The 57,671-nt window shown below is 47.8% G+C and carries 53 protein-coding genes (1 of these 53 cut by a window edge); 38 read left to right on the top strand and 15 right to left on the bottom strand.

Annotated elements, in window-relative coordinates:
* The 4 genes from PCH02S_RS03280 to PCH02S_RS03265 form a co-directional block, all read left to right on the top strand.
* Positions 1–747 carry the 3' portion of a helix-turn-helix domain-containing protein gene (locus tag PCH02S_RS03280; protein ID WP_127450044.1) on the top strand. It extends 99 nt beyond the left edge of the window, so only the last 747 of its 846 coding nucleotides appear in the window; its start codon lies beyond the left edge, outside the window; the stop codon is at positions 745–747.
* 201 nt (positions 748–948) lie between these two features.
* Positions 949–2,751: a CBM96 family carbohydrate-binding protein gene (locus PCH02S_RS03275; RefSeq protein WP_127450042.1), complete on the top strand. Its 1,803-nt coding sequence runs from the start codon at positions 949–951 to the stop codon at positions 2,749–2,751.
* 188 nt (positions 2,752–2,939) lie between these two features.
* Positions 2,940–3,782, top strand: a complete 843-nt coding sequence (locus tag PCH02S_RS03270; protein WP_127450040.1) for an SDR family oxidoreductase — start codon at positions 2,940–2,942, stop codon at positions 3,780–3,782.
* Between the two features lie 87 nt (positions 3,783–3,869).
* On the top strand, positions 3,870–4,379 hold the full coding sequence (locus PCH02S_RS03265) for a hypothetical protein (protein WP_127450038.1): 510 nt from the start codon (positions 3,870–3,872) through the stop codon (positions 4,377–4,379).
* A 287-nt stretch (positions 4,380–4,666) separates the two neighbouring features.
* Here PCH02S_RS03265 and PCH02S_RS03260 read toward each other — a convergent pair whose 3' ends face one another.
* Both PCH02S_RS03260 and PCH02S_RS03255 read right to left on the bottom strand, forming a co-directional pair.
* Positions 4,667–4,978: a hypothetical protein gene (locus tag PCH02S_RS03260; protein WP_127450036.1), complete on the bottom strand. Its 312-nt coding sequence runs from the start codon at positions 4,976–4,978 to the stop codon at positions 4,667–4,669.
* A 68-nt stretch (positions 4,979–5,046) separates the two neighbouring features.
* A complete protein-coding gene (locus tag PCH02S_RS03255) occupies positions 5,047–6,054 on the bottom strand; it encodes a LacI family DNA-binding transcriptional regulator (RefSeq protein WP_127450034.1) in 1,008 nt (335 codons plus the stop codon).
* 121 nt (positions 6,055–6,175) lie between these two features.
* Here PCH02S_RS03255 and fucU point away from each other — a divergent pair, with 121 nt between their 5' ends.
* The 8 genes from fucU (at position 6,176) to PCH02S_RS03215 (ending at position 17,733) form a co-directional block, all read left to right on the top strand.
* Complete coding sequence (gene fucU, locus PCH02S_RS03250) at positions 6,176–6,601, top strand: L-fucose mutarotase (RefSeq protein WP_127450032.1); 426 nt, start codon at positions 6,176–6,178, stop codon at positions 6,599–6,601.
* An 83-nt stretch (positions 6,602–6,684) separates the two neighbouring features.
* Positions 6,685–8,475 carry an L-fucose isomerase gene (locus tag PCH02S_RS03245; RefSeq protein ID WP_127450030.1) on the top strand — a complete coding sequence of 597 codons (1,791 nt, stop codon included), beginning with the start codon at positions 6,685–6,687 and terminating at the stop codon, positions 8,473–8,475.
* Positions 8,476–9,441: 966 nt separating this feature from the next.
* Positions 9,442–9,837 (top strand): hypothetical protein, encoded by a 396-nt coding sequence (locus PCH02S_RS03240; protein ID WP_127450028.1) that lies wholly within the window; start codon positions 9,442–9,444, stop codon positions 9,835–9,837.
* Positions 9,838–11,087: 1,250 nt separating this feature from the next.
* Complete coding sequence (locus PCH02S_RS03235; RefSeq protein WP_127450026.1) at positions 11,088–12,410, top strand: response regulator; 1,323 nt, start codon at positions 11,088–11,090, stop codon at positions 12,408–12,410.
* Between the two features lie 112 nt (positions 12,411–12,522).
* Positions 12,523–13,947, top strand: coding sequence for an ABC transporter substrate-binding protein (locus tag PCH02S_RS03230; RefSeq protein ID WP_127450025.1), 1,425 nt, complete (start codon positions 12,523–12,525; stop codon positions 13,945–13,947).
* 66 nt (positions 13,948–14,013) lie between these two features.
* Positions 14,014–14,925: a carbohydrate ABC transporter permease gene (locus tag PCH02S_RS03225; protein WP_127450023.1), complete on the top strand. Its 912-nt coding sequence runs from the start codon at positions 14,014–14,016 to the stop codon at positions 14,923–14,925.
* Positions 14,922–15,803, top strand: a complete 882-nt coding sequence (locus PCH02S_RS03220; protein ID WP_127450021.1) for a carbohydrate ABC transporter permease — start codon at positions 14,922–14,924, stop codon at positions 15,801–15,803. The genes PCH02S_RS03225 and PCH02S_RS03220 overlap by 4 nt, the downstream gene beginning before the upstream one ends.
* Positions 15,804–15,948: 145 nt before the next feature.
* Entirely contained in the window at positions 15,949–17,733 is a 1,785-nt protein-coding gene (locus PCH02S_RS03215) for a sensor histidine kinase (RefSeq protein ID WP_127450018.1), read from the top strand.
* 364 nt (positions 17,734–18,097) lie between these two features.
* Here PCH02S_RS03215 and PCH02S_RS03210 read toward each other — a convergent pair whose 3' ends face one another.
* Together PCH02S_RS03210 and PCH02S_RS03205 are read right to left on the bottom strand one after the other, a co-directional pair.
* Positions 18,098–18,292 (bottom strand): hypothetical protein, encoded by a 195-nt coding sequence (locus tag PCH02S_RS03210; protein ID WP_127450016.1) that lies wholly within the window; start codon positions 18,290–18,292, stop codon positions 18,098–18,100.
* 112 nt (positions 18,293–18,404) lie between these two features.
* A complete protein-coding gene (locus tag PCH02S_RS03205) occupies positions 18,405–19,277 on the bottom strand; it encodes a helix-turn-helix transcriptional regulator (RefSeq protein WP_127450014.1) in 873 nt (290 codons plus the stop codon).
* A gap of 248 nt (positions 19,278–19,525) precedes the next feature.
* Here PCH02S_RS03205 and PCH02S_RS03200 point away from each other — a divergent pair, with 248 nt between their 5' ends.
* The 6 genes from PCH02S_RS03200 to PCH02S_RS03175 all read left to right on the top strand — a co-directional run bounded on the left by PCH02S_RS03200 (position 19,526) and on the right by PCH02S_RS03175 (position 25,416).
* Complete coding sequence (locus tag PCH02S_RS03200) at positions 19,526–20,719, top strand: LLM class flavin-dependent oxidoreductase (protein ID WP_127450013.1); 1,194 nt, start codon at positions 19,526–19,528, stop codon at positions 20,717–20,719.
* A 44-nt stretch (positions 20,720–20,763) separates the two neighbouring features.
* The gene (locus PCH02S_RS03195) at positions 20,764–22,065 is read left to right on the top strand and encodes an ABC transporter substrate-binding protein (RefSeq protein WP_127450011.1); all 1,302 of its coding nucleotides are present in this window, start codon (positions 20,764–20,766) and stop codon (positions 22,063–22,065) included.
* A 1-nt stretch (position 22,066) separates the two neighbouring features.
* Positions 22,067–22,942, top strand: a complete 876-nt coding sequence (locus tag PCH02S_RS03190; protein ID WP_174806721.1) for a carbohydrate ABC transporter permease — start codon at positions 22,067–22,069, stop codon at positions 22,940–22,942.
* Positions 22,943–22,962: 20 nt separating this feature from the next.
* Entirely contained in the window at positions 22,963–23,778 is an 816-nt protein-coding gene (locus PCH02S_RS03185; protein ID WP_127450009.1) for a carbohydrate ABC transporter permease, read from the top strand.
* Between the two features lie 319 nt (positions 23,779–24,097).
* Positions 24,098–25,105 carry an LLM class flavin-dependent oxidoreductase gene (locus PCH02S_RS03180; protein WP_127450007.1) on the top strand — a complete coding sequence of 336 codons (1,008 nt, stop codon included), beginning with the start codon at positions 24,098–24,100 and terminating at the stop codon, positions 25,103–25,105.
* 92 nt (positions 25,106–25,197) lie between these two features.
* Positions 25,198–25,416: a hypothetical protein gene (locus PCH02S_RS03175; protein WP_127450005.1), complete on the top strand. Its 219-nt coding sequence runs from the start codon at positions 25,198–25,200 to the stop codon at positions 25,414–25,416.
* A 53-nt stretch (positions 25,417–25,469) separates the two neighbouring features.
* Here the strand turns inward: PCH02S_RS03175 and PCH02S_RS03170 are convergent, their stop codons facing one another.
* From PCH02S_RS03170 to kduI, 4 genes are read right to left on the bottom strand one after another with little or no spacing between them, the layout of a single operon-like run.
* Positions 25,470–26,300, bottom strand: coding sequence for a sugar phosphate isomerase/epimerase family protein (locus tag PCH02S_RS03170; RefSeq protein WP_127450003.1), 831 nt, complete (start codon positions 26,298–26,300; stop codon positions 25,470–25,472).
* Positions 26,301–27,053 carry a 2-dehydro-3-deoxy-D-gluconate 5-dehydrogenase KduD gene (gene kduD / locus PCH02S_RS03165; protein ID WP_127450001.1) on the bottom strand — a complete coding sequence of 251 codons (753 nt, stop codon included), beginning with the start codon at positions 27,051–27,053 and terminating at the stop codon, positions 26,301–26,303.
* 18 nt (positions 27,054–27,071) lie between these two features.
* Positions 27,072–27,827, bottom strand: coding sequence for a DeoR/GlpR family DNA-binding transcription regulator (locus tag PCH02S_RS03160; RefSeq protein WP_127449999.1), 756 nt, complete (start codon positions 27,825–27,827; stop codon positions 27,072–27,074).
* Positions 27,828–27,862: 35 nt separating this feature from the next.
* On the bottom strand, positions 27,863–28,696 hold the full coding sequence (gene kduI, locus PCH02S_RS03155) for a 5-dehydro-4-deoxy-D-glucuronate isomerase (protein WP_127449997.1): 834 nt from the start codon (positions 28,694–28,696) through the stop codon (positions 27,863–27,865).
* Positions 28,697–28,870: 174 nt separating this feature from the next.
* On the opposite strand from kduI, the gene PCH02S_RS35540 reads away from it, so the two are divergent.
* Complete coding sequence (locus tag PCH02S_RS35540; protein WP_157321851.1) at positions 28,871–29,026, top strand: hypothetical protein; 156 nt, start codon at positions 28,871–28,873, stop codon at positions 29,024–29,026.
* 330 nt (positions 29,027–29,356) lie between these two features.
* Here the strand turns inward: PCH02S_RS35540 and PCH02S_RS03150 are convergent, their stop codons facing one another.
* Positions 29,357–30,217 carry an AraC family transcriptional regulator gene (locus tag PCH02S_RS03150; RefSeq protein WP_164819417.1) on the bottom strand — a complete coding sequence of 287 codons (861 nt, stop codon included), beginning with the start codon at positions 30,215–30,217 and terminating at the stop codon, positions 29,357–29,359.
* Between the two features lie 132 nt (positions 30,218–30,349).
* Here PCH02S_RS03150 and PCH02S_RS03145 point away from each other — a divergent pair, with 132 nt between their 5' ends.
* Positions 30,350–31,186, top strand: a complete 837-nt coding sequence (locus tag PCH02S_RS03145) for a phytanoyl-CoA dioxygenase family protein (RefSeq protein WP_127449993.1) — start codon at positions 30,350–30,352, stop codon at positions 31,184–31,186.
* Between the two features lies 1 nt (position 31,187).
* On the opposite strand, the gene PCH02S_RS03140 is transcribed toward PCH02S_RS03145, so the two are convergent.
* Positions 31,188–32,411 (bottom strand): aspartate aminotransferase family protein, encoded by a 1,224-nt coding sequence (locus PCH02S_RS03140; RefSeq protein WP_127449991.1) that lies wholly within the window; start codon positions 32,409–32,411, stop codon positions 31,188–31,190.
* A gap of 217 nt (positions 32,412–32,628) precedes the next feature.
* Between PCH02S_RS03140 and PCH02S_RS03135 the strand changes: the two genes are divergently transcribed.
* The 5 genes from PCH02S_RS03135 to PCH02S_RS03115 all read left to right on the top strand — a co-directional run bounded on the left by PCH02S_RS03135 (position 32,629) and on the right by PCH02S_RS03115 (position 38,300).
* On the top strand, positions 32,629–33,588 hold the full coding sequence (locus tag PCH02S_RS03135; RefSeq protein WP_407670019.1) for an AraC family transcriptional regulator: 960 nt from the start codon (positions 32,629–32,631) through the stop codon (positions 33,586–33,588).
* A gap of 67 nt (positions 33,589–33,655) precedes the next feature.
* Entirely contained in the window at positions 33,656–35,161 is a 1,506-nt protein-coding gene (gene melA / locus PCH02S_RS03130; protein WP_127449989.1) for an alpha-glucosidase/alpha-galactosidase, read from the top strand.
* 139 nt (positions 35,162–35,300) lie between these two features.
* Positions 35,301–35,618: a cupin domain-containing protein gene (locus PCH02S_RS03125; protein WP_127449987.1), complete on the top strand. Its 318-nt coding sequence runs from the start codon at positions 35,301–35,303 to the stop codon at positions 35,616–35,618.
* 74 nt (positions 35,619–35,692) lie between these two features.
* Positions 35,693–37,537: a sensor histidine kinase gene (locus PCH02S_RS03120; RefSeq protein ID WP_127449985.1), complete on the top strand. Its 1,845-nt coding sequence runs from the start codon at positions 35,693–35,695 to the stop codon at positions 37,535–37,537.
* 4 nt (positions 37,538–37,541) lie between these two features.
* The gene (locus PCH02S_RS03115) at positions 37,542–38,300 is read left to right on the top strand and encodes a response regulator transcription factor (RefSeq protein ID WP_127449983.1); all 759 of its coding nucleotides are present in this window, start codon (positions 37,542–37,544) and stop codon (positions 38,298–38,300) included.
* A gap of 29 nt (positions 38,301–38,329) precedes the next feature.
* Here PCH02S_RS03115 and dctP read toward each other — a convergent pair whose 3' ends face one another.
* The 4 genes from dctP to PCH02S_RS03095 form a co-directional block, all read right to left on the bottom strand.
* Positions 38,330–39,391 carry a TRAP transporter substrate-binding protein gene (gene dctP / locus PCH02S_RS03110; RefSeq protein WP_127449981.1) on the bottom strand — a complete coding sequence of 354 codons (1,062 nt, stop codon included), beginning with the start codon at positions 39,389–39,391 and terminating at the stop codon, positions 38,330–38,332.
* 33 nt (positions 39,392–39,424) lie between these two features.
* Positions 39,425–40,717 carry a TRAP transporter large permease gene (locus PCH02S_RS03105; RefSeq protein ID WP_127449979.1) on the bottom strand — a complete coding sequence of 431 codons (1,293 nt, stop codon included), beginning with the start codon at positions 40,715–40,717 and terminating at the stop codon, positions 39,425–39,427.
* Entirely contained in the window at positions 40,717–41,220 is a 504-nt protein-coding gene (locus PCH02S_RS03100; protein WP_127449977.1) for a TRAP transporter small permease, read from the bottom strand. The genes PCH02S_RS03105 and PCH02S_RS03100 overlap by 1 nt, the downstream gene beginning before the upstream one ends.
* A gap of 1,292 nt (positions 41,221–42,512) precedes the next feature.
* Complete coding sequence (locus PCH02S_RS03095) at positions 42,513–43,130, bottom strand: LysE/ArgO family amino acid transporter (RefSeq protein ID WP_127449975.1); 618 nt, start codon at positions 43,128–43,130, stop codon at positions 42,513–42,515.
* A 129-nt stretch (positions 43,131–43,259) separates the two neighbouring features.
* Between PCH02S_RS03095 and PCH02S_RS03090 the strand changes: the two genes are divergently transcribed.
* From PCH02S_RS03090 to PCH02S_RS03055, 8 genes are all read left to right on the top strand, one after another.
* On the top strand, positions 43,260–44,720 hold the full coding sequence (locus tag PCH02S_RS03090; protein WP_127449973.1) for an aminotransferase-like domain-containing protein: 1,461 nt from the start codon (positions 43,260–43,262) through the stop codon (positions 44,718–44,720).
* 7 nt (positions 44,721–44,727) lie between these two features.
* Complete coding sequence (locus PCH02S_RS03085; RefSeq protein ID WP_127449971.1) at positions 44,728–44,958, top strand: DNA-directed RNA polymerase subunit alpha C-terminal domain-containing protein; 231 nt, start codon at positions 44,728–44,730, stop codon at positions 44,956–44,958.
* Positions 44,948–45,634, top strand: a complete 687-nt coding sequence (rpiA, locus tag PCH02S_RS03080; protein ID WP_127450518.1) for a ribose-5-phosphate isomerase RpiA — start codon at positions 44,948–44,950, stop codon at positions 45,632–45,634. Before PCH02S_RS03085 ends, rpiA begins: the two co-directional genes overlap by 11 nt.
* 26 nt (positions 45,635–45,660) lie before the next feature.
* Positions 45,661–46,386 carry an SDR family NAD(P)-dependent oxidoreductase gene (locus PCH02S_RS03075; RefSeq protein ID WP_127449969.1) on the top strand — a complete coding sequence of 242 codons (726 nt, stop codon included), beginning with the start codon at positions 45,661–45,663 and terminating at the stop codon, positions 46,384–46,386.
* A gap of 20 nt (positions 46,387–46,406) precedes the next feature.
* On the top strand, positions 46,407–47,042 hold the full coding sequence (locus PCH02S_RS03070; RefSeq protein ID WP_127449967.1) for a ThuA domain-containing protein: 636 nt from the start codon (positions 46,407–46,409) through the stop codon (positions 47,040–47,042).
* A gap of 78 nt (positions 47,043–47,120) precedes the next feature.
* A complete protein-coding gene (locus tag PCH02S_RS03065; RefSeq protein WP_127449965.1) occupies positions 47,121–47,594 on the top strand; it encodes a DinB family protein in 474 nt (157 codons plus the stop codon).
* Positions 47,595–47,692: 98 nt separating this feature from the next.
* On the top strand, positions 47,693–48,040 hold the full coding sequence (locus tag PCH02S_RS03060; protein ID WP_127449963.1) for a hypothetical protein: 348 nt from the start codon (positions 47,693–47,695) through the stop codon (positions 48,038–48,040).
* Between the two features lie 231 nt (positions 48,041–48,271).
* Complete coding sequence (locus PCH02S_RS03055) at positions 48,272–48,598, top strand: L-rhamnose mutarotase (RefSeq protein WP_127449961.1); 327 nt, start codon at positions 48,272–48,274, stop codon at positions 48,596–48,598.
* Between the two features lie 326 nt (positions 48,599–48,924).
* On the opposite strand, the gene PCH02S_RS03050 is transcribed toward PCH02S_RS03055, so the two are convergent.
* On the bottom strand, positions 48,925–49,827 hold the full coding sequence (locus tag PCH02S_RS03050) for a LysR family transcriptional regulator (protein WP_127449959.1): 903 nt from the start codon (positions 49,825–49,827) through the stop codon (positions 48,925–48,927).
* A 225-nt stretch (positions 49,828–50,052) separates the two neighbouring features.
* Here PCH02S_RS03050 and PCH02S_RS03045 point away from each other — a divergent pair, with 225 nt between their 5' ends.
* The 5 genes from PCH02S_RS03045 to PCH02S_RS03025 all read left to right on the top strand — a co-directional run bounded on the left by PCH02S_RS03045 (position 50,053) and on the right by PCH02S_RS03025 (position 57,653).
* On the top strand, positions 50,053–50,529 hold the full coding sequence (locus tag PCH02S_RS03045; RefSeq protein ID WP_127449957.1) for a DinB family protein: 477 nt from the start codon (positions 50,053–50,055) through the stop codon (positions 50,527–50,529).
* Positions 50,530–50,724: 195 nt separating this feature from the next.
* Positions 50,725–52,764: a beta-galactosidase gene (locus PCH02S_RS03040; RefSeq protein ID WP_127450516.1), complete on the top strand. Its 2,040-nt coding sequence runs from the start codon at positions 50,725–50,727 to the stop codon at positions 52,762–52,764.
* A 129-nt stretch (positions 52,765–52,893) separates the two neighbouring features.
* A complete protein-coding gene (locus PCH02S_RS03035) occupies positions 52,894–54,663 on the top strand; it encodes a cache domain-containing sensor histidine kinase (RefSeq protein WP_164819416.1) in 1,770 nt (589 codons plus the stop codon).
* Positions 54,664–54,668: 5 nt separating this feature from the next.
* Positions 54,669–56,222, top strand: a complete 1,554-nt coding sequence (locus tag PCH02S_RS03030) for a response regulator transcription factor (protein ID WP_127449954.1) — start codon at positions 54,669–54,671, stop codon at positions 56,220–56,222.
* 111 nt (positions 56,223–56,333) lie between these two features.
* A complete protein-coding gene (locus PCH02S_RS03025; protein ID WP_164819415.1) occupies positions 56,334–57,653 on the top strand; it encodes an ABC transporter substrate-binding protein in 1,320 nt (439 codons plus the stop codon).
* The last annotated feature ends 18 nt before the right edge of the window (positions 57,654–57,671 follow it).

The raw sequence follows: 57,671 nt of genomic DNA, 5'->3' as shown, positions 1-57,671 counted from the left end.
CCTTGTATGGAATTTCTGTATGTCTACGAGGGGTATGGCCATGTCGAGGTGAATAAGCAGGTTTGCCCTGTTGAGCCTGGCACGCTGCTCGTATTTCAGCCGTTCCAATTGCATCGGCTGCAAATCAAGGGGCCGTTCGTCCGCTCCATCCTCATGTTTGATCCCTATAAGCTGGATGCAGCGCTGCTCGCTTTCAGTGGAATACGCCAGTGGTTCAATATCCTCTGGAAGCAGCCCTTACAATGTCAGGCCATTGGGGAGCAGCAGCATGTGGCAGCTTTATTTGAGCGGCTTCACGAGAAACTGGCGCGTACGCTCCTTCATAAACAGGAGGAAGAGTTCGTTTTATCGCTTTTAGCCATTCTTCAGGGGATTGAGCCTGTCAGGAAAAAGCTGTATAGCGGTTTTGAAGAGAAGCTCAGACCACGTTATTCGCATACCGCCATACAGATGATTGAATGGATTGAACTTCACTATAAAGAGAAATTCGATTTAAATCGGATGTCCGAGGATTTGCACTTATCCACCTATTACTTGTCTCATACTTTTCGGCAGTCTACGGGCAGTTCCATTACGGAATTTATCGTGGCCCGCAGGCTAAAAGAGGCTTGTTTGCTGCTCGAAACGACGAATAAAACGGCCAGCTTCATCGCGCAGGAGGTCGGCTTTCTGAATGGATCTTATTTCTGCCGGGTGTTTAAAACAGTGCTGGGGATCACTCCGAAGACATACCGTCTGCAGCTTTAGAAATACCGCAATACAGTGCAACTTCTAGACAATAAATGGACACATGCTGGGCTGGCAATCTTTTATACTTTCATATGTAAGCGTTGCCAAGCTGGTAAGAATGTGTGGAAAAGAGGAGCGTGTGAACCTGTCTGCTGCTAATTTACCGCTGGTCATCTGGGCAACGAGGAGAAGATTTGAACATTTAGGAGGAATGGTGTAATGGTTACAATCGTTCGCAAACATGCAGGGAAAACATGGGCTGCGGTTCTGCTCTCATCTTGGATGCTGATGGCGCTGCCATCGTTCGCAAGTGCCGCAACGTCGACGCTCGCTCCGTCTGATGACGCTTACGTTCATCAAAGTAACGGGGATTCCAATTATGGGACAGCAACTTCCTTGTATGTCAAAAATGATGCAAGCGCATCACGCTACTCGTATCTTAAGTTTGATCTAAGCGGTCTAACCGGTGTGACAAGCGCCAAATTGCGCGTGTACGGGAGCGCGTCAGCAGCAACGGTTCTTTCCGCTTATCAAACGGCTGACAGTTGGACGCAGTCGGCGCTGACCTGGAACAACAAACCTGCGGTTGGCAGTTCGGCTGGAAGTGTTTCGATCAATACGACGAATACGTATAACGAAATTGATGTGACCTCCTATGTGACTGCACAAGCTGCAGGGGATGGCGTTGTTTCTTTTGCACTCCAGGAAAGTGTCGGCAAGTACACAACCCTGAACAGCAGTGAAAATGCGGCCAATAAACCTCAGCTTGTTGTCGTTAGCGGCAGCGCCGGCGGGGGCGGGGATACACAGGCGCCTACTGCGCCTTCGGGTTTGACGGGATCAGCAGCCTCCAGCTCGCAAATCAATTTAAGCTGGAACGCATCCACGGACAATGTGGGGGTTACGGGCTATGATGTGTACCGCAACGGCACATTCCTGAAAAACGTAAGCGGCACCTCGACCAGCGATACCGGTTTGACGGCTTCGACGACATATAGCTATTATGTCAAAGCGAAAGATGCCGCAGGCAATGCCTCCGCGCAGAGCAGCACGATCAATGCGACAACGAGCGCGGGGACACCTCCGGCGGGCTGCACGAATGCGCTGAACACAACGGCTGCCATACAGGATGCCATGCTGAATGCGTCAGCAGGCAGTGTCATCTCTATTGCTCCAGGCACTTATATCGGCAACCGATCGACGAGCGGTGATCCAGGCGGTCAAGGGTTATTCTACTCAGGCAAAAGCGGGACATCTGCCAATCCGATTATCCTGAAAAGCTGCGATGCCGCGAATCCGGCGATCCTCAAAGGCGTGAATGTGAACGATGGTTCCTATGGCATTCACCTGACAGGTGATTATTGGCAAATTCGCGATATGGAGATCACCAATGCCCAAAAAGGAATTATCATAGACAATGGAAACCGCAATCTGCTTAACAATGTTGAAGTTCATTATGTTGGAGACGAAGGTGTACATTTCCGTGACGGCAGCTCGAACAACACACTGGAGTATTCTTTGATCTATGATACCGGCAAATACCAAGCGGGTTATGGGGAAGGAGCCTATGTAGGTTCGGATTCCAGTTCGGATTATGAGCATGTTGTGACAGGAAATGTGATCTCGCATACGAATTTTGACGGCGGGATTACCGCTGAGCATATTGACGTAAAAGAAGGGGCCAACGGGACGATTATCGAGTACTGTACGTTCAACGGGACTGGTATAAGCGGAGCTAACAGTGCAGACAGTTTTATCGATATCAAAGGTGTAAATACGATCGTACGCTATAATCAAGGGTTCCGAAACGGCAACTCCAATGTGGTGGATGCGTTCCAGGTTCGTACCCACGGCACGGAGTATGCGACAGGTACGAATAATGCTTTTAACAATAACACGGTGAATTTGGACAGCTCAACAGGTTATGTAGTGTATGCGACAAGCGCTGCTACGGGGACGACGGCACAAAATGACACCCGTACGGGCGGAGGCAACTTGTATAACTCCAATGTGAATAAATGATGGTGAAGAAGGAGAAGTCCCTGATGCGGGGCTTCTTTTCGTTTGAGGGGAAGAGGGATTAAAACATCGGGCTTATGGGCATGCAAGAGAATAATGGTGCTCGCTGCATCACTTTTGCATATCGACATTGTGAGGTTTGTGTGGGATTATGTAGGGTAGTGATTGCTAGATGAGGGGCGGTGGCGGCGATGGGGAGTACACATGGAATCGCACTGGTGACAGGTGCATCCAGCGGTTTCGGCTTGTTAACGTCAATTACGCTGGCTCAAAAAGGGTACCATGTGATCGCGACGATGCGGGACTTGAGCAGGAGCGACTCATTGCTGCTGCAAGCTGAAAAGGCAGGAGTAAGCTCATCCATCGACACCTTACGCTTAGATGTAACGATTCAGACATCGATTGAAGAGGCTGTTTCTGCTATCATGAAGAAGTATGGACGAATCGATGTGCTGATTAACAATGCCGGCTTCGCTGTTGGCGGCTACGTGGAAGATGTCCCGATGGAAGCCTGGCGGTCCCAACTGGAAACGAATGTGTTTGGCGTCATTGCGACGACCAAGGCCGTTTTACCGATCATGCGCGCTAACCAGTCAGGCTGCATTGTCAATGTGAGCAGTGTGAGCGGGTTGTCGGCCTTTCCCGGGTATGCGCCGTATAGCACATCCAAGTTCGCGGTCGAGGGATTTAGCGAATCCCTTCGTTTGGAGATGCTGCCGTTTGGCATCAGGGTACATCTGGTTGAACCGGGAGCTTACCGCACGGAGATTTGGCGAAAAGGTTTCGAGGCTATTCATACGACGGAAACATCGCCATACTGGCAGCAGCTTGGCAAGGTGTTGGCGTATTCGCGGAAAACGGCCATGACCGCACCCGATCCGCAGGAAGTTGCAGACGCAATCGCGCGGCTGGTGGACAAGCCGGGAGCGAAGCTTCGTTATCCGCTTGGCCGCGGTGTGCAGATGGGGCTTTGGGCTAGAAGTTTTTTGCCATGGAGATGGTACGAAGGCCTCTTACATCGATTGTTGAAATAACAATGTCGGTGGTAGCGGTAGAGGTAGTAACAGTGATAGCAACAGTGACAAGGAGTCCTGAACGCAGAAAATCAAGGAGTGAAATGAATGTCTCGCAAGTGGGAACGAATGGTCAGTAAAAATGCTAAGAAAATCAATAAGGATAGGTCCAAAAGAGGGATTGCCCCTATTTCTACAGATCCTGATCGGGCTGAAGTGTTTAAGGGCAGAAGCATTATGTTAGCTTTGTTTTTCGTTCTGATTTCCGTCTTTCTATTGTTGACTTTGACTAAAACGAGTGGGGACACCATGTATTGGTACACAACTTGCGCATACATGGTAGTAGGTTTGTTCGTTTATTTCATTCGCAGACCTTATCTGAAGGTGAGTAAGACGAGCTTGTCGAAGCGTGGATTTGCCAGAGAGCTGGTACTGGGTGCGGATAACATTAACGAGATCGTGTATGCGCCAGGACAGGTGGTTATTCATCTGAAAGGCAAATCCCCGCGCTGGGTGTACAACAGAACGCTGAATCGTTTTGACGTGGCGGCCATGGCGGGCAGATTGAAGAAATTTGCTGAGCAGAATCAAGTTGCTTTTGTGGATAAAACGGTATAGGCATAAATGAAGCTGTCTTCGTGGGTCGGATGAACCATTGGAGACAGCTTTTTTGTTTGCCGTGGAGATAAGGGGACACCAGGGTGCTATTTCGATGTAATTGGCCATATGCGACATTGTAAGGGAACTGTGGGTCACTATTTTTGTTGTATTTGGATAAAATGAGGCAGCTTTGCTGGAATAAGGCCCTGTAGTTCCGCTTCTGATGCCAAATCGTCTGTTTGCCAGAGCACAGCGTCTTGTAGTTCCGCTAAATGTTGGCCGCCGTACTCAAGCGGATGCCGGGTTTAATCATATTTATCCTCGTCAACTCGGAGAACATTGTCCATGATCAACTCGGCTTCCGTCTCAAAGTTGAGGTGGAGCGGCGCGGGGAGGATGTCCAGGATGTCCTGCACCATCTCCAAATTCATCAGATCGTCGATAGATTGCGGCTGCGGCTCCAATACTTGGACCCATTCACGGAAAACATCGATGAATAGGTAAAAAGAGGACTGGAATTGGTCCGCTACCGCTTCCTGCTCATCGTTACGCGAGGCAGACATGGCGTTCCAGTTGTCGATGGTCATTTGCAGGGCTTGTTTAACGGTTGGATTCATGTGATCTCCTTTGATAACCTGTTGATTTTGCTGAACGTAAGGCGCAAGGGCATAGGGCGATTTTCTACTCACGCCAAAGCTTGCGTAGATGAACGAATGAGCAGCTCCGAAGGCAGGATCATCTTCCGATGCTCCAGCGTTGCTTCGCCTTCAATGCGCTCGATGAGCAGCTGCATGCCCAACGCGCCGAATTGATAGGCCGGCTGCGAAGCTACGGTCAGAAAAGGATTTAAAGCATCCGTGGGTCCGAAACCATCGAAGCAAACGACCGAGAGATCGCTGGGGACCTGCAGGCCGCGTTTTCTCAGGGCTTGAATGGCGCCAATGGCCAGCATGTTGTTGGCTGCAAAAATGGCGGTAGGCGGATTCTCGTGATGGATCAGCGCATCAAGCGCAGATTCATCTTGAAAATCCCGGAAGTTCCGGTGAATCACGAGCGAATCCTCGACAGCGAGTCCGCTGAGCAGATGAGCTTCGCGATAGCCTGTATACCTTAGCCGAGCGGTGGAGACGTCAGGGGAACCGTTAATCATGGCAATCCGGTGATGCCCGAGCTCAATCAAGTGCTCTACGAGCTTTCTTGCGCCTTCCTTGCTGTCCCCAAGCACGAGATCCGCTTCAATGCCCGGAATTTCACGGTCGAGCACGACAAAAGGAATGTTATGTTTTTGCAGCTGCAGTAAATTCTCGAGCGAGTGGTCCCCGGTAGGGGCGAACAGGACGCCGTCCACACGGGTAGACAACATCATATCGACATAACCTTTCTCCTTCGCGTAGTCCTCATCGCTATTTGCGAACAACAGCCGGTAACCGGCCCGAAGTGCGGCATCCTCAGCCCCGCGGGCGAGTGTCGTATAAAACGGGTTCGTAATATCTGTTATAAGCAGTGACAGAATTTTCGTCTTTTGTAGGACGAGGCTGCGAGCCATTGAGTTTGGAATATAGTGAAGTTCTTCCATAACCTTCTTAACACGCTTGCGCGTGGCTTCGCTGATGCGGCCCGTGTTATTGATAACTCGGGAAACGGTCATGGCCGAAACACCGGCTTTTTCAGCGATATCATAAATTGTAATCAAATAGCGTCACCTTTTCATTCATGTATTTGTCTATTGTATAGAAATTAAAGATTGACAGCAAGGTTTAAAGTTGATAATTTTGAGTTATCGATAACACACATTTTTAGAGGAGGGCTTGAATATGCTAAAAGGAATACCGCCTATTTTGTCGCCTGAGTTATTAAAGGTACTTATGGAGATGGGCCATGGAGATGAAATTATTTTTGCGGATGGAAACTTTCCGGCAGCAAGCCATGCGAATCGTCTGCTGCGCTGCGACGGCCATGGCGTTCCGGAGTTGTTGGAAGCGGTTTTATCGTTGTTCCCTCTGGATACATACAGTGAACAACCGGTAGCTTTAATGGCCGTTGTCCCCGGTGATCAAGTGGAAACGCCGATCTGGGGCGTATACGAAGAAATCATTCAAAAGCACATGAAACCGGAGATTGAATATGTTGAGCGCTTTGCTTTTTATGAAAGAGCCAAGAAAGCTTATGCCATTGTAGCAACAAGCGAGAAAGCTTTATACGCCAATGTCATTTTGAAAAAAGGTGTCATTAGCTCGTAATTTGAATTATCGATAACTCTAAAAGTTGACGTGCGATAGAACCTTATAAATCTCAATAACCCATTAATGAGGAGGTTAAAAACATGGCATACAGCAATCACAGATGGAACCAGGATTTTCCGAAGATCGGGATCAGACCAGCGATTGACGGCAGAAGAAAAGGGATTCGCGAATCCCTGGAAGAAATAACGATGAACATGGCTAAAGCCGTAGCGGCACTATTAAGCGAAACTTTGAAATATCCAAATGGCGAACCTGTTGAGTGTGTCATTGCGGACACTTGCATTGGCGGGGTAGCGGAAGCGGCAGCCGCAGCCAACAAATTCTCGAAATCCGGCGTAGGCGTGTCCATTACGGTTACTCCTTGTTGGTGCTACGGAACAGAAACAATGGATATGGATCCGTCCACACCGAAAGCGATTTGGGGCTTTAACGGTACAGAGCGTCCCGGCGCTGTTTATTTGGCGGCAGTTTTGTCTGGTCACGCACAAAAAGGGATTCCTGCCTTCGGTATTTACGGAAAAGATGTGCAGGATGCCGGTTCAGCGGACATTCCTCAAGACGTTCAGGAGAAATTGCTCCGTTTTTCTAAGGCCGGTCTTGCAGCCGCTTACATGAAAGGCAAATCGTACTTGGCGATCGGCTCCGTTTCCATGGGGATCGCGGGTTCGATCGTGAATGAGGAGTTATTTCAGAACTACCTGGGTATGCGCAACGAATATGTTGATATGTCGGAGCTGGTTCGCCGCATAGAGGAGGAAATTTTTGATCCGGAAGAGTACCAATTGGCGCTAAACTGGGTCAAGGAGAATTGCGCAGAAGGGCCGGATAATAATCCAGCTGCCATCCAAACAACACGTGAAAGAAAAGATCAAGACTGGGAGACCGTTGTGAAAATGTCCATGATCGTCAGGGACTTAATGATAGGCAATCCGCGCCTGGCCGATCTTGAATTTGGAGAAGAAGCGCTTGGTCACAACGCGATCCTTTCCGGCTTCCAAGGCCAACGCCACTGGACGGATCACTTCCCGAACGGCGACTTCATGGAAGCGATCTTGAACACATCCTTTGACTGGAACGGCAAACGTGCGCCTTATTTGGTTGCTACCGAAAACGACAGCCTTAACGGGGTTGCGATGCTTTTCGGTAATCTTTTGACGAACACGGCGCAAATTTTTGCAGATGTAAGAACATACTGGAGTCCTGACTCCGTTAAACGGGTGACAGGGCACACATTAAGCGGTGCGGCAAAAGACGGCATACTTCACTTAATCAACTCGGGTCCAGCAGCACTTGACGGTACAGGTGAGCAGTCGCGTGACGGTCAGCCTGCCATGAAACCTTATTGGGAAATTACCGATGAAGAAGTGGGCAAATGTCTGAAAGCGACATCTTGGCGCCCGGCTTCCCTCGAATATTTCCGCGGAGGCGGGTACTCGTCGGACTTCCTTACCAAAGGTGGAATGCCAGTAACGATGTCTCGAATCAACCTTGTGAAGGGCTTGGGACCTGTCCTGCAATTGGCCGAAGGTTACTCCGTGGATCTACCTGAAGATGTTCATAAGACATTGGACGATCGTACGGATTCAACGTGGCCGACAACTTGGTTTGCTCCGATTTTGACAGGTGAAGGGTCATTCACGGATGTGTACTCGGTTATGGATAACTGGGGTTCGAACCACGGTTCCATCAGCTACGGCCACATCGGCGCAGATTTGATCACACTAGCGGCGATTTTGAGAATTCCGGTTTCCATGCATAACGTGGCCAAAGAGCAAATTTTCCGTCCGCGTGTTTGGAGCAATTTCGGAACGTCCGATCCAGAAGGTGCGGATTTCAGGGCTTGCAGCTCCTTTGGTCCTTTGTACAAGTAAGAGGAATTGAGGTGCCGCCTCGTTAGTGAACTTAGTGCACACCCTTAGAATATGCTGGTCGTCGATTTCGGGGCTAGCAGTGGCAGAACGATACTTGGCGGTTGAATGGTTCAAAGCTTAGGGTTAAAATTCATGGTTTAGAAAGTGAAGCATATCATGTGAATTTATTGCAGAAGAGAACCTGTACTCATCGGTATTTGATGGGGGGTGCCCCCTCTCAGTTCTTTATGCCAGTTTATGAGTGCGCTATCTCCTACTTTCGGAGTGGGGAGAGCACGGAATATTGATTTCATCAACGTTCTAGTGATGTGTCTTGGGACGTGTAACCTCAAGGGAAGAAGGGGGCTGCAAAAAGCTGAGCCGAAGCATAATGACTATTATAAAATGTAAATTAAAGGGGACTCTAGGGCGCCAAATATTACGTTTCAGCAGCGAGGATTGTTGTGAAAAGAGTTACAAATATTATTATATCTACCTGAACGCGAACGAGCCCCTAGAAGGAATTTTAGAGGCTCGTTTTTAACTCTTTTATAGTTGTGAAATTATATTTTGACTTTACTGTTTACTTACTCGCTTTTCAATCTCATCAAGCTTCTCTTTTATTTCATTTAAGGTTCTTTTACTGTATTTTACATATCGCATAAAGATCCAACCACCAACAAGTAAAATTATTAACGGAATAAACTGTAGGAAAAAGAAAAAGAAAGATATGCCCGCAAACGTTGCCCAAGACGAACCATTATCCATCATATACAATCATTCATTTCCAATTTTTAGTATTTATCTTCAAATTCAGTGATATTATATTATTTTAAGGTGTCTATTAATATAAGAAGGCTAAATAAAGCTTTCAAAAAAATTTTTGGAGGGATTTTTGGATGAAAAAAGTAAGTTGTTTTCTTGTGTATTATCTTTATCTTTGATGGAGGGACGGTATATCCGGACGGATCTGTTGGGGCTAGTAAAGTGGGGGCTGCATCTGTCAACGAGCCAGGAACAATAAGCACATTCTCTCTTACTCCAACGACTGTTTCTTGTGGTTCAGGATATTGTAATTATTCGAATGTTCAAGTAAAGGAAACTGCTTTTGGTTTTATCACTGCATATTTCTATGCAAACTACACTATTGTAGATGGTGGAAATGATTATATTGGTGAACTTTATCCTAATTATAAGATTACCGTAATTGGCGGTTCCTACGATAACGAAACCCTAAGTTTATATAAACCCACTGAGAGTTTGCAAGGACCTGCTAATGCATTTTTAAGGTTTCAATATAATGGCCCTGGGAGTAGTGTAAGTACTACATTTTATGTTTATTTAAATGTAGGAAATAATACCGCATCATCCTCTCAAGGATAAAAATTTACTAAAAAAACAGCCCCCACCTTGTCATTAAGTTGAGGGCTGTTTTATGTTTTATTAAAATTTGAACACTAAATGATAGCGATTGTAATGGCGACCACGGTAGTTTCTTTATGGGAGACATCAGAAGAGTAGTTGAGAGTACACTTGCAACCTATTTAAGCAGCGATTTTATGGGTGAAATAAATGTTATGAACATCCTGAGTACATCGCTAAACGAACGTTTGAAAAAATGTCAAACAAAGCAAATATGAACTACAAGCCGCTATTTCCCAGAAAAGCGGCGATAGAGCTGTTGCAGGGGAACTACAGGGCTCTATTTCAAGGTCTTGGGCGGAATATCCGCCGAAAACCTTGAAATAGCGCCCCACAGTTCCCTTTCTTTATAAAAAAGGCGCATTTCGCAGAAATAGCGCCCAGTAGTTACCATCTGCGGCTGGCCAGAGCCGGCAGAGATATTAAGAGGGGCAATCGATCCCCTCAATTGTTTATGCTAGTTTAAGAGCGAGCTATGAGCGACTTTCGGAGGAGTTGAGTGTTAGCGCTGGTGAAATCAGCGTTCTAATGATGTGTCGTGGAGTAATGAGAGATGGTGATGAGTGTTAAGTGGTATTTAGTTGTAGATTGCTTGAGCTAATGATACGTAGTGGTGGGATTAGTGGTGATGAGTGATAAATGATAAATGATAAATGATAAATGGTGTTCGTTGTGAATTGCTAGCGCTAGTGCTGCATTGGTGATTCAATGTGAAGCGCAGCAATGTATTGGTTGTACTAGCGCAACGCCTACATGCCCAACTCATTGGAGGTCATTCAATGGGAAATGGAGGCAAGATGCCAGTCACCAAAAGTAGTTTAAGTATGAAGTTTTAGCAGCAGCAGCAGTCAACTCCAAGTAGAACAAAAAGGGAATGGATATGGGGTGGAAAAGCGTAGCGCCCGTATTTGAAATCGTGTTTAAACCATAAAAATAAATTCAAAAGAAACACGATTTCAAGAAACGGTTGGAACCCCATATCCAATTCCCTCCCCGTGTTCTAACGTAGGGGTTTATGGCAATTATTTTCCCGTACTAGGTTTCCGTACTCAGGTTCCCGCACTTTGGTTTCGAGTACTCAGACTCCCGAGGGTTTATGGAAAGTTGCGCATAGTTACATCCGACACAATAAACGTAATAAAAACCATAGGAAAGCCAATTGTTGTACAATAAAATGAAGAGGATGCATGAAAAGAATACCGAGGTGAACTATGGTAAATATTTTAGTTGTCGATGATGAGCCGATGATTTGTAAGGGTGTTGCAACCATTTTGAAGCAGTCCAAGCTGGATATTGGCGAGGTTTTTATTGCATATAACGGGTTTGAGGCGCTCGATTTTATCCATTTGGAGAAAATTGATCTCGTGTTTACCGATATTCAAATGGAAAAGATGAACGGCATTGAATTAATTGAAAATATATTCATGGAAGACCCATCGATTCCGATTGTCATTTTATCAGCTCATGGCGAGTTTGAATACGCCCAGAAAGCGATTCGTTTCGGAGCCAAGGAATATTTGGTGAAGCCGATTACGCCGCCGCACCTGATTGCGGTTACAGCGAAGCTGCTCAAGGAAAAGGAAGAACGGCAGCAGCATTTTTCCAATTGGGAAGGCAATCGAACGCTGGCGGACATTACGACGCTGGAAATGAACTATTATTTGAGCGAGATTGTCACGGGAACCGTCCATGAATCCGAAGTGCCCGACATTAGGGAGAAGCTCGGAAGTCGTGCGTCCGGCACCCATTACAGCATGCTGGTGATCAAGCTATTTCTAAACCGGGGGGGCATTAGAGATGAGGAGATTGCGACGCTGAAAGACCGTAGTCTTCTGAAATACGCCGCTTTGAATATTATTGAAGAGACCGCAAGCCAGTGGAGCCACCTTGTTTTTAACACGCACAATTCCACGTTTTCCTTGTTGATGCAAATTCCTGAGGAAGAGAAACAGGGAACGCTCAGTATTAATCAGATGCTGATGGTCGCTCAAATGATTCATGCGAATTTGCAAAAATATGTGAATGTCAAATGCCAAATCGGCATCAGCCGCATTCAGGAAGGCATCATCAAATGGCCCGTCATCTACAAAGAAGCGATGGAGAGCTTGACGTGGGGAGAGACGCAGAAAGACCATTATATGTTTTACATAGAGGATATCGGGAAAACGACGAATGAGCAGAATTTAACGATCACGCAAGTGGACGAGGCGAATAATCGCATTGTTTTTGAGACGAAAACGTATATTGAACATCATTTTTGCGATAAAGGACTGAAGCTGCAGGACATCGCAGACAGTGTGCATTTGAGCCCCAATTACTTGAGTTATTTGTTTAAAAGAGTGATGGGCCAGGGGATTTGGGATTATGTGACCCAACTGCGTATGGAAAAAGGAAAACAGCTGATTCTCACAACAGATAAACGCCGATACGAGATATCGGAGGAGATCGGGTACGAATCGCCGGAGCATTTTAGCAAAATATTTAAAAAGCATTTCGGGGTAAATATTTCGGAGATCAAAGTGGCGGGACCGTAATATGCGACATGATTAGCGTAACAAGGCACATCGCAAGGCTGCCGGGGTACCCCTTATAATCGGAATTGTAGCAGCAAACGTAACTAACATGATTTTGAAAGGGGAACCTACTATGAGAGGTAAGAAGACATCCGCAATTACGGCGATTGCCCTGACGGTCTTTTTGGCAGGATGCGGTACATCATCCACAACAACAAGCGCGCCAAGCGCGAGTCCTGCCGCAACGGGAGCAACCAACGCTTCCACCGCAACGCCTGCAGCCAAAAAGGTGACCATCACCGCCCAAGGCTTCAAGCCGGACCAAAAAGAGAAAAATGATCAACTGGATCAGCGGATCGCCCGTTTTAAAGCGAAAAATCCGAACGTTGAATTTAAGAAAGACGACTGGCAGTATAATCCGCTTGAAATCGGGATCAAAATGGCTTCAAACAGCGCTCCGACCGAATATACAACGTATGCAACAGAAGGCAAGGTGCTTGTTGATAAGAAATGGGTAGCGGACATCACCGATTCCATGAACGCCTGGGAGCATTCGAAAGACATGAATGATCTCCTCTCCAAACCGTTTGTTGTGAATGGCAAAACGTACGGAGTGCCGATCGACGGCTACGTTATGACGATTACCTTGAACAAAAAGTTGTTCAAAGAGAAAGGTGTCGAACTGCCGCCAATGGATTGGACGTGGGATGACCTTCTTGCAGCTGCGAGAAAAATCAACGACCCGGCCAAAGGTATCGCAGGATTTATCCCAATGGGCAAAGGTCCTGAAGCGGGCTGGAACTGGACGAATTTCCTCTATGCAGCGGGCGGAGATGTGCAAAAGCTCGATGGCGGCAAAGTCGTAGGAATCTTCAATTCAGACGCTGGCTTGAAAGCGCTTGAATTTTATAAAAAGCTGAAAGATGAAAACTTGATTCCGCAAAACTGGGCACTCGGTTACGGGGATGCATTAAGCGCATTTTCTCAAGGACGCGGCGCGATGGTGATGTGCGGAAGCGGAAATGCAGCAGATGCTGCGATTAACGAAGGCGGTATCTCCAAAGAGGATATGGTGGTGTATCCGATGCCTGCGCTTACCAAAGGCGGCAAACATACGGGCGTTCTCGGCGGCAACTACCGAGTGATCAATCCGAAGAGTGACAAGGATCAGCAGACGGTGGCTTTCAAATGGATTACGGATGAGTACTTCACGGACGATTTCTTGAACTCCACGAAAAAAGAGATCGAGGACCGTAAAACGAAAAACCGCGTCTACATTCCGCAGCCAATCAACTACTGGAAAGATTCCTCCGATTTCGGTAAGAAGTATACGGACTTATTAGCTAAATATGACAACGTCTTCAAATACGATCCGCAGCTGCTCAGCCTCTGGGACGGCAAGCCGGAAGCCCAATATGAAGCGCAAAAGTATTACACAGAGATGGCCAATGTAATCCAAAAAGTGTTCACAACCAAAGATGTAGATTTGAAAAAGGCTCTGACAGACGCGTCGAATAAAGTGCAAACGGAAGTCTTTGATAAAGTGAAAGTCGAATAGCGACCGGAACAATCGGATCTAAGCTGCCTTTGCGGTTTAGGTCCGATTTCATAAGGAGTGTTGGAGATGGATGCAGAACTAAGTGTTCAGCCTGTCGCAGCGGCAAGCACCGTTAAGAAGAAGATCAATTGGTATTTGTGGGGAACGTTATTCGTCATCCCGGAGATTGTGTTGTTTATTATTTTCTTGTGGGTGCCCATTATAAAAGGGATTTTCTACAGCTTTTACAATATTGATTTTGTGGATGGCAATCATTTTATTGGCCTTGCAAACTATCTTCGTATTTTTCAGGATGAGCTTCTGCTGATATCTGTCAAAAATACCTTGTATTATATGGCGCTGGGTATCGTGATCGGCTTCTGGGTCCCACCTCTTGTTGCGATCGCAGTCACGGAATTAAAGTGGTTTCAGGGAGGAGCGCGCATTATCGGATACTTGCCCAGTGCGATTCCTGCTATCGTTTTGTACGGCATGTGGCAGTGGTTTTATGATGCAGTAGGTCCGATTAACTCCTTTTTGCAAACGTTGGGGCTTCCTCAACTGCAATTTTTCAGCCCTAAGCTCGCTATGGGTTCCATCGTTCTGCTGGAAACGTGGCAAAGCTTCGGGGCGGCTACACTCATCTATATCGCCGCTATTGTAGGAATTCCGAGGGATATCTACGAAGCGGCGGAGATTGACGGGGCGAGCGTGTGGCAGCGAATCCGCTACATCACATTGCCCAGTATCCGAACACTGATGCTGCTCCTGCTGCTTCTGCAGGTGATTACAACGTCACAGGGCTTCCAAGCGCAGTTATCCATGACCGATGGCGGGCCGAACAACGCAACGTTAACGTACCTGCTATGGCTCAATCATACGGCATTCCGGGATCTTGATTTTGGCAAAGCAAGCGCGATGGGCAGCTTAATGTTTTTTGTCTTAATCCTGTTGTCTGTGTTATACAATCTGCTGCAGCGTAGAGGTGAGAAGGCATGAAGCAAGAAGAACGCGGTATTATTTCCAGATTTGATATGAAAAAAGGCACGGTGCGCACGGGTTACACCATCATGGTGGTGTTGATGCTTTTGATGGGTGTAACGATGCTGTACCCGTTTTTCAATACATTTTTTGGCTCATTAAAAACGCGGGAGGAATTTTTCGCTTTCCCTCCGACCTTCTTCCCGGAGAGCTGGGTTTGGACCAACTATAAGGATGCTTTTACCGGATTCGATCTGCCCTTGTTGACATTTCTCAAAAATACCGTGTTCATCTATGTCGGCAATGTGATCGTTTCCCTGCTGTTGATCGGATTAGCGGCATACGCGCTGTCTCATTTGAAAGTTCCTTTCAAACGATGGGTGACGCTGTTTTTCTTTTCTACACTCCTCATTCCGCCAGCCACGTACGTTGTGCCTAACTTGCTCAATTTGAAAAGCCTCGGGATGCTGAATACCTACTGGGCGTTCTGGCTGCCGGCTGCGGCGAATGCGTATTTCATGCTGCTGCTCAAAAACTTTTTTGACGGCATTCACAAAGAGATTTTGGAAGCGGCGAGGATAGATGGCGCAACCGAATTCAGCTCCTTCATCCGGATAGCTGTTCCTCTTTCAACACCAATTATAGGTACACTTCTGATGTTATCTTTTTCGGCGACGTGGAACGATTTTTACTGGCCTAGTCTCGTGATGTCGGAGAGAGGGATGTATCCTCTGGCTACCGGGATTTATCTGTACGTCGTTTATTCGACATCAGTGATCCCGTGGAGTGTCCGCTTCGCAGTGCTGACGATGGCGATGCTGCCGCCGGTGGTGTTTTTCCTCGTTTTTCAAAAATTTATTATTCGTGGCATTTCAGTTTCCGGTGTAAAAGGATAAGCAAATAACGTCCATCAGAAACTATTTCTGGTGGCGTTTTCTTTTGCTTAAAGGAGAATGTCGCTGAGATCGCGAAACTAGGTGAAAGCAAGGGATATCGGGAGTATGACCTGATGAAACGGCTGGAAAGGAAGGGGGAATCAGTATGCGAAAAATGCTGCGTAATATGAATCTGATGAAAAAGCTGATCGTCCTGCTCATCTTATTCGTTGTCATCCCGATATTGGTCTTGGATCTGGTTGTCGCCAAAAAGCTGGAGTCGATTACAGAGGAGCAGGTGGGCAACGCCTTGCTGCAATTAGTGCGGGGCAGCCACTTAACGTTGGATAGAGAAAGCAGCGATTTCGAGGAAAAGACGGAGAAAATCATGATTTCTCAGGAGATTCAACAGCTCGTGAGCATCCCCTCCTCATCGGAATATGAGCGGTTTGAAATCTTCAAGACGCTGGATAAATATTTGAGTAATTATTCAACGAATGCGATTCGTTATTCCATGTTCTTTTCAGACACTGATAAGCAGTATTCGTTCGTGCCGAATTCGGATATTTTAAACAACGGAATCTTTTATGCCACGGATTTGAATGCGCTATCTTGGTACAAATCCGTTAGTCAAGCTAAGGGGAAAGGGGTTCTTCGCGTTATAGATAAGTTCGGCTATAATCCGAATAACGTGAAAACCGTTGCTTATTTGCGGCAGCTCAACAGCATTTATAATGGAGAAACGGTCATCGGTTACTTGCTCGTGTCGGGCATTGAGACGCCTTTGCAGCAGGATTTTTCGCCTTTTGATAAATATGCGGATGGGCAAGTGATGCTGCTGGACCAAGAAAACACGGTGCTTGCCACCAACACGGATAAATTCCAGATCGGTTCTACAGTGCCCGCAGCTGCGGATAAAGTGGAGGGTGTTTATAAGCTGAAGGAAGCCGGCGTGGAGTACATGCATGTCATTCATACAAGTGAAGCTACGAACACGAAACTGCTCATGAGGGTGCCGGTTCAATCGATCATTATCGATCATATTAGTGTTCAGCGTCTCGTGGATTGGATTATGTTTATTTACTTTTTGATTTTATTTTTGGCCAGCATCTACTTTATTCAATCGATCTTGAAGCCGATTTCGAGGCTGGCGCGTATTACCAATTCCTATCATCCAGGCAGGCCGCTGGCCATCTCCATGCATTCGGAGAGTAAAAATGAGATCGTGCTGCTCAGCAATCATTTTATCCGGATGACGGACCGTTTGAATCAGACGATTTATGATCAATATGAGTTGGAGTTAAAGCATAAGGAAATCGAATTATCGATTCTTCATACGCAAATTAATCCGCATCTCCTGTACAACACACTGGAATCTGTTTATTGGCATACTTTCATGGAAGGCGCGACGGAATCTGCTGAAATGATCAAGGACTTATCGCTGATTATGCGAATTGGGTTAAGTAAAGGAAAGCTGCTGATTCCGGTTATGGAGGAAATGAATCATGCGGAGGCTTATGTCCGCTTGCAATTGTTCCGCTATGAGTACGCTTTTCAGGTGCATTGGGACATTGAGGAGGAGGCCAAAAAGTACCTCGTACCGAAGGTCATCCTGCAGCCAATTATTGAGAATGCCATCCTGCATGGCATCAAGCATATGAGTCAAGACGGGGAGTTGTGGATTACGGTACGCGTGCGGAATGGTCTCGTCATGATCAGCGTGGAAGATAACGGTTACCGGCAGGCGGATATTGAGATGCTGAATGGGATTCTAAAAGGCAAAGAAAACAATCGCGGGTTCGGCATTATTAATGTTCAGAAGCGGATTCAGCTGCATTTTGGCAGCAGCTACGGTTTGCGTTACAGCCATAGAGAAGATCAAGGCGTACGCGCCTTGATTGAGATTCCGGCTGTCCTTGACGAGAATGAATGGAAGCAGCCTCCGGCGTGAGGCTTGGGAACTACTGCGGGTGGAGTTGTCCTGGCTCGGTACAAATGCAATCGTCCAACCGCTTAGCCTCAGGGAACTACAGGCCTCTATTTCCCGGAAAAGGCAGACGTTCTGACTGTGACGGGAACTAGCGTCTGCTATTTGGCCGTTTCCACCCGGAAAATGTGCCAAGGAGGAGAAATAAAGCCCTGTAGTTCCGCTCGGGAGGGGATAGATCGATTTTCACGAGAATAGCGGACGCCAGTTCCCTTTGACTGAAAACTAAGCGGAAATTAACGCTAGGTTTTCTGAAATTTAACACGTGAAAGAACCTAGCGGTATAAAAAATACCACTAGGTTCTTTCACGTGAGGCTATGTTTAAGTTTAGTTTTGCGGTAAACCAAACTCGCTATTCGTTGATGTATTGGGATCCATGATATCCACATATTGATCGACCGTGTCCAGGACCTGACTCAGCTGCCAGCGGCTAAAAATAACATGGTCTGAAGAGATAGCATTATAGGTGCTTTCTTCTTTACTAATTTTGAAGCCTCGGTAATTCTCATAAATGGTTCTCATTCTGATCTCTCCCTCGCTTTGATGTATATCTTAAACTATCATCAATCGCAGATTTTTGGTAGAGGTGTAAATTGATAGATATTGTCAATTCTTGGCTTATTTCATGGAAATATCATGAATTGCTTCTATTTTGCTGCCTATAGAGGGTTGGGGGCATCCCAATTTGCTTCTTAAACGCTTTAGAAAAGCTAAATAAATCAGGATAGCCAACGGAATTGGCAATTTCGGAAAGTGTATACGTTGTTTGCTCCAAAAGCAGCTTGGCTTCATTCATTTTCAAGGTTTGGAGGTACTCCATCGGGGTGACCCCGTACGTTTTGCCGAATTGTTTGGTAAAATGTGTTCTTTCTACGCCAACATGTTCCGATACTCGCTGTACCGTAATTCCTTCGGCATAATGGATTTGCATATAAGAGAGGCCCATTTGCAGCCAGGTATCGGCGCGGTTTTCGTGAGGGGCCGCGGGTCTGTACATGCCGGATAACGAATCAAAAACACGATACAGATGATTCAGTCTCGTCAAATCCGTTGCTTGGCGTTCTCCTTCGCTGACAGCGCTTATGAAGTCCCACATCAGGCTGAGAGCTTGTTCGCTTGCAGCGCCCGAGAGATGAGGCGAGTGAGGACTCAGCCCGATTCGTTCCAACAAATGAAGCGACTGCTTCCCGTCAAAAGCTACGAAGATTTTACGCAGCGGATGGCTCGCGACGGTCACATACTCATGCGTCACCTGTGGAAATAAACAAAACATATCTCCTTTGCCTAGTGGGAAAGTCCGATTGTTTTGATGAAATGTCCCTTGGCCGTCCAGCACGAAAATCAAATAATAATAAGGCGTCGTCCTGGGACCGATATGATAATTGGATTTCGCAATATTATGGCCGATGCGGATGGGCCACACATTGCCTGCTTTTTCAAATTCGGAAGGGGTAAAATAGTAAATCTCCAAATACTCATGATGATCTTCACGCATGTTTTTCCTCATTGACTACACCTCTTTTTCACATGCCCAGCCCAATGAACTTTCATGAAGCAAGCAGAATGACAATTCCATCATAAGACCAAAAACCACAAATTGACAAGTTGAAAATAACGCGAAATGACATTGACCACGCCCGTGGTTCGTTGTTATGATACAAATACATTCTATTCCTACCTATTTTGTAGGATTTTGACCAGACAACTGGAAATAACAAAAATAAAAATAACATCAAGTCGACAGGAGAGCCTGAGATGACACTTCATAAAGAGATTGAGTTTGGTTGGTTTTTGCCGACATCCGGTGATGGTAAATATGTTGGGGTAGCCCCGGAGAGGGAAGCTACGTTAGATTATTTAATCGATGTCGCCCAAACGGCAGAACGATCCGGATTTGAATTTGTCCTGATTCCAACCGGGGGAGCTTGCTTGGACGCTTGGGTTGTGGGCTCAGCCGTGATGAGCCACACGACGACTTTGCGGCCGCTAGTAGCCGTACGTCCCGGACTCGTCGCCCCTGTACTGGCAGCGCGGATGGGAGCGGCATTGGATGTGCTTTCCGGAGGGCGGGCCATGATCAATGTCGTAACCGGCTCGTCCGTGCAGGATTTGGAAGAATTAGGGGATCCACTAGCACATGCCCATGATGAAAGATACGAGCGTGCTAGAGAGTATGTAGAGGTTATGCAGCAAGCTTGGACGCAAACCGATGTCCTCGCGGCATCCGAGTTTGCGGATGCATCGAAGAATGAAAAGGTGAAAGAGAGCCAGCTTTACCAAGGGAAGTATTATCAATTCAATCGTCCCGTTTCTTCCCCGTTAACGGTTCAAAAACCTCATCCGCCTTTTTACCTGGGAGGAAGCTCGCCTGCTGCGAAGCGATTGGCGGTTGAAGTTGCTGACACCTATCTGATGTGGGGAGAACCTCATGATTGGATTCGCGAACAGATCAGTGAGATTGAAACAGTTCGGGCCGAGTATACGGCAGAAACAGGAGTAGACCGTCCTCTTCGTTACGGACTGAGAGCGCAAGTGCTCGTTCGTGATACGGAAGAAGAGGCTTGGGCAGCAGCTTGGGAGAGCATCTCCAAGGTATCGCCAGAAGCGATTGAGAAAGCGCAAGCGGCGTTTGCCAAAACCGATGCGACCAATCAGCAGCGGCAGAACGATTTGAGAGAGCTTTCCAAGGATCAGCAATTCGTCGTAGGACCTAATTTGTGGACGGGTTTATCCCTTGTCCGGTCCGGTGGTGCAATCCTCCTTGTAGGCACAGCCGATCAGGTTGCGGATCGTTTGGTTGAATACGCCGAATTAGGCGTCTCGTCGTTCATCCTTTCCGGGTACCCTCATCTGGAGGAGGCGGAAACATTTGGTCAAGCTGCACTTCCGTTATTCCGTGAAAAATGGCAATTGAAACTGCAAAAGGCCGGAGTGCCGTCTAACGCATAAAGCAAGCAGCATCATAACGAAACAATTAATCAGGAGGTCTTTCCATGAACAAACATAAAAGAAAGAGCGGGTTCCTTGTTGCAACAATCACATTGCTGTCCATCCTTACGGCAGCTTGCGGATCGAATACAGACACCGCATCAACACCAAGCGCATCTGCCGGAGCTGGCGCGACCGCTGCTGCTTCAGGCAAACCTGTAACCATTAGCTTCTTGCATTGGCGTGGAGAAGACGTGAACTCCTTGAACGGCATTATTGCCAAATTCCAGGCCGAGAATCCAAACATTAAGGTCGAGATGCAAACAATGCCCTCGGAGCAGTATCAATCCACTGCACAAGCCAAACTGGCGGACGGTTCTGTAGGTGACGTGTTCACAACGTTCCCTGGCGCGCAGTTCGAAGCGTTATCTAAAGCAGGCATTTTCACGGATTTGTCTTCGGAAAAATTTCTGAGCAATTTTAACGATACCCTTATACAAGTAGGCAAAAAAGACGGTAAACAAGTGGCGGTGCCCTACCAGCTGGTTTACAACGATCCGATTTATAACGTCAAACTGTTCCAAAAGTTTAATCTGACTCCGCCGAAGGATTGGGAAGGCTTTCTGGCTTTATGCGAAACGCTGAAAAAGAACGGCATCATTCCCATTGCTTTTGCAGGCGCGGATATTGGTCCGGGGCAATTTATGAATACGATGGTGATGAACAATGAACCAAGCGCCGATATTTTCACCAAAGTCGAAGCGGGTCAAGCGAAATTAACCGACGAGTTCTGGGTCAAAACCTTAACGCAATTCAAGGAGCTTAACGATAAAGGTTATCTCCAGCCTGATGCGCTGGGCACAAAAGACGCGGCGGCAGGGGCTCTTTTTATCCAAGAAAAAGCAGCCATTCTGGCCAGCGGATCCTATCAATTAGCGCAAAATAAAAAGCAAAATCCGAACTTGGAGCAAAAATTGCTCGCTCCTATCACAGTTGCCGCTGACCAGGCGAAATATGAAGGTGTCCACACAAGTACGTTTATGCTAGCCGTGAATAGCAAATCCAAGCATCCGGCTGAAGCTAAGAAATTCATTGAATTTTTGAGCCGTAAGGAGATTGCGGGTACGTATGCGAATGAGACGGGGCAAAATGTAACGGTCAAAGACGTCCAGTACACATCGCCTGAGCTTCAGGTAGCGACAGAGTGGGCAGGAAAGAAAACACTCTTCCAGCCACGCTTCAGCATCACGAATGCTGATAATCAGAAGGCGGTTACGAATTCCATTCAGGCTGTGCTCAGCGGTAAATCGCCTCAGGATGCTGCGAAAGAAGCGCAGGCTATTATCGATCAGCATCTAGTCAAATAAGATGACCCATAATCGCCGTGTGTTATGGCTGTTCCTTCTGCCGGGAACGCTCCTGTACTTGTTCTTATTCGTAGCACCGACATTAACCGGATTGTTTTACTCGTTTACAGATTGGGACGGCGTATCGCCGTCCTATCAGCTTGTCGGGTTGAACAATTACGCCAAAACGCTGCATAACATCGTCTTCCAGAAAGCGCTCTGGAACAATACGAAATTCATGCTGACGGTTGTGATCGCGCAAACATTGGTGTCTTTGGCACTAGCCATGCTGCTCGTAAAAAATAGTAGAATTCACGTGCTCCTGCGCGCGCTTTACTTTTTCCCGACCATTCTCTCGTCGGTGGCGGTGGGGTTGATTTGGTCGTTTATGTACGATCCATCCTTAGGATTGATCAATACCTTGCTCAACCAAACGGGGCTTGGGGCATGGGGGCAAAATTGGATTGGCGGCGTCAAAATCGCGCTTTACGCCATAGCCGGCGTTCAAGTCTGGGCGCATGCCGGGCAAATGATGATTGTATTTATTGCTGGCTTACACGCGATTCCGGAAGAGTTGTATGAGGCGGCGAAAATGGATGGGGGTACCAGGTGGCAAGTGTTCCGCAAAGTAACCTGGCCGCTGCTGGCTCCGTCAGCGACGATTGTAGTTGCTTATACGACGATTCAATCGTTTAAAGCCTTCGATTTAATCTTTACCATGACGGACGGCGGCCCCAATTATGCGACTGAAATTTTAACCACCTACATTTATCACACGGCTTTTGCTAATTATTCCTTTGGCATGGCTTCCGCCGGTTCTGTTTTGTTCCTTATTTTGTTGTCTGTTTTGACGCTTCTACAGTTCAAAGCGCTGCGTGCAGACCGTGTTTCGTATTAATCCAAAAGAGGTTGACCAATATGGGAATGAAATGGTTTGGTCGCGTTGTGCTGCTGCTGTATGCAGTTATTATTGCAGCGCCTTTATATTTTGTATTTATTTCGTCGTTTAAGTCGACGCAGCATTTTTTTGCTTCACCGCTGGGTTGGCCGAAGCCGTTCACAGTATCTAACTTTACGTCCATGTTCAAAGGCCAGACGATCATCAAGTATTTTTGGAACAGTGTAGAAGTGACGTTAGGCACGGTGTTGATTGAGCTGCTGCTGGGCAGCTTGGTCGCCTATGCGATTTTTCGATTGGGTGGCAGACTCGCAGCCATTTTGTTTGCTCTGTTCCTTGCCGGGCTGATCGTTCCCTCTCAGGTGAACATGCTGCCCATCTATTCGCTAACGCACAAACTTGGCTGGTCGGACAAATTATACGGCTTGATTCTTGTATCTGTCGCCATGCTGATGCCACTAACCGTCTTCATGCTGAAAGGCTTCATGCAGGTATTGAGCAAAGAGATTCTGGAAGCCGGCAGCATCGATGGGGCAGGCGAATGGACATTGTACTCGCGTTTTGCTCTGCCTTTGTCGGCGCCTTCATTGGCCGCTACGGCAACCTTTTTGTTCGTCATGGTATGGAATGACCTGCTCATCCCGATGCTGCTCATCAACAGTAAGTCGAAGCTCACGCTTCCGCTTGCTATGCTGCAGTTTCGAGGGGAATACGTGACGGATTACCCGATGTTATTAACCGGCGTAGTGATCACCGCGGCGCCGATGGTTGTGCTGTTTTTATTTCTGCAGCGTTATTTTGTAGCTGGTGTGATGGCGGGGTCATTGAAGGGATAAGTGGATGGCAGCCGTCAGTTTTCAGTTTTCGCTAAGCGCAGGCTGTGCAGTTGAAGAGACGAGGGTTGTCATTGGATGAAATCCAATGGTAGCCCGATTTTTAAACCTAATAGCGCTGTTTTTCACGAAGCCGTTGGATTTGATCCAACAAGAAGGCGATATTTCGCCTGAAAAGGGTGTTCATATTGGATTTTGTCCAATGAAAACGCGATGGCACAGCTATTCCATATCGTTTTGGAGCCAGTCAAAGCATGATGCTTGACTGTTTTTTGCTATTCTGTGCTTTCTTGTGTTACAGTTAGAGGTGAGGTGATCGACGATGTTTAAATTGGGTATTTTGGACCAATCACAAATAGGGGAAGGCCGCACCGCGGCAAGTGCGCTGGCCGAAACGACGGAGTTGGCGCAAGAAGCGGATAAATTAGGGTATTCGCGGTATTGGGTTTCGGAACATCATGCGTCACAAGCGCTTGCGCACTCAAGTCCAGAGGTGCTCATCGCACATTTGGCTGCCAAAACGAATCGCATCCGATTAGGATCCGGCGGCATCATGCTGCCTCATTACAGTGCTTATAAGGTGGCGGAGAACTTCCGGTTGCTGGAGGCCCTTCATCCGGGGCGGATTGACGTTGGTCTTGGCCGCGCACCAGGTGGAATGCCGATATCCACGCGCGCTCTGCAGGAGGGGAAATACACTAGTGTAGATCAATACCCGCAGCAGGTTGCTGATCTAACGGGTTATTTATATGATTCTCTGCCGCCGAGCCACCGTTTTGCGGCTTTGCACGCCTCTCCAATTATTGAGACTGCGCCGGAAATTTGGCTGTTGGGTTCTTCCTATGACAGTGCCCGAATCGCTGCTGATCAAGGGGCTGCTTTTGGTTTTGCGCAATTTTTTGGCAATGCGGATTGCGAGCAGGCTTTGCGGATTTATCGTGAGCACTTTAAGCCGTCGATTCTGAATGAGAAAGCACACTCGCTTGCAGCGATTATGGTGATTTGCGCGGATACGGAAGAAGAGGCCAAACGTCTGGCATCGAGTTCGGATTTGTTTTTCCTGTCACTAGGCCGCGGCGCATTGCTGCCGTCTTTTCCTTCGGCTGAGACGGCAACGAATTATCCTTATACACCGGGGGATTTGGCGTTGATCCAAGACCGTCAGCATAAACGGATCGTGGGTACACCGGAGCAAGTTAAAGCACAAATGATTAAGCTTAACGAAGCTTATCAAGCTGATGAATTAATGGTGGTGTCACCGATTCATGATGTGGCCGCGAGAATTCACTCCTACCGGTTATTGGCTGAAGTATTTGACATGCAGGGCTGATCTTGTTAAGTTCCGCTTTGCAGATTCCGTGAATAAATATTTGCGTTTTTCTGCTCTTGCCCTTACACTTAAACAAAAAATGGAGTGGTGAGATGAGCAAGAACAGAGTTTGGAATAAAGGTAAGCGCAATGGGGGCGGCGGACCGGCACCTGGAACGGGTTATAAAGAGAAGCTTGCTGAGGCTGCAAGGGCTGAAGGCAAAAATCCGGAGATTGACTATAATAATCCGATTAATCAAGTACGGCCAATGAAACGCGAGAATTGGGTCGAACGGCCTGCTCGCGTCGTACGGGAGCAACCTAAAACATAAATAAAAAACCTATTCGATCCTGTGAAGATCTGAATAGGTTTTTTTAGTTTGTTTTAAGGCATAAGGCTTCTAACATAATGGAAGGCATCGTTCATCGTTTCATCGGTAAGCTGCTCTAATGAAATGTCAACGCCCGGTTTTGCACGATGAAGCTTTTCCAGAAATGATTTGGTTTGGAAAATGCCTTCGCCCGAACGGACAGACTTCAGATTGCCGTCTTGTACGATAACATCCTTCAGATGTGCCAGAACAATGCGATCACCGAAAGCGGCAAATGCTTCATCCAGGAATGTCTCTTGTGCCTGAATGGCCGTTGGAGGAAGCAAATTTACGGGATCAAAGACAACCCCTAAATTGCTCGATGGGACTTCTTCCAGAATACGCACCATTTTCTCCGTACTGGATAATGTGTGCGTGAATACGGGTTCAAGTCCTATATGAACGCCCCAACGCTCCGCTTCCTCTGCTAGTTCCTCAACGGTTTGCTTAAGAAGTTCCCAACCGATGGCTTCATAACGCTCGGGATCCTGCGTGAGATAAGTCGTCAAATCCGCCGTTTCCGTTGCGACGATGGACGTTCCGAGATCTCTGGCATAACGCAGATGCTCCTTGAATCTGTTGATTTCATGGCGACGCTGCTGCGGATCTGGATGAATTGGATTGATGTAGCAACCGAGTACGCCGATACGGATGCCAGCGCGCTGGAACTGTTCGCCAATATGATTGGCGAGTCCAGGGCTGAGCTTGCCCAAACTTGTGTCGATATCGCTGATAGCTTTGCTTAGAGCCAACTGCACGAAGTCAACGCCTCGTCCACGCAGTTTCTCTGTTAATTGATTCAGTGGAAGATGACCGACCGTGTGAGCTAGCGTCCCGATACCCATCTATCTCGCCATCCATCCGCCGTCCACGCATAATACGTGTCCGTTCATATAATCCGAAGCATTGGAGGACAAGAACACAACAGGTCCTTTGAGATCTTCAGGGGAGCCCCAACGGCCAGCCGGGATACGCTCTGTAATCGACTGTGTGCGCTTCTCATCCTTCAGGATTGGCGCAGTGTTGTTCGTTGTCATGTAACCAGGTGCGATGGCATTAACTTGAATGCCTTTGCCGGCCCATTCGTTCGCTAATGCCTTCGTAACACCAGCAATCGCGTGTTTGCTAGCTGTGTAGCCAGGCACGTTAATGCCGCCTTGATAAGTCAGCATAGAAGCAATGTTGACGATTTTGCCGCTGCCGCGCTCGATCATGTGACGGCCGATTAACTGGCATAAAAAGAAAGCGGAGTTCAAGTTCAGGTCGATGACATCGTGCCAGTCTTCACGGGAATGGTCAACAGCCGGTGTACGACGGATGATTCCCGCGTTGTTCACAAGAATGTCGATGCCGCCATAAATGCCGACAGCTCGGTTCACGACATCCTCAAGGATGTCTTCGTTGCTCAAATCAGCTGCGATCAGCTCAGCTTTACCGCCTAATGCGCGAATCGCTTCAACGGTTTGTACGCTTTCGGAAGAAGAGACAGCAATGACGTTAGCGCCTGCTTCAGCAAGTCCGATGGCCATTGCTTGTCCTAGACCGCCGGAAGCTCCGGTTACGAAAGCTGTTTTTCCTGCTAAGTTAAAAAGTGTCATGAAACATACTCCTTTTCACTAGTGAGTGACGATTTGGATGCCGGCATCACGGTATTGCTTGGCCGTTTCTGCAGGCAGATTACTGTCGGTAATAATCAGGGCAACCTCAGACAACGAGGCAAAAGTGCGCAGGGCGCATTGGCCGAATTTGTAGTGATCGGCAACGCCATAGACGGCTGCGCTGGATGCAATCAATGCGCGTTTGTAGTCGGCGTGATCGCTCGTATAAATCGTAAAGCCGTGCTGCAGATGAACGCCGGTTGCAGAAATGAACGATTTCTGAATGTTCAGCGAGCTCACATAGGCAACAGCTTCAGGCCCGGCAAGCATATTCCGCGTTCGGTACCCGCCAGGAACAACAAGCCGGATTTCTTCCTTATGAAGGAGCTCGGAAATAATGTACAAATCATTGGTCACGACAGTAAGCGGCTGATTGTCCAGCCGCCTAGCAATCTCAAGAGTTGTACTGCCGCCATCGAGGGCAATAATGTCTCGAGGCTGAATGTAGCGAAGGGCAATCGTCGCGATTTCCGATTTTTGATCGGCATGTTTGACAATCGGCTCCTTCGCCGAAAGAATGCCAAGCTGATCGCTTTGAGCGAGCATAGCGCCGCCATGAATGCGGACGAGCAGCCCTTTTTCCTCCAGCTTGGCCAAGTCTTCACGAATTGTTTTACCTGTTACATCCAGTCGTTCACTTAGTTCGTTAACCGTGACTTCTTTCTGCGCCAGGAGTATTTCCATTATGGTTTCGTATCTGCGTAAAGGGTTCATCGATGATCATCACTTTCCAAAAGAGAGATTACCGATTATTTTAAATCTTTCATAGCCACGGCGTCCATATCATCGAACATTTGATTTTCGCCAGCCATGCCCCAGATGAATGTATAGTTATTAGTGCCTACGCCGCTGTGAATCGACCAGCTTGGGGAAATGATTGCTTGCTCATTGCGCATAACAACGTGACGTGTTTGTTGCGGCTCGCCCATCATGTGGAAAACAACCGCATCTTCCGGCATGTCGAAGTAGAAGTAAACTTCAGAACGGCGGTTATGTGTGTGTGAAGGCATTGTGTTCCACATGTTACCCGGTTTAAGAAGGGTCATACCCATAACTAGTTGACAGCTTTGAATGCCATCCAAGTGGATATATTTGTAGATTGTACGCTCATTGGATGTATTGATGCTGCCCAGATGGGCTGGAGTCGCTTCGCTAATGGCCGCTTTTACCGTTGGGTATGTTTTGTGAGCAGGCGTTGAGTTGAAGTAATATTTAGCAGGATCAGCCGCATTTTCGCTGGCAAAAGTAATGTCTTTGGAACCTAGTCCGATGTAGATGCAATCTTTGGAATCCATGTTGTAAACCGTACCGTCAACCGTAATTGTCCCGCGTCCGCCAACGTTAATGATACCGATTTCGCGACGCTCCAAGAAATAATCAGCCGCCATTTCTTTCTTATCGGCTTGCAGCTGCAGGGAACCTGTAATCGGAAGAACGCCGCCAATGATAAAACGGTCAACGTGGGAGTAAACTAGTTTAATCTCGTTTGGAACAAATAAAGCGTTGATTTGAAACTCGGATTGCAAACGCTCTGTGTCAAATTGTTTAACTTCGTTCGGGTGTGATGCGTAACGGATATCCATGTGATAATCGCTCCTTGGAATGGTTTATTTGTGTTGATATGGGTTCATATAGGTTTAATTTACTCCAATCAGCCAGATTAAGCAAGTGTTTTCGGAGGAGGTTACAAATCGTTCCATCGAAGTGAATAAAGGAGCAAGATTTAGGAAAAAACAACCCTACAGGAGGTTATGTCTATGGATAAAAGTCATTATTTCGACCACGTCTGCAACGATACAATCCCGACGAAGCCAGAGGAAGAAAGTACGACGCCAACCGATTTGGTCAGTGAGGCGGTCGAGGAAATTATGGACAACATCAAAAGCGCCTTCTCGACGAACGAGCGGGATTAAAAAAAGAACGAAGCGGGTTGCTGCTTCGTTCTTTTTTTTGGTTCACTGTGGGGGAGGCTTGCCCCTCTCAAAAATCCCCTGCGGCTGAGCCCAGCCGCAGATGCGAACTACAGGGCGCTATTTCTGCGAAATGCGCCTTTTATATAAGGAAGGGGAACTACGGTCCGCTATTTCAAGGTATTTGGCGGAAATTCCGCCTAAAACATTGAAATAGAGCCCTGTAGTTCCCCAGCAACAGCACTATCGCCGCTTTTTTGCGAAATAGCGGCTTGTAGTTCCGCTAAGGTGTCGGTGTCAGCCGCCTTAGCTCTGTTCGCGATATCCCCACCCTCATCGCGACATTCGCCACTGCACAGGCGTCATCCCAATGATGCGCTTAAACACAGTGGCAAAATGCTGGGAAGAGGCGTAGCCAAGCGAATTTGCGATTTCGGTAATGGTACCGGAGCTCTCCGCGAGCAAGCTGCAAGCTTTTTTGATGCGCATCCGTTCGATATAACTCATGGGAGGCAGTCCTGTATACGACTGAAAAGTCCGAAAAAAATGGGAGGGACTGACGCGGACAATGCCCGCCAATTCCTCCACATCCGGCCGCCATTCAGGCTCATCCTCGATGCGGCGGAGCAGCAGGTCGAATTGACTGGCCAGATCGTCCGCAAGCGCAAACATACGCTCATTCGCCTGCACGATGGCAAGCAGCAGTCCCATAACCGCCTGGCGAACGGCGGTGGAGCGCATCGGGCTGCTGCTGTTTATTGCATCGCCCAGCTGCCTGAAGCCTTGAATGGCTTGCAGGCCGATATGGCGAACTCGCGGAAGCATCTGCAAAGCGCTAGCGATGTTTTCGCTTTCTTCCAAAGGGAGTCGGAGCCAATCTTCCGTATGGGGAGGCGTGACGATGAACCACCAAAACCGGCTCGGTTCTATGACGTTGAAGCCACCGCGATGCAGCTCGCCAGGGCAAGTGTGAAAGACATCGCCAGCTTTGGTTTCATAGACTTGCCCGTCCAGCTCCCAGCTCGCTTTCCCGCGTTCTACCAGTACAAATTCATAGCCGTCATGCTGATGATAGGAAAGGGGGAGCGCCGATTTGATCTCATCGAAGCCGAAAAGGACCAACTCCGGAACATCAGGAATCGATGCTTGTAGCTCGGCATCATAGGTCCAGCGGGGACTTTGTTTGGCAGCCACAGGCAAGCCTCCTTTTTCAAACATGTTCTTATTTATCTTCTATGTTTCTCATACTACTCAGCAGGTCTATGAACGTCAATAACCGGCAGAACCCGTATGATGAAAGCAAGACGAAGAAGGAGGCATGTTACTATGACTATGCAGGCAGAAAGAACTTACAAAATTACTACGCAGGATAAGGAGATTTTCGATCGGGACGGCTATTGGATTTCACCGAAATTGCTGGATGATGGACAGATTGAACGACTTCGTGAGGCGCACGAACGCATTTGGAGCGGTGATTATGATGGAGACGGGCTGCCGATGAACCATTATCGGCCAACTTCCAACCCTGACGCCCTGCGCAAGCTGGACAACGGTTGGTGGATTAATGATGAGGTTCGCCGCACCGTCACGGATCCGTTGATCGGGGAGCTGGCGGCAGACTTGCTGCAAACAGATGAAGTTCGACTGTGGCATGATCAGGTCATCTATAAGCCGGGTGTTGGTGACAAAGTGACGGCCGTAGGCAATGTGGGCTGGCATCAAGACTATGGCTACTGGCAGTGTTCCAGCAATCCCAACATGGTGACAGTCTGGATTGCGCTTCAGGACACAGACCTGACTAATGGCGGGATGAAGACGATCGTCGGTTCGCATAAATGGGGGCTGATTCCGGACAGCGACACGTTCTTCAATCCCAACATGGAAGAGCTCCGGGATAAATATGCCGCAGGCCGCGATTGGGTGGAAGAGCCCTGCATTTTGAAGGCAGGGCAGGCTAGCTTTCATCACGGACTAACGTTCCACGGGTCCGGTGCGAATACAACGGCGGAGCCTCGTTTGTCAATCGTAGCGCACTTGATGCCGGGTGGCACAAGTTATCGAGCAGGCGTTCAGCGGCATGACAATATCCGGCTGTTGGGGCCGCGTCCACAGCAGGGTCAGCTTTTTGCGAACGACTATTTTCCGGTTTTGTTCCAAAGATAAGTCAGTCCAGTAACGCTACATCTTTAAAGATTCGATCCATCACGCCGCACAAAAGAGTCATCATCTCGTCGATTTCCGCTTTCGATACAATCAAAGCGGGCATCAACCGGATGGTACTTGGACCCGACGAGTTAATCAGCAAGCCGGCTTGCAGGCAAGCGGCTGCCAGTTCGGCGCCACGCGGCTCAGGAAGATCAAAGGCTAGCAATAATCCTTTTCCGCGGATACCGGTCACGCCGTATTGCTCCTTAATACCATGCAGCTTTTGCAGCAAATAAGCTCCATGCTCTGCGGCTTGCTGAGGAAGCTTGCGCTGAAGCACTTCGCCAACGACAGCAAGGCCCACGGCCATGGCAAGCGGTTGCCCGGTATAGGTGCCCCCTTGGTCGCCTGCTTCAAAAAGGTTATATGCTTCTTTCGTAAGCATCGCCGATAACGGAAATCCGCCGCCAATCCCTTTGGCAAGTGTGAGCACATCAGGCATTACGCCATAATGTTCGAAGGCGAACATGGTTCCAGTCCGGCCAATTCCTGTTTGCACTTCATCGAACATGAGCAAAATCCCCTGCTCATCGCATAGGGTGCGGAGTGCTTGAATGTAGGCGGGATCAGCTTCATACACACCGCCTTCACCTTGGATGAGCTCAACGAAAATAGCGCAAGTAAGCGGAGTAATCGCTAGTTTCATGGCTTCAATATCATTATAAGGCACCTTCACAAAGCCGGGCAGTTGCGGAGCAAACATGTGCTCCCAGCCGGCTTTTCCTGTTGCCGCCGTAGTCGCCAACGAACGCCCGTGGAAGCTTCGCTTCGCTGTAATAATTTCGTAAGCGCCATTTTTACGGACAGCCCCGTATTTACGGGCAAGTTTAATCGCACTTTCATTGGCCTCCGCACCTGTGCTGCCAAAAAATACTCGCTCTAACCCCGATAAGCTTGTCAATAGACGGGCAAACTCAACCATCGGCTTATTAAAAAAGCCAGGACTGGCATTCACAAGCTTGCCTGATTGCTCCAGCAGTGCATCAGTGATGACTTTAGGCGAATGGCCTAAACTGGTAACCGCCCAACCCCCGATAAAGTCCAAATATTTGTTCCCGTTCGTATCCCAGAGATACATCCCTTCGCCACGTTCCATAACGACCTGAGGTCGGTTTGCAATGAATAGAATTGAGGCATTCGCCTCAGCCAATAATTCATCTGTGCATGATTTTTCCTTGTTCACATTGACACATCCTTTTTAATAAAAATAAGAAATAATGAATAATTATACATAATATCGTATTTTTATTCAATCTCAAAATTAGCAGGCTTGTCCATTTTTATTTGGTTTGGGTATGTTCTGCTCCAGGGTGTACGCAATTGGCTGCCAGACGATTTTCTTTTTATGAATAGGCGGTTACAATGACGATAGGAATGACAACGTTTTGTGGAAGGGAAAGATGACGTTTATGCCTGATAACGAATCGTTATTTCCGGCTCTCTTGATGGAATCAAACGGTCACCCGCATGTGATGGCGTACTATTTTAAACAATGGCAAGGCTTTGAAATGCCTTTTCACCGTCATGATGCCACTGAAATTATGTATACAATTCAAGGCTATTGCGAAATTGAGGTTCAAACTGAGCCGGCACATACCGAGAAGGTCGCGCTCAAAAAAGGCGAATTTATGATCATAAATGCCAACGTCCCCCATCGTTTGCTCGTCGATGCAGCTAATCCATGCAGAATGCTCAATGTAGAATTTCGATTTATTCCCAATAAAGGGGTATACCCCTCGATTCAACAATTGGCTGGCGAAGATGATCTGCTGATCGCCTTACTGGCATCAGAAGCTCCCTATTTGGTGCTGCGGGATGGGGATGAAGTGTACCATATTATGAAAAGCTTGGTGCTGGAGCTGGATAAAGCAGCGAATAAAAGCGACTTGATGGTTCAGCTCCTGATCACACAACTACTGATACGTATTGCACGGCTTTGGCGTGAAACGGTCAATAGCGGTGAGGCACAGAGTGAAAGATATGTCAAGATTTCGATGGAGTATTTGCATCAGAACTATGACCGTGATATTCAAGTGAAGGATATTGCCGGGGCTGTTAATTTGCATCCAGGGTACTTGCAGCGGATTTTCAAAGCTTTGACTGGACAGACATTAATGGCTTACTTAACCGGCATTCGGATGGAAAAGGCCAAGATGCTGCTCCTCGAAACCAATGTGCCGATTTCTGATATTTGTGAGTACATCGGTGTTGGAAGCCGGCAGTATTTTCATATGCTTTTCAAAGATTATACGGGTCTGACTCCCACCGATTTTCGTAAATCCATGTATGCGGAGAAACGAAACTATCCCAAAGAAGTTAGGATTTTTGACAAAAGTGAGACGAGGAAGTTAGAAATTTGATAACGGTTTCTCTTTCGTGCTTGATACAATGTGAAAGGTAGAAAACACGATAGAGAGGGCGATAAATATGTCATTTAAAGTGGCTTTTATTGGAGCGGGAAGTATTGGTTTTACACGCGGATTACTAAGGGATTTATTATCAGTTCCTGAGTTTAAAGATATTCAGGTCGCTTTTACAGACATCAACCAACATAATTTGGATATGGTAACTGAGCTGTGCCAAAGAGATATTGTGGAGAATGGTCTGAACATTAAAATTCAAGCAAGCACGGATCGCAGGGAAGCTTTGAAAGACGCAAAATACGTGTTATGTACGATTCGCGTCGGGGGTCTGGAAGCTTTTGCAACGGATGTCGATATTCCGCTTAAATATGGCGTTGACCAGTGCGTCGGGGATACGTTGTGCGCCGGAGGCATTATGTACGGACAGCGCGGGATTTCGGAAATGCTGCGTATTTGCGGAGACATTCGCGACGTAGCTTCGCCGGATGTGCTGCTGTTAAATTATGCGAATCCGATGGCGATGCTGACATGGGCTTGCAATACGTACGGCGGCGTTCGGACGATTGGTTTATGTCACGGCGTGCAGCACGGGCATCGTCAAATTGCTAACGTGTACGGTTTGAACAAAGAAGAAGTCGATATCATTTGTGCAGGAATTAATCATCAAACTTGGTATATACAAGCTCGTCACCAAGGCAAGGATCTGACGCAAGGCCTGCTTGAAGCGTTCGAGAACCATCCGGAATATGCTCGCACGGAGAAAGTGCGCATCGACATGCTACGTCGCTTCGGCTACTACAGCACAGAATCCAACGGACATCTTAGCGAGTATGTGCCTTGGTACCGGAAACGCGCGAGCGAAATCCAAGATTGGATTGATCTGGGAAGCTGGATTAACGGGGAAACCGGCGGTTACCTGCGCGTATGTACGGAAGGGCGGAACTGGTTTGAGACGGATTTCCCGAACTGGATGAAGGATAAGGCAATGGAGTACAAAGCGGAGAAGCGCAGTGAAGAGCACGGCTCCTATATCATCGAGGGACTTGAAACCGGCCGTGTATATCGTGGACATTTCAACCTGGTGAATAACGGCGTCATCTCGAATCTGCCAAACGATGCTATCATTGAAGCACCGGGTTATGTGGATGGCAACGGCATTTCGATGCCGCATGTAGGCGATCTGCCATTAGGCCCTGCTGCCGTATGTAATGTCAGCATTTCTGTGCAGCGTCTTGCTGTGGAAGCGGCTGTGCATGGGGACGATAAACTGCTTCGTCAAGCGTTTATGATGGATCCTCTCGTTGGAGCTGTCTGCAATCCGAAAGAAATTTGGCAAATGGTGGATGAGATGTTGGTTGCCCAAGAGAAATGGCTGCCTCAGTACGGATCTGCCATTGAAGAAGCCAAAAATCGCCTTGCCGCCGGCAATCTCATTCCTACCCGAGACTATGAAGGCGCAGCGCGCTTGAAGGTGAAAACAGTGGAAGAAATGAAGCAGGACCGGCAAGCCGCTAACAAAAATGCGGGCGAAGCAGACAAAGGGAAAGACCGTGCGGCTGTTTCATCCTAATAGGAAACGTAATGTTCGTTTGTTTTCAAGTATGTTCATTTTGGTTCTTTTGGGTTATAATTAGTTTTGTAAGTGAAGGGCCGCTTGCGGCCCTTTTTTATTTTTCTAGGATCGTTCAAATGGGAGAGGGGTAAGTTAGATGTCGAATATTGGCGTATGGGAACCGGCTGAACCGGGCGTGAAACGCTGCATTTTGAAAGCTGAAGTCGGGTTAATGATGATGGAGGTTCACTTTGAGCCAGGAGCCGTAGGATATCAGCACAGCCATGTGCATGAACAAATGTCCTATTGCCTAAAAGGCAAAATTGAGTTTACGATAGATGGTGTTGTGACGGTCATCGAACAAGGGGAAACGGTTTACATACCTAGCGGAGCGCAGCATGGCGTAACAGCCTTGGAAGCATCTGCTTTGCTGGATGTATTTACACCGATTCGTGAAGATCTTGTGAAACGTTAACCAGTTGCTCTTGCAACTGGTTTTCTTTCTTTTAATGTGAATGCGTTTACATTTGTAGGCGGGAGGAGGCAATTATGGGTAGAAAAAGCCGCCGGGCTTGGACGTGGTTTTATAGGAGTCTATTTTTGCGCGATCGGCCGTTGACCGTCAAACTGCTTGTCTATTCCGCTATGTTGGTCGTTATTCCGCTTGTTATCGTTGGGCTCATCTCGTATCAGAAGTCGTCGGAAGTGCTGCGCGAGGAAGCGAGTTTAAGCAACGAACAAATCATCGAGCAGGTGAAGCTGCACATCGAATATTACATTCGGGATTTCGAAATCGACTCCATCCGGATGCAAAATCATCCCTCCATGCAGCAGTTTCTTCGTATGACGAGTGAGCAGGAAGTGCGGGATTCGGGCATTCGGGAGCCGATGATGCAGCTTCTGAAAGATACGGCTTACTCCCGCTCGGACATTTCCCGGATCATGCTGATTATGGAAAATCAAACGGTGCTCGACACGAGTATGGATAAAAATGTGACACCAGCGCTGCAGCTTATCGAGGAGCCATGGTTTGCCAGCGTGCCGTCCAACAGCGACATTATGCTCATTATTCGTCCGCCTTCGGAGCGGTATGAGCTGGAAGATGTGCCGGTCCTCTCCATCGTGAAGCGATTGGTCAGTCCCAATACCTTAGAACCCGTGGCCACTCTTATCATGGAAGTGAATTTCAAACGTATTCAAGAAATTGCTGAACGTGTAACGATTGGCAGAACAGGGTATTTATCGATTCTAGACCCGAACGGCAGGTATATTTATTCCCCGGAGTACGCGGATATTGGCCACTTGGCGGCGTGGGATCAGCTGGACTATATTTTGCAGCAGGAGAGCGGATCCTATCAGTCGTTAACCGGCGATAAGCCCTTTTATACGTTTAGCCGATCTTCCTATTTGAATTGGCGGCTGGTAACGACCATTCCTGAGCATGAATTGACGCACGGAACACAATATATTCGGCAAACCATTTGGTGGACGGTAGCTGTGACGCTCGTGATCGCTTATCTAATCGGGATCGGCTTTGCGACAAGTATCGTTCGGCCGGTCCGGGCTCTGCAGTATTTTATGAAACGGGTAAAAGAAGGAGATTTTCAAGCTCGGGTGGACATCGAATCGAAGGATGAGATCGGGCAGCTGACGAATGATTTTAATAAAATGGTGGAAAAGCTGCAAATCCTGCTCGACGAGATTTATTACTCCCAGCTGCGGGAGAAGGATCTTCAGCTTCGCCAGAAGGAAACGGAGCTTAAGGTGCTCCAGTCCCAAGTGAATCCTCACTTTCTTATGAATGCTTTGGAAACGGTGCGGGGGATGGCGCTGGACAAAGATATGACCGACATTTCGGTATTAGTCGCCTCCTTGGCGAGGCTGCTGCGCTACAATTTGAATCATGCGGGTGCTACGAGCTCTGTGCAGCAGGAAATTCACATTTGTGAGATGTATTTGCGGATACAGCAGTACCGTTTTGAAGAGAAGCTTAGTTACGAGTTTCGAATCCCGCATTGGGCGGAAAATCAGCTGATTGCGAAGTTTGCGCTGCAGCCCTTAGTGGAAAATTGCGTGATCCACGGCATTGAGACGAGCGACCGTCAGGTTCATATTACTATTTCCGCTAAAAAACTGGATGAGCAGCAATTCGTCATCGAGATCCAAGATACCGGGACGGGGATTCCGGCAGAAAAGCTGCGTGCTTTGCAGCTCGATTTGCTGCAAAAGGATATGATTGCTGCTGTTTCACAAATTGGGATCGTGAATGTGCATCGGCGCATCGCCTATTTATTCGGAGAAGCTTACGGGTTAGAGCTGGAAAGCCGTGCAGGCACAGGGACGACCGTTAGCTTGAAATTGCCGCTGGGACTTGGGATGCGGGAAGGAGCGTAGGGACATGTACAAAATTATTCTCGTCGACGATGAAAAATGGGTTCGGGTTGTGCTGCGCAAGGCTGTGGAGCAAACAAAGCTTCCCGTTACGATTGTGCAGGAATGCGCTAACGGCCTGGAAGCTTTGGATGCGGTGCAGAAGCATGCGGCGGATCTGGTGATTTCGGATGTGAAAATGCCGATTATGGACGGCATCGGTTTGGCTGAGCAGATGGCGGCGATGACAGCCAATCTGGTGCTTGTGAGCGGTTATGACGATTTTCAATTTGCACAGAAAGCGATTCGCTACGGGGTCAAAGACTACTTGCTGAAGCCGGTGGAAATGGAGGCGATGGCGGATTGCTTGGAGCGATGGATACAAGGCAGAGCGATGTTAAAAGAGGCCATAGGAGGAACGGAAGGTTCACTCGCAACGGCTGAAATGTCAGCTATTGAGCAAGTGCAGCAGTTTGTAGCAGCTAACTTAGCGAAGGAAATTACATTAACCGATGCGGCAGCTTTGGTTCATCTGAATCCCAGCTACTTGAGTCAGTTGTTTAAGCAGCAAACGGGCGGGAAGTTTGTTGACTATGTTATCCTCATGAGAATGGAAGAGGCGAAGCGGCTGCTTATCAAAACAGCTTTGCGCGTATCTGAAATCGCCGAGAGGTTGGGCTACGGCGATATTGCTTATTTTAGCAATACGTTTAAAAAGCTGACTGGGAGCTCTCCTCTGGAATATCGGAAAAGTGGAGGGAAGCTGCAAGAACCAAAAGGAACCTGAGCTGATCTCAGGTTCCTTTTGGTTTGTTATCATTTTCTCGCCTTTTCAATAGCTTCCAACGTTTCTTTGTACTCTGCGCGGTACTTCTCGATAACCGGCTTTACCGCGTCCTGCCATGGCTTGAGATCAGACACATCGGTGATCGTGACTCCAGCCGCTTTAACTTTGGCCTCGGAGTCTTTTTCGAATTTATCCCATTCGGCTTTTTGCGTTTTGACGGATTCGAGGGCTGCTTTTTTGATCAGCGCTTTGTCGTCATTACTCAGTTTATCCCAAGCTACTTTGGAGATTAAAAGCACTTCCGGCACACGCTGATGCTGGTCAAGAATGAGATTTTTCGCCTGCTGAAAATGATTGGATGAGAAGTAGCTCGGATAGTTGTTCTCTGCGGCATCAATGACGCCAGTTTGCAGGGCGTTGAACACATCGCCGTATGGCATAGGCGTTGCATTCGCGCCTAGCGCGTTCATGAGATCGATGTTCACTTTGTTTTGAATCACGCGAATTTTAAGTCCTTTCAGATCGGCAATGCTTTTGATCGGCTTCTTGGAGTAGAAATGACGCGCTCCGGAGCTGTAGTAGGCAAGCCCTTTCATACGCGAGGATTCCAAACTGTCCAGCAGCTTTGTGCCTTGTTCACTCTCTAGAAACTTCCATTGGTGATTGTCATTGTCGAAAATATAAGGCAAACTGAACACTTCATATTGTTTGTTGAAGCCGCCAAGCGCTCCGGTGCTGACGCGAGTGAACTCAATCGCACCCAATTGCACCTGTTCGATAACAGCTTTCTCTTCACCAAGCTGGGAAGCTGGGAAGACGTCGATTTTGATGCGCCCATCGGAGGCTTGATTGACGAGTTCGGCGAATTTTTTATCGCCAAGTGTTGTCGGATAGTCGGCGGGATGTGTTTCAGCCAAGCGAAAAGTTAGTTTCGGTCCTTCCGCTTTCTTGGCTGCTGCAGGGCTGGCTGCTCCCGGAGCTTTTGTCGAGCTGCCGGTTGTCGGAGTGCTTCCCCCGCCGCAAGCGACTAGCAGCAGACTTGCACCGAGCATCGTGCTAAGTGCGGTTATATATGATTTTTTCATTTTCATAGTGGTGATCCCCTTTTTCATAAAATTAGTTGGTCATTTCATAAGATTTGGCAGCCACATCACCAGTCCAGGGATATAAGTCAGGATCATGAGCACGACGCACATGACATAGAAGAAGGGCATCATGGCTTTGGTGCCTTCCGAAATTGAGATATTGCCGATGGCGGAGCCGACGAATAAAACGGTTCCAACAGGAGGCGTCAGCAATCCGATGCCTAAGTTTAACATCATAATGATGCCGAAGTGAACAGGGTCCATCCCAAGCGCGGTGACGACAGGCAGCAGAATCGGCGTCATGATCAGGATGAGCGGAGCCATATCCATAGGTGCGCCAAGCAAGAGCAGCAAGACGTTGATGATCAGTAGAATAATAATAGGGCTGTCGGTGATGCCAAGCATCCAATCCGTCAGCATGCCGGGAACTTTGAGGAAGGCGAGCACATAACTGAAGGTAGCGGAAGCGGCAATGAGGAAAAGCACCATCGCGACGGTTCGGAACGTGCGTTTCAAGATGACCCACATGCGGCTGATCGGAATATCCCGGTATACGAGAAAGGTGAGGATAAAAGCGTACAAACAAGCTAGCGCGCCGCTTTCTGTAGCCGTGAACCAACCGGTGAATATACCGCCAAGAATGATGACCGCTGTTAAAAGAGAGAGCAAACCGTCGCGCACAATTTTGGGAATGTCCCGCAGGGGAACGGCCTCGCTTTTGGTATAGCCGCGCTTAATGGCGATAAAATAGCTTGTAATCATAAGCGATACGCAGAGGATCAAGCCTGGAACGATGCCCGCGAGAAAAAGCGAAGCAATCGAGATTCCTCCTCCAGCTGCCAGAGAGTACAGCACGAGATTGTGGCTTGGCGGAACGACGACGCCTTGAATGGCGGCGGAGACGGTGACACCTACGGCATAGTCGGTGTCGTAGCCTTTTTTCTTCATCATGGGAATCATGACGGAGCCGATCGAGGAAACATCCGCAATGGCGGAGCCGGAAATGTTCCCGAAGAACATGCAGGCAACGCAGTTGACCATGGCTAAGCCCCCGCGAATACCGCCTACGAGAACTTGGGCGAGATTGATGAGGCGCAAGGCCATCTGGCCTTCGCTCATGATTTGGCCGGCCAGGATGAAGAACGGGATGGTCAGCAGCGAATACGAATTCATCCCTTGAATCATCGTCTGGCCAACGGTAGCCAGCGGCACTTTCAAATAAAGCAAAGTGAGCAGCGATGAACCGGCTAAAGCTAGCGAGATCGGAAAGCGCAGGATGATCAGGAGGATGAAGACGACGCAAAGAATGAGTATGGCAATGGTCGGATCCATTAATGATTGCCTCCTTCTTGAAGATTGACATGCCGCTTCGTCTCGATCCCGAACAGTTGCAGCAGCGCATAAGCACAGGTCATAACGCCGGTGATCGGCATGATGACATAAAGTGTGCTGTTGGGCAATCCGGTGGCCGGCAGCTCGGATTCATTCATCATGACGGTGAAATCCCAGCCATAGAACACCAGATAGATTCCGAAGGCGAGGATGACCAATTCGATCACTTTATCCAGTGCTTTGTTGATGGATGCTGGAAGCTTGTGCGTGAAGGAATCAATGCCGAGATGAAGCTTTTCTCGAAAGCCGATCGCAATGCCCATGAAAGAGAACCAAATGAGCAGCAGCATGGTCACTTCTTCGGACCAGAAGAAAACGAAATCGAACAGCTTGCGCGTCATCACCTGGACAGTAACGATAATAATCATGCTGAGCAAGCCGATCAGTGCGGCTGATTCGATAAAAGTATCGATGCCTAGCGCTATTTTGCGAAGTAACCGCATCGTAAAGCGACCTCCCTTCTCTTATTTTGTAAGTGCTTTCATTTGGATTGACTTAAGTATAGCGTCCCAGCGTTTGGGCTGGTACGCCATTGCTTTTAGGTTTTTTTGTAGTATTTTTAGGAGATTGGGGGAGGACAAGAGGAGAGAAGTTTTGGAGTGGAGTGAGAGGAGGAGTATGTAGAGAAGTGATGGGATGAGTTTGGAGTAAAGTGAGAAGCGGGATGGGGAGTTGTGTGATTAGAGTCGTAGTGGCGCAGAATGTGGGGGGAATAAGTGGAGTAGCGAGAAGCGGGTTGGGGAGTAGGGTGAGTAGAGTAGCAGTGGTGCAGAATGTAGGGGGAATGAGTGGAGTAGCGAGAAGCGGGTTGAGGAGTAGGGTGAGTAGAGTCGTAGTGGCGAAGAGTGAGGAGGGGAATGTGTAGAGTAGCAAGAGGAGGGTTGAAGAGTAGAGTGAGTAAACTAGTTGTGGCGAAGAGTGGAGAGGGGAAAGAGTAGAGTAGTGAGAAGAGAAGCGAGGTAGAGAGGTGGCCATACAGTGGAATAAAGGCAGTGCTCCTTGGTGCCACACTGCACTACATTGCAGTTTGTACAACCAAATGGGTGTCTATCTGGCTTTTTACTCGTCTATGTTGTAGTTTATACAACCATTTCGCATGAAATGGGCACTTTTTTGTCATTTCGGGTTCAAATGATTGTATTTTGTGCAATGAAGATGAGTTTGCAGCGTAAAAAGCGTCTGTATGTTGTAAAAAATACAACGGGGAGTGGGCTTTAATGTGTTCATCGGGGTGGAGGTGAGGTGCAACGCTAAATAAAGCGGACGTACGGCTCATTACTCGCTCGCCTACATTTACTCAGCTACTCTCCTTGACTTCTACTCAACTGCACTTCTACATTCCTACTCAGTATTACTCCTACTCACCTTACCCCAACACCCCAACACCCCAACACCCCAACACCCCAACACCCCAACACCACCTCAGCAGCTGCTTTCATTGGACAAATTCCAATGAAATCAGCCTAAAAATGCGCAAATCCCACGTTTCATTGGACATATTCCAATGCGAGGTCTAATTTCAGCGCTAATTGAGGTGAATTTCACAAGCCCGATTGGATTTTATCCAATCAACCGGCGCATTGTGTGGCGAAATTGCAGTTTTCGTTGGATTTCATCCAACGGAACTGCTGCGCCAGCATGAGATTCCATCAGCATCCGGATGCTACAGTTCTCGCATATCGGCTGAGTCAGCCATATGCATTGAATTGGGTAGCATGCATCTTTTCCCCGCAGCTCACAAAAACTGCAAACCCATATACACGGCCACGCCCCATATCATGCAAGCCGACACTTTATTTAATCTCGCAATAAAACGCCCGCTTGTATCGTGTTTACCAATGAGCCGTCCTGCAAAGGCTAATCCAAAAAACCACAGCCATGACACGCACACGATGCTGATCATGAACACCCATTTGTCCCCGCCGGCATAGTTCAATGAATTTGTGCCAATAACTCCAATCGTATCTAAAATAGCGTGGGGATTCAGTAAGGAGACGGAAGCCGCGAATAAAATTTGCTTTTTCGGCTGCGGCACCTCCTCCGTTTGCCGGGTAGAAGAAGAGCTGCTCGGGTTACTGCGCCAAAGCACCCAGCCCATATAGAGCAGGAAGACGCAGCCGATTCCATACAATGCCGCTTGCAGCCACGAAAAAGTTAACACGATAAGGGAAACTCCGAATACCGCTGCGAGAATAAGGATGGTATCACAGAGGGAAGCTGTGAGAATAACGGGCAATGCCCCAAGGAAGGTGCGCTGGGTGGCGCCTTGATTAAACACAAAAACATTTTGCACCCCAACCGGTAAAATAAGTCCAAAGCCCAAAACAACCGCATGTAAAATCGTTTGAAACAAAATCATCACTCCAATCTAGCTGTCGAATTCTTACTTAGTATAGAGGGATTTTGATATTTGTCTCCGTCCAAATGGATGGCATCGACCCCAACCAAATGATATAGTGGAGCTGTAAGGAAGGAGGAAACGATGGATTGGCGACCTGATTTATCATCTGAAACTCCGTTATATCAACAGATCAAAGAGTTTATTATCCATAAAATATCGCTGGGTGAATGGGCGGTGGGGACCAAAATTCCATCGCAGCGGGCTTTGGCTGAGCATTTTGGCGTGAACCGCAGCACGGTGGTCACGGCGATCAGCGATTTGATTGCTGATGGGCTATTAGAGGGCAATACCAAAGGCGGAACGAGAGTTATTAATAACTCTTGGAACCTGTTAACGGCTTCTCCTCCTCCAGACTGGAGCTCGTATGTACAAGCTGGAGCACACTATCCCAACCAGCCGACGATCCAGCACATTAATCGGGCGGAATTTCAAGAAGGTATCATTCGGCTTGGAACCGGGGAGCTTTCGCCGGATTTGCTGCCATCGGAGCGGATGAAGGAGATTTTCGCCGAAAGCTCGACGAATTCGTTCCTCTTAGGATATGAAGAGCCGAAGGGGAATCTTTATTTGCGCAAACAGCTGGCAGCCTACCTGAAAGGCATTGGCGTCCATACTTCGCCATCGAACATCCTGATCGTCTCCGGGGCTCTTCAAGCTTTACAGCTCATCTCAATCGGGCTGCTGCCGCGAGGTTCTTCGATTCTTTTAGAAAAGCCGTCCTACTTGTATTCTGTCCATGTTTTTCAGTCGAACCATATTAAGCTTGTAGGGTTACCCATGGATGAGGATGGCCTGCTTACGAACCAGATTGCGCGCCACAAAAAGGGCTATAACGCTTCGCTGCTCTACACAATTCCTACTTTTCAAAATCCAACCGGCATTTTGATGCCCGAAGGAAGGCGCCAGATGCTAATGAATGCTTGCGCGGACGAAGGTCTCCCGATTATTGAGGATGACGCGTATAGGGAGCTATGGTTTGATGAACCGCCTCCTTTGCCACTTAAAGCGAGGGACCCTCATGCACTTGTCCTGTATCTGGGGACACTGTCCAAGACGTTAAGTCCAGGGCTTCGCATTGGTTGGGTGGTTGCTCCGGAACCTGTTATCGAACGATTAGCGGATATTAAAATGCAGAATGACTACGGTTCGAGTTCTGTCTCTCAATGGGCTGCAGCGGAGTGGCTGGGAAGAGGGTTGTATCAGGAGCATCTTCTGACGATCAGGATACAGCTAAAGTTGAGAAGGGATAGGACAGTGGAGCTGCTCCAAGCTTTTTTCACTGGGATCGCCACTTGGTCAGTTCCGAAGGGAGGTTTCTACATTTGGGTACAGCTAACAGTCGATGTTCCGATGCAAATCCTGTTCGAGCGAGCTTTCAAAGAGGGTGTTTTGTTAAATCCGGGTTCGATTTATAATCGACTTACAGGCAACTATTTGCGCATCTCGTACGCCTATGCCAAGCTGCATGAGCTGGAATGGGGACTTGAGCGAGTAGCGATTTTAATTCGAGATTTGGTTGGGAAAAAAAGATTGGAAAGGTGAGCGAGGTATGTTAACGAATGACACGCAGATGAATAAGGAAGACGAGCAATCAGACCTGCCTAAGCTTTCAAATCCTGCCCTTCGTGCACTCGCAGGCGCCGGATATCACAGGCTTGAACAACTTAGCAAAACAACCGAGAAAGAGATTATGAAGCTGCATGGCATGGGACCCAAGTCGCTGGATCCTCTTCGCCGTGCGCTTGCCGAGAAGGGACTGACATTTGCAGATGAATCATGAGAGTAGTAATCCCAAGCGAACTGCCGCCGAAAAAGCAGTGGAGTATATTCAGGATGGTATGACAGTAGGCTTGGGCACGGGCTCCACAGCTTATTGGGCTATTCAACAAATTGGCAAGCGAGTTCTGAGCGGGCTGCAAATCAAGGCAGTGGCAACTTCCGTACAATCCGAGAACTTGGCTAAAGAGCTTGGAATTCCCTTGATTCCTTTTTCTGAACTAGAGGAGATAGATGTAACGATTGATGGCGCTGACGAAGTTGACGGTGCGTGGAATCTGGTCAAAGGCGGGGGCGGCGCGCTGCTCCGTGAGAAAATCATCGCTTCATCCAGCAAACAGCTTATTGTCGTTGTTGATGAAAGCAAGGTTGTCGACCAGTTGGGGAAATTCCATTTGCCGGTTGAAGTTGTGAAGTTTGGTTATGAGCTTACACGCAACAAGCTTAGCGCGCTTGGATGTGAACCAAAGCTGAGAATGATGGATCAGCAGCCTTTTACGACGGATAATGGCAATTACATCCTGGATTGTGATTTTAAGCAGATTAAAAGTCCAAGTGAATGCCATGATGCCATCAACCATATTCCGGGCGTCGTCGATAATGGGTTATTTATTAAGATGGCAACGAGAGTCATCGTTGGTTATCAAGACGGATCTGTGGAAGAGCTAAAGCTTGTCTAATAACTAGGAATGATGGGAGCTGGGGGATGTTGTTGAACAAAGCAGTTTGTGTAACCGGAACGGACAGAGGGATTGGACTTGCGATTACTGAAGCTTTACTTCATCAGGGATACACCGTTTTTGCTGGCGGCATTCTGGGCAATAACGAGGAGTTGACCAAGCTTGGAGCTCAATTTCCGAGTCAACTGCACGTTTTCAAACTGGATGTGGGATCTGACGAAAGTGTCAAGGAAGCAGCTCGTTATATCAAAAGCAAGTCCAATCAATTGGAGTTTTTGATCAACAATGCCGCCATTCTCGGCGATACGGTGAAGACGATTGAAGATGACCTTGATTTCGAAGAGATTCAGCGAGTGTATAATGTGTCAGCGCTTGGCGCTATTCGCATGGCCAATAACTTACTGGAGCCGATCATGAATGGCGGCAAGCTGATTGTTAACATATCCTCCGAAGCGGGCAGCATAGCGAACAGCCATCGGGATGCATGGTTCGGTTACTGTATGGCCAAGTCGGCTCTGAACATGGGGTCCACGGTCATTCATAATAAAATTCGCAAAGAAGGCGGGCGCGTCCTGCTGATCCACCCCGGCTGGGTCAAATCATATATGAGTGGCGCATGGAATCCGGCTGGCACCTATACATCGGAAGAAGCCGCCGCGAATATTTTGAATCGAATTGAAGAGCACAAGGACAAGCTTATGGCACTGCCGCTTTATATCGAAGCCGACAGCGGAAAAGAGCTGCCTTGGTAAAGGAAGGAGGAGAAGGACATATGAGGGAGATCAAAGTCATGCTGATCGGCGATAACACGGATGCTCCTTGGCATCCACTGGAGCCTGCCAGGCAGCAGCTTGCAGCCATTCTTGGCGACGAGTTTGCGCTAACCGCTACGGAAAACTATCAAGTCTTGTCGGAGCTGGATCACAACCAGTTTCCACTGTGTATTTCCTATACGGACTGTTGGAAACGAGACCTGACACAGCAGCAAACGGCAGGACTACTGCGCTATGTGGCAGGAGGAGGCAGCCTGCTGGTTATCCATAATGGTATTTCACTTCAGCGGAGCTATGAGCTGCTGCAGATGATCGGCGCCAAGTTTACGGGGCATCCTCCTTACCAGCCACTAGCTTATTATGGATCAGCCGCCGAGCATCCTTTACTGGAAGGTGTCGATAACTTCAACTTGGACGAAGAGCCGTACTTGTTCGAATTTGATCCTTTTACGAAGAAAACGGTTTTTATGGAGTTTGAATTTGAAGGGAAACGGTACCCCGCGGCATGGGAGCACGCTTATGGTTTAGGAAAGGTTGTGTATTTGCAGCCTGGACATCATGCTCCTTCTTTCCAACCTGAAGCCTACCGACGTCTTGTGCTAAACAGCGCACGTTGGTTGAGCAGGCAGGCGTAGAATAAAGCTGTTTTTCCATATACTTCCTAATGGGGATGTGTGCTACAATAGGCCAAAAGAGTTAAAGGAGTGAGGATTTTGGAACATTTCTTATTCAGGCAGTTGGCATTCGTTAGAAATCAAGTTCTTCAAGCGGTTGAAGGGATTTCGGAAGAGACGGCGGACCAGATTCCGAATGGATTCCGCAATTCAATCCGTTGGCAGTTGGGACACATTTATGTCGTCATGGAAAGGTATGCTTTTCAATACATGGAGCTGCCTGTTCAAATACCACAGGGGTTCAAGGAGCAATTTGAATACAAGACATCTCCTTTAACTACGCCATCGGACATTGTCGTTCCTACTCTCTCAGAGTTGAAATTTCTGCTTAAAAATCAGATTGAGAGAATTAGCGGTGAACTGGGTGACCGGCTGCAAGACAACGTGACGCCTTATACAACTTCGGCAGGAATGAAACTCGAATCCTTAGAGCAGTTCCTCAGCTTTAATTTATATCATGAAGGCATGCATTTTAGTGTTATTAAAATTTACAAGGTATTATTATCCCAATAAATTATTCAACGAAATGAGATTTTGACGAATGGAGGAGATCCTCAAGTGATGAGGTTCAACAAGTTCGCAAGGCCTCCCTGTTAAGACGTAACGTTTCGTTGTTCACGAGCACCTCCCATCCGGTTGAGTTCATCTACCCAATCAGATTTCGGAGAGGATCGTTCGGCAAACAGCTTTGCGGGAGCCTGCTCGCTGGTAAATTCGGTCTTGAGCTGAACTACTGGCTATCGCTTCTCAGTTCGGGTATTGCCCTAATGCTGGAGTTCCTGCTGATTGAGCCGCAGAAATGTGCGGATGGCACGGATGCTGAGAAAGCTATCCCTTTTAAAACGTATGTCGCGGCATCGTTGCGTTTTTTTAGAAAAAATCCCAATGTCTCGCTGGTTATGCTTTCCGGTATGGTCACGGGTGCTTCAATGAACTATGTGGGAGAGAGCGTGCTATGATGTATTTGGCGGATATGGGTTTATTGCTCTGCTTTGTTTTGCTTCTTTTGTTTGGTTTGTATATGCATCTCGTAGTCTCAAACAAATGTAAAAGCGAAAAAACGGAAGTCCTTGTGACTTCTTTTTTTTTGTTTATTTTTATTTTGAGGGGGATGAGCATTGACGGGACAGACTTAGCGCGGTAAAGTAAAAGTAATCGGTTATCCAATAAATGGGGAGAGGGTGTAACGCATGACCACTAGCGGGAAGTTCGCATGGACATGGACGATTCGGGAGGAAGATCTGGAGGAATACGTCCGAATGCATTTGGCGCCTTGGCCAGAAATTATGGAAGAACACAGCAAAGCAGGAATCAGGGATTACTCCATCTTCCAAAATGGCAATCAATTCTTTTATTGCTTTTTATGCGATGATTTGGAAACCGCTTTTGCTTACTTGGCTGAGAGTGAGGCTTGCAATCGATGGAATGCAATTACGAGCAAAATGGTCGTTGGCTCCTTCGACTTCCGTGAAGCCGTACCGATTCAACCGATGCGCGAAGTTTTTTATTTGGCATAGTACATAAATTACGAACAGGCTGTTCCAGAAGTCATGAGAATGACGGAGGGATAGCCATTTTTTATGGACTCAGCTGCCGTTATTCTGCCGAATTCGGCTGAATTTGAGGTGCTAACGGACTGAGGCGGCGTTATCTTTGGATTTTGTCGTTGTTTTAGGCAAATTCACGGCCAATAGCGGCACTGGAGTCCGTTAGAAGCTAAAACCCTCCCAAAAGCGGCGATTAGAGTCCACTCAGTCCGTTAGCCGACAGCTTCTGCTCGCAAGAGGCAAGCCGGTGGAGGACCGCGTACTCACCTATGCAGCAGGCGTCTTCCCTTATCCCCCTACGAAGATTTCGCTTGTTGGATGACATCATCGACGTAGGCTCTAAGCGTTTTAATAAAAGTACGCATCGCATATCCGACATACCTGTCACTGCGGTAGACGAGACAAATGTCCTGGGAAGGTGTAGGCTGCCTCAGGCTAACCACTTTTATCTCTTTGTTTGGAAGGGTATCGAGCAGCAGGCGTGGCAGCACACAGGCGCCAACTCCGCTCTGCACCATTTGGAGGAGGGAGGATAATGTTGTAGTCACCATATGCGGCTGCAGTGTAAACCCTTTCTCCATGCAGAAGCGGTCAATCAGCTTACGGCATTGATGTTCGGGAGGAAACATGACCATTTTTAAGTTATTCAGCCGGCTTAGTGGGATGAAATCCTCAGTAGCAAGGGGATCATTCCTACTTACAGCCAGTGAAAATTCTTCATGGAATAGAGGGATAGCGGTGAGCCTTTCATCGCTGACAGGTCCGATTGTGACGCCAACATCGATGCTTCGGTCCAGTACTTGTTCCGTGACTCTCGTGGTTTCCATCAAAGAGAGTATAATGGTGGGATAGGTTTGATGGAAACTCAGCAGCAAGGCGTTAAACATGAGATCCGCATCACCGGGCAAAACACCGATCGATAACGATCCGCCTTGCATTTGCTTCAGATCGGCAATGGCATCGTTCGCTTGCTTCAGATGCCCGAACACAGCAGCACCATGTTCTTGCAGAATGGCTCCTGCTTCTGTGAGGACGATTGTTTTGCCTATGCGATCGAAAAGGAGAACGCCTAATTCTTCCTCCAATCTTCTGATCTGTTGGCTGATATTGGGAGCGCTCACTCCCATTTTATCGGCGGCTCTCGTGAAATGACGCTCCTCACAAATCGCCATAAAATACTGCAGCTGCTTTAACTCCATAGCTCACACTCGCTTTCAAAAACATCGCTGAAGTTGGAAGGCATTTTCAATCTTTTATGGAAGGCATTTCTAATCCTTATTGTTGCGTCATCTTATATCTCTGTCAATGCATGATCATTAACTTAGACTTAACGTTTCGGTAATTTGCACTGCATTGATGGTACCTCCCGTGAAATCTATACTAAAAGCATACCAAATGCTTCTCACCCAAAAGGAGGAAATCAAATGTCAGAAACCATTATCAGCACGGCAAAAACAGTACGTCAAGTGGTACTTCACAAGGTACAGGGCATCCCGGAGGAACTATTTGATATTCAAGCAGATTCCTACAATAACACGATTCGCTGGAACGTTGGACACATGATTTATTGGATGGACGCTTATATGAAGATCGGGTTTGCGAAGGATTCGATCATTCCCGAAAGCTATGCCACATTCTTCAATTCCGGGACATCGCCGGCAGGCTGGACCCACCTTCCACCATCAAAAGAAGAACTCATCGTACAGTTATCCGCCCAGCTAAACCAAATAAGCGAGTTATCCCCAGAGAGCCTCGAGGCTACATTCGAAAATCCATTGCCATTTGGACCGCTCACATTTTATAAAGTAGGAGAGTTGCTCAATTTCGGAGTCGTTCACGAAGGGATGCATCTAGCAACCTGTGATTGTTTACTCAAGGTAATCCAAAGTAAAAGCATGTAAGCATAAACAACATAAGCCGGGGCATGGCTCAACCATGCTTCGGTTTTTTTAAATGAAAAATGAGGTTGCACTAGTAAGCGATGTCATGGATACTTATGGTATGAAATTGACAATTCGATCAACGCCACTAATATCCAAGAGGTGAACAGCTTGCCATACAAATTTCCGCCTGTTAGTCCTAAGCTTCCTGTTTTCATGCATGGCGCCGATTATAATCCCGATCAATGGCAGCATGATCCGCAGGTGCTTGAAGAAGATATTCGTTTAATGAAGCTTGCCAAATGCAATGTCATGGCTGTCGGCATTTTTGGTTGGACTGCTCTTGAACCGGAAGAAGGGGTGTTTACCTTCGAATGGTTGGACCGCGTGCTGAATACGTTTGCCGAGAATGGCATCTACGCCTGGTTGGCTACCCCAAGCGGGGCAAGACCGGCATGGATGGCGGAGCAATATCCGGAAGTGCTGCGCGTTGGCGCCAATCGTGTGCGCAATCTTTTTGGTGCACGCCATAACCATTGCTACACCTCCCCTGTTTATCGTGAGAAAGTAACGGAGATGAATCGAAGATTGGCTGAACGCTATTCTCAGCATCCAGCCGTTGTAGGTTGGCATATCTCCAATGAATATAGCGATGATTGTCATTGTGATTATTGCCAAGAAGCATTTCGCGGATGGCTGCAAAGCAAATACGGAACACTTGAAGCGCTGAACCAGGCATGGTGGACAAGCTTCTGGAGCCACACGTATACAAGCTGGTCGCAAATCGAATCCCCGGCACCACACGGCGAGAAACTTGTGCATGCCATGAATCTCGATTGGAAACGCTTCGTGACAGACCAGACGGTTGACTTCTGCCGTCACGAGATCGCTCCACTGAAAGCCATCAACGCAGAACTTCCTGTGACAGCTAACCTCATGGACGCTTACGAAGGATTGAATTACTGGAAGTTCACAGATGTGTTGGACGTGATTTCATGGGATGCTTATCCAACGTGGCATCATGCCAAGGATCAAAGCAGCTTGGCCGCTTGGTTCTCGCTCAATCATGACATGTTTCGCTCCCTGCGTGGTGGACAACCGTTTCTGCTGATGGAGAGCACGCCGAGCACAACGAATTGGCAGCCCGTTTCCAAGCTTAAGCGGCCGGGTATGCACCTGCTGTCCTCTTTGCAGGCTGTCGCTCACGGCTCGGATTCTGTGCAGTATTTCCAGTGGCGCAAAAGCCGTGGCTCCAGCGAAAAGCTGCATGGCGCAGTAGTCGATCATGTCGGTCATGAGCACACGCGCGTATTCCGTGATGTTGCAGAGCTGGGCGGTCATCTTGAGCAGCTGACGGAAATTTTGGGTACGACAGTGCCGGCGGAAACAGCCGTCATTTTCGACTGGGAGAACCGTTGGGCCGTGAAAGATTCGCAAGGTCCACGCAATATGGGAATCAACTATGAGCAGACGGTTCTAAGCCATTATCAAGCTTTTTGGGATCAGGGCGTTCCGGTTGACGTCATTGATATGACTGGCGATTTTAGCAAATACAAGCTCGTTGTCGCTCCAATGCTTTATATGGTTCGTCCAGGGGTCGGAGAGCGGATTGAACAATTCGTTGCTGGTGGAGGCACTTTCGTAGCTACCTACTGGTCGGGCGTTGTCGATGGGAACGATCTATGTTTCCTTGGCGGATTCCCAGGGCCGCTTCGTCAAACGCTTGGCATTTGGTCGGAAGAGATTGACGGGCTTTACGATCAGGATGAAAATCAAATCATCTGCACCGAGGGGAACCCGCTTGAACTAACAGGGGCTTTTAAGGTTCGTGAGCTGTGCGAGCTGATCCACTTGGAAGGGGCTCAGGCCCTTGCCGTCTATGGTGAAGATTTCTATGCGGGCAGACCAGCCCTGACCGTTAATCAGTTTGGTCAAGGAAAAGCTTACTATATGGCAGCTCGTGCGGAGCAGTCATTCCAGAACAGCTTCTATAAGCAGATTATAAAAGAGGCCAAAATCAAACCGGCATTACAAACGGAATTGCCTCATCAAGTTACAGTACAAATCCGCACGGACGGGGTGCATGATTTCATTTTCCTGATGAATTTCAGCGACCAAGATCAGACGGTTTTGCTCGATGAACAATCCTATTCCGATATGCTAATTTCGGAGGGGACAGCGGGGTCAGGTACCGTCAATCCAAGCATAGTACTTCAACCTTACGGGGTGCGAGTTCTGAAACGAAGCAGGTCTTAGGTCGATAAATGGGGTGTTGGGAGTTAATTCCAGCATCCTTTTTTTATGAAGTTAAAGGGAATGGCGCCCTCCACCGCGAAGAATCAGTGCTACAAGACCTTACACAGAAAGAAAAGTGGTGAACTTTACATGAAAACAGGCTTCCGCCTCTGGTTCGATGAAATTCGGAATATGCGGATTAAAGCGAAGCTGTTTCTGCTTATTACGATTACAATGGCTGTAAGCTCCAGCATTTCGCTGGTAGGTTTACAGATCGCCTTTTCGATGTATGATCAGCAGATTTACGAGAAATCGTCCCAAGTTCTGAATCTTTCCTCCACATTGATTGAAAATGAACTGAACAAAGTGGAACGGCTGACGTTCAGCATCATGTCGGATGAACAAATTCAGCAGCACTTGATTGTGATGAATTCGAATGAATCGGATTATATCCGCATCCAATCCCGCGCCAAGCTCGTAGACCGCTTGGTCCAGTATATCAACTCGGAGACGTATATTTCAGCCGCGGATATTACCGACGTGATGGGAAACAGCTACTCCAGCGGAAATTTGACAACGCTTTCTCCTGAGCGGAAAGCTCTGATCCAAGAAACTTCGGATCGCGGAGCGGGCAGCTTAGGCTGGGTAAATCCGGATGAGCAGGATTACAGCCTTATTGCAACGAGGCAAATCCGATCCTCCGACAATTTGGAGCTGAAGAAGCTTGGCAGCCTGGTGCTGCATGTCAATTTGGACAAGATGGTGAATCAATATGCGAGAGAAGCTGTGACCCGCGACGGCGAGCTCATTATTGTCTCCAAGGGGACTTTAGTGTACCCGAGGTCTGTGAGCATGAAGTCATTGATTAGTGAAAACAGTCCGGTAGGAGCATCTGTGAGGGGATTTCGCATAATTGAACAAGATGGCGAGAAATATTTCGTGTCGCATATTCATTCCGATTATTTGGGTTGGACCTATTACAACACGCTGCCTTTTCAAACGATTTTTTATAATCTGACATTGATGAAAAATTGGATGATCGCCGCATTCCTTATTTCATTTTTTCTGCTGGTTGGATTCGGTATGGCGGTTGCGCGAAGCGTTACTCGTCCCATTGAAGGCTTAATAAGCAATATGCGGGGGCTGCAGATTGGCGATCTGGAAAATTCGGAGCTTCCGCCCATTGCACCGATTTCGCAGCAGATGGATGAAGTGGGACTGCTTCAGCGGACGTACCGTATGATGATTGTGCGCATACAGGAATTGATCAAAGAGAACTACACGAAGCAGCTGATTATCAAAGAAACGGAGTTTCGCTCCTTACAAGCGCAGATCAATCCGCATTTTCTGTATAACACATTGGAGTCGATCAACTGGATTTCCAAGATGAATGGGCAGCAGCAAGTTTCGCAAATGGTGGAATCACTGGGTTATCTGCTCCGTTCATCGATTAGTTTGAAGCAGGATATGATCCCGATTGAAGACGAGCTGAAGCTTGTGCAGCATTATATTACGATTCAAAAGGTGCGTTTCGAGGAGCGGTTGGATTTCCGGCTCGACGTTCCGGCAGCTTTGCGAGCTCATTGCATTCCGAAGCTGACGCTGCAGCCTTTGCTCGAAAATGCGATTAAGTATGCGGTCGAGGTTATGCTGGAACCTTGCATCATCCACATTTGGGGGCGGGAGGAAGGCGATGCTGTCTTTCTAATCGTTGAAGATAATGGCCCAGGGATTGATGAGGCTTATTTGGAAAAAATTCTGACAGGGGAGCGCCAATCCAAAGGCACAGGCATCGGCCTGAAAAATATTGACGAACGGATTAAGCTGACGTTTGGCGAAGAGTTCGGTATTCAAGTAGAGAATCGCACGGATGGCGGTGCACGCATTACCATTCGAATTCCGATGACGAAAAGAGGGTAACAACGATGTATAAAGTGTTATTGGTTGATGATGAACGGATGATTCTGGAAGGGATTTCATCCATCGTGGATTGGCAATCGGTCGATACCGAGCTGATAGGAACCGCCCGCAACGGGATCGAAGCTTACGCCTTTGTCTGTGAATACGAGCCGGATATTGTGATCAGTGACATCCGGATGCCTGGCATGGACGGCTTGCAGTTAGTCGCCAAAGTCAAGGAAACTCATCCCCATACGCGCTTTATCATGCTTTCGGGTTTTGATGAATTCGAATATGCGCAAATTGCGATGCAGCATGGCGTTAAACACTACTTGTTGAAGCCGTGCAACGAAAACAGCATTTTGAAAGCGCTTAGTGAAATTGCTGCCGAGTACAAACAGGAGGAGAGCAAAGAAGGCTTCATTCAGTCGATGAAAGCAAATTTGCAGAAAGTGCTTCCGCATGTCAAAGAGCAATTCTTGAAGGAATTCGTGACGAATAAATCGTATGGCAGCCGCGATTGGGAATATTATCAGGATTTATTCGGACTGCATGTCAGTGGAAGGAAAGTTCGATTGTTGTTATTCCGGCTGGAAGACAAGTTCGAATATGAGCATTTATTTGCCGTAAAAAATATTGCCGAAGATATTCTCGATGAACCGCTCCTGAGCTCTACCATTGCGGAGCAAATATTGGTTATGATCGAGGATCAAGATGATATGACTCGACTGCAGGAGCAAATTGAAGAAATCCGGCGTATTTTCATGTTGTATTACAAAATCGATACCACGGCTGCTCTAAGCGAGTCCGGAGAAATCGGGGAAGCCAGAAAACTGTATCTGCAAGCGATAGATTGCTTGAGCCACCGTTTTTATCTAGGCGAAGGCGGCCTTATCACGATGCGCGACATTTTGGGATCTGCGCAGCCGAGTCAAGCCCAATTTGTTTTTGATGAAGATCGCATTCTATTTCCGATCCGCGCAGGAAACTGGGAAGAAGCTGAAGCTAGTATTGAAGCGTTTCAAGAGCTTCTTGTGAACTCCCGATTGGATATTCAGACGACCAAATCGTATGTCATTCAAAGCTTTATTTCCATGACAAGGTTATGTGCAGAACCGCAAATGCACCAGTATATGGGCCTTATTGGCCATATCTCACAGATGGAAACACTGCAGGCAAGCATCCAGCTGCTGAAGCAAACCGCCTCAGAAATTACGCACGCCATTTTTGAACAGAACAGAAATAAGCATTCCCAGGTCATTCAGAAGGTGATCGATATTGTGAATGCGGAGCTCGCGAACGCCGAGCTGTCGCTCAACTGGGTAGCGCACAAAATGCTGTATATGAACCCGGATTATTTGGGCAAATTGTTCAAAAAAGAGACGGGCGAGCGCTTCTCTAACTACGTTGTCACGGTGAGAATCCGAAAAGCGATGGAGATGATCAAATTGAATGATGACGTCAAAATGTTCGAATTAGCGGAACAATTGGGCTTCGGCGATAATCCGCAGTACTTTTCGCAGGTGTTCAAAAAGATTGCCGGCTGCGCGCCATCCGAGTATAAGAAGCTGACGACGTAGGCCCGTATTCACTGTTTTTTGAACATTTAACGCGGTAAATTAGATTCAATTTTTGCTCCTGCGAGCCCATAATAGGAGATGTGGCGCAGGGTACACAGGAGGACGCTAACAATGAAACGCAGACGATTACCGGCCATGCTTCTCATTCCATTGATGTTCGCCATCATCGGATGCAGTGCCAAACAGCCATCTGCGGATGGAAACCCGAGGAACATGGAGTCTGATAGAAGCAGTTCCAAGCAAGAAGTTAAGCTGCGAATTGCCTGGTGGGGCGGTCAGTCCAGACATGACTACACGTTGAAACTGATTGCCATGTACCAGGAGCTGAATCCTAACGTGAAAATTGATACGGAATATGCCGGCTTTGATGACTTCTGGAAAAAGCTGGCACCTCAAGCTGCGGCCAATCAATTGCCCGATATTATCCAGATGGATATCTCGTATCTAACCCAATATGCAACGAAGGATCAATTGGAAGATTTGTCCGAGCTGACGAATAACGGAACGATCGATGTGCGATCCGCTTCGCCCGAGACGATTGATTCCGGACGAGTGGACGGGAAGCTGTACGGCATCCCGCTAGGTGTTAATGCGATGGGGACCACCTATGACGCCGCCATGCTGAAGGAGGCGGGGATCTCTGCCATCTCGAAGAGCTGGACATGGTCCGATTTGGAGCAAATCGCCAAGCGGATGAAGGCAAAAGGGAAAGTGCTCGATCATATGCGTTTTGATCAGTTTTTCCCATACTATCTGCGCACGCAAGATCAGCACTATTTTAGCCAGGATGGTACGAGTCTTGGATTTAGCGATCCCCGCTATTTTATAGATTATTTCACTATGTATCTAGAGTGGTATGAGGCGGGCTATATGCGCGACTGGGACAAAGAGTCATTGTCCAAGCTGATGCCTGAGGAGAATCCGATTGCGCTAGGGGATGGCTTCATGACGATGGCGTGGTCGAATCAATTCACATCGCTGCAGGAAGCCGCCAAGAAACCGCTCAGCTTAACCGGATTGCCGGGACCGAACGGGAACCAAGGGCTATACTTAAAGCCCACTATGCTGTTCTCCATCGCCAAAAGCTCCAAACAAAAGACGGAAGCGGCCAAATTCATCTCATGGTTTTTAAATGATGTGGAGGCTAATAAATTGATCAAAGGCGATCGGGGGATCCCTATTTCCTCGAAGGTCAAGGACGCTTTAAAGCCGACGCTCTCTGAAGAAGAAATGAAAGTGTACGACTACGTAACTTGGGTGGAGAAAAACAGCAGCCCCATGGATCCGCCTGATCCGATAGGGTCTGCGGAAGTAAGCAGGCTGCTCCGTGATATGCAAGAGCAAATCTTGTTTCGCAAGCTTACGGTGGAAGAGGCCGCTGCCAAATTCATGAGTGAAGCCAATGCCATTTTAGCGAAAAATAAGAAGTAAGCATGGATGGTAGGACAC

The sequence above is a fragment of the Paenibacillus chondroitinus NBRC 15376 genome (genome assembly GCF_004000765.1).
Taxonomy (GTDB): Bacteria; Bacillota; Bacilli; order Paenibacillales; family NBRC-103111; genus Paenibacillus_E; species Paenibacillus_E chondroitinus.
This window is presented reverse-complemented; position numbering and strand designations above follow the sequence as displayed.

Coding starts and splice junctions, on each gene's coding strand:
- PCH02S_RS03120 (WP_127449985.1), top strand. CDS start 35,693: ATGGGTAGAAAAAGCCGCCGGGCTTGGACGTGGTTTTATAGGAGTCTA.
- kduD (WP_127450001.1), bottom strand. CDS start 27,053: ATGACACTTTTTAACTTAGCAGGAAAAACAGCTTTCGTAACCGGAGCT.
- PCH02S_RS03125 (WP_127449987.1), top strand. CDS start 35,301: ATGTCGAATATTGGCGTATGGGAACCGGCTGAACCGGGCGTGAAACGC.
- PCH02S_RS03185 (WP_127450009.1), top strand. CDS start 22,963: ATGGGAATGAAATGGTTTGGTCGCGTTGTGCTGCTGCTGTATGCAGTT.
- PCH02S_RS03225 (WP_127450023.1), top strand. CDS start 14,014: ATGGATGCAGAACTAAGTGTTCAGCCTGTCGCAGCGGCAAGCACCGTT.
- fucU (WP_127450032.1), top strand. CDS start 6,176: ATGCTAAAAGGAATACCGCCTATTTTGTCGCCTGAGTTATTAAAGGTA.
- PCH02S_RS03265 (WP_127450038.1), top strand. CDS start 3,870: ATGTCTCGCAAGTGGGAACGAATGGTCAGTAAAAATGCTAAGAAAATC.
- PCH02S_RS03235 (WP_127450026.1), top strand. CDS start 11,088: ATGGTAAATATTTTAGTTGTCGATGATGAGCCGATGATTTGTAAGGGT.
- PCH02S_RS03030 (WP_127449954.1), top strand. CDS start 54,669: ATGTATAAAGTGTTATTGGTTGATGATGAACGGATGATTCTGGAAGGG.
- PCH02S_RS03050 (WP_127449959.1), bottom strand. CDS start 49,827: ATGGAGTTAAAGCAGCTGCAGTATTTTATGGCGATTTGTGAGGAGCGT.
- rpiA (WP_127450518.1), top strand. CDS start 44,948: ATGAATCATGAGAGTAGTAATCCCAAGCGAACTGCCGCCGAAAAAGCA.
- PCH02S_RS03195 (WP_127450011.1), top strand. CDS start 20,764: ATGAACAAACATAAAAGAAAGAGCGGGTTCCTTGTTGCAACAATCACA.
- PCH02S_RS03170 (WP_127450003.1), bottom strand. CDS start 26,300: ATGGGTATCGGGACGCTAGCTCACACGGTCGGTCATCTTCCACTGAAT.
- PCH02S_RS03040 (WP_127450516.1), top strand. CDS start 50,725: ATGCATGGCGCCGATTATAATCCCGATCAATGGCAGCATGATCCGCAG.
- PCH02S_RS03175 (WP_127450005.1), top strand. CDS start 25,198: ATGAGCAAGAACAGAGTTTGGAATAAAGGTAAGCGCAATGGGGGCGGC.
- PCH02S_RS03260 (WP_127450036.1), bottom strand. CDS start 4,978: ATGAATCCAACCGTTAAACAAGCCCTGCAAATGACCATCGACAACTGG.
- kduI (WP_127449997.1), bottom strand. CDS start 28,696: ATGGATATCCGTTACGCATCACACCCGAACGAAGTTAAACAATTTGAC.
- PCH02S_RS03190 (WP_174806721.1), top strand. CDS start 22,067: ATGACCCATAATCGCCGTGTGTTATGGCTGTTCCTTCTGCCGGGAACG.
- PCH02S_RS35540 (WP_157321851.1), top strand. CDS start 28,871: ATGGATAAAAGTCATTATTTCGACCACGTCTGCAACGATACAATCCCG.
- PCH02S_RS03215 (WP_127450018.1), top strand. CDS start 15,949: ATGCGAAAAATGCTGCGTAATATGAATCTGATGAAAAAGCTGATCGTC.
- PCH02S_RS03275 (WP_127450042.1), top strand. CDS start 949: ATGGTTACAATCGTTCGCAAACATGCAGGGAAAACATGGGCTGCGGTT.
- dctP (WP_127449981.1), bottom strand. CDS start 39,391: ATGAAAATGAAAAAATCATATATAACCGCACTTAGCACGATGCTCGGT.
- PCH02S_RS03135 (WP_407670019.1), top strand. CDS start 32,629: ATGACGTTTATGCCTGATAACGAATCGTTATTTCCGGCTCTCTTGATG.
- PCH02S_RS03180 (WP_127450007.1), top strand. CDS start 24,098: ATGTTTAAATTGGGTATTTTGGACCAATCACAAATAGGGGAAGGCCGC.
- PCH02S_RS03145 (WP_127449993.1), top strand. CDS start 30,350: ATGACTATGCAGGCAGAAAGAACTTACAAAATTACTACGCAGGATAAG.
- PCH02S_RS03205 (WP_127450014.1), bottom strand. CDS start 19,277: ATGAGGAAAAACATGCGTGAAGATCATCATGAGTATTTGGAGATTTAC.
- PCH02S_RS03090 (WP_127449973.1), top strand. CDS start 43,260: ATGGATTGGCGACCTGATTTATCATCTGAAACTCCGTTATATCAACAG.
- PCH02S_RS03045 (WP_127449957.1), top strand. CDS start 50,053: ATGTCAGAAACCATTATCAGCACGGCAAAAACAGTACGTCAAGTGGTA.
- PCH02S_RS03070 (WP_127449967.1), top strand. CDS start 46,407: ATGAGGGAGATCAAAGTCATGCTGATCGGCGATAACACGGATGCTCCT.
- PCH02S_RS03055 (WP_127449961.1), top strand. CDS start 48,272: ATGACCACTAGCGGGAAGTTCGCATGGACATGGACGATTCGGGAGGAA.
- PCH02S_RS03200 (WP_127450013.1), top strand. CDS start 19,526: ATGACACTTCATAAAGAGATTGAGTTTGGTTGGTTTTTGCCGACATCC.
- PCH02S_RS03025 (WP_164819415.1), top strand. CDS start 56,334: ATGAAACGCAGACGATTACCGGCCATGCTTCTCATTCCATTGATGTTC.
- PCH02S_RS03245 (WP_127450030.1), top strand. CDS start 6,685: ATGGCATACAGCAATCACAGATGGAACCAGGATTTTCCGAAGATCGGG.
- PCH02S_RS03105 (WP_127449979.1), bottom strand. CDS start 40,717: ATGGATCCGACCATTGCCATACTCATTCTTTGCGTCGTCTTCATCCTC.
- PCH02S_RS03210 (WP_127450016.1), bottom strand. CDS start 18,292: ATGAGAACCATTTATGAGAATTACCGAGGCTTCAAAATTAGTAAAGAA.
- PCH02S_RS03270 (WP_127450040.1), top strand. CDS start 2,940: ATGGGGAGTACACATGGAATCGCACTGGTGACAGGTGCATCCAGCGGT.
- PCH02S_RS03115 (WP_127449983.1), top strand. CDS start 37,542: ATGTACAAAATTATTCTCGTCGACGATGAAAAATGGGTTCGGGTTGTG.
- PCH02S_RS03075 (WP_127449969.1), top strand. CDS start 45,661: ATGTTGTTGAACAAAGCAGTTTGTGTAACCGGAACGGACAGAGGGATT.
- PCH02S_RS03220 (WP_127450021.1), top strand. CDS start 14,922: ATGAAGCAAGAAGAACGCGGTATTATTTCCAGATTTGATATGAAAAAA.
- PCH02S_RS03100 (WP_127449977.1), bottom strand. CDS start 41,220: ATGCGGTTACTTCGCAAAATAGCGCTAGGCATCGATACTTTTATCGAA.
- melA (WP_127449989.1), top strand. CDS start 33,656: ATGTCATTTAAAGTGGCTTTTATTGGAGCGGGAAGTATTGGTTTTACA.
- PCH02S_RS03230 (WP_127450025.1), top strand. CDS start 12,523: ATGAGAGGTAAGAAGACATCCGCAATTACGGCGATTGCCCTGACGGTC.
- PCH02S_RS03035 (WP_164819416.1), top strand. CDS start 52,894: ATGAAAACAGGCTTCCGCCTCTGGTTCGATGAAATTCGGAATATGCGG.
- PCH02S_RS03160 (WP_127449999.1), bottom strand. CDS start 27,827: ATGAACCCTTTACGCAGATACGAAACCATAATGGAAATACTCCTGGCG.
- PCH02S_RS03085 (WP_127449971.1), top strand. CDS start 44,728: ATGTTAACGAATGACACGCAGATGAATAAGGAAGACGAGCAATCAGAC.